Source organism: Paenibacillus humicus NBRC 102415, assembly GCF_004000905.1.
Lineage (GTDB): Bacteria > Bacillota > Bacilli > Paenibacillales > Paenibacillaceae > Paenibacillus_O > Paenibacillus_O humicus.
Map to the genome: position 1 here is coordinate 57,672 of NZ_BIMD01000013.1, position 51,993 is coordinate 109,664.

The 51,993-nt window shown below is 57.5% G+C and carries 36 protein-coding genes and 2 pseudogenes (1 of these 38 cut by a window edge); 24 read left to right on the forward strand and 14 right to left on the reverse strand.

Going from position 1 to position 51,993, the window contains the following annotated elements; translation table 11 throughout:
- The 8 genes and pseudogenes from PHU01S_RS10625 to PHU01S_RS10660 form a co-directional block, all read left to right on the forward strand.
- Positions 1-228: the 3' portion of a CgeB family protein gene (locus PHU01S_RS10625; protein WP_246029206.1), read on the forward strand. 960 nt of this gene lie to the left of the window's left edge; 228 of the gene's 1,188 nt are visible here — the last part of the coding sequence; its start codon lies off the left edge, out of view; its stop codon occupies positions 226-228.
- A 24-nt stretch (positions 229-252) separates the two neighbouring features.
- Complete coding sequence (locus tag PHU01S_RS10630; protein ID WP_218032441.1) at positions 253-1,845, forward strand: glycosyltransferase family 4 protein; 1,593 nt, start codon at positions 253-255, stop codon at positions 1,843-1,845.
- A gap of 74 nt (positions 1,846-1,919) precedes the next feature.
- Positions 1,920-3,015: pseudogene (wecB, locus tag PHU01S_RS10635) on the forward strand (non-hydrolyzing UDP-N-acetylglucosamine 2-epimerase).
- Positions 3,008-3,991: a polysaccharide biosynthesis protein gene (locus PHU01S_RS10640; RefSeq protein WP_048750108.1), complete on the forward strand. Its 984-nt coding sequence runs from the start codon at positions 3,008-3,010 to the stop codon at positions 3,989-3,991. Before wecB ends, PHU01S_RS10640 begins: the two are co-directional and overlap by 8 nt.
- Positions 3,988-4,818: a dTDP-4-dehydrorhamnose reductase family protein gene (locus PHU01S_RS10645; RefSeq protein ID WP_127507558.1), complete on the forward strand. Its 831-nt coding sequence runs from the start codon at positions 3,988-3,990 to the stop codon at positions 4,816-4,818. The genes PHU01S_RS10640 and PHU01S_RS10645 overlap by 4 nt, the downstream gene beginning before the upstream one ends.
- Positions 4,819-4,888: 70 nt before the next feature.
- The gene (locus PHU01S_RS10650) at positions 4,889-5,842 is read left to right on the forward strand and encodes an NAD-dependent epimerase/dehydratase family protein (protein ID WP_246029207.1); all 954 of its coding nucleotides are present in this window, start codon (positions 4,889-4,891) and stop codon (positions 5,840-5,842) included.
- Positions 5,843-6,096: 254 nt separating this feature from the next.
- Positions 6,097-7,335: an ATP-binding response regulator gene (locus PHU01S_RS10655; RefSeq protein WP_127507560.1), complete on the forward strand. Its 1,239-nt coding sequence runs from the start codon at positions 6,097-6,099 to the stop codon at positions 7,333-7,335.
- 108 nt (positions 7,336-7,443) lie between these two features.
- Positions 7,444-13,149, forward strand: a complete 5,706-nt coding sequence (locus PHU01S_RS10660; protein ID WP_048749147.1) for a HAMP domain-containing protein — start codon at positions 7,444-7,446, stop codon at positions 13,147-13,149.
- A 132-nt stretch (positions 13,150-13,281) separates the two neighbouring features.
- On the opposite strand, the gene PHU01S_RS10665 is transcribed toward PHU01S_RS10660, so the two are convergent.
- Positions 13,282-14,100, reverse strand: coding sequence for a TerC family protein (locus PHU01S_RS10665; protein WP_049869451.1), 819 nt, complete (start codon positions 14,098-14,100; stop codon positions 13,282-13,284).
- A 159-nt stretch (positions 14,101-14,259) separates the two neighbouring features.
- Between PHU01S_RS10665 and PHU01S_RS10670 the strand changes: the two genes are divergently transcribed.
- From PHU01S_RS10670 to PHU01S_RS10705, 8 genes are all read left to right on the forward strand, one after another.
- Positions 14,260-16,086: a cache domain-containing sensor histidine kinase gene (locus tag PHU01S_RS10670; RefSeq protein ID WP_048750032.1), complete on the forward strand. Its 1,827-nt coding sequence runs from the start codon at positions 14,260-14,262 to the stop codon at positions 16,084-16,086.
- A 1-nt stretch (position 16,087) separates the two neighbouring features.
- The gene (locus tag PHU01S_RS10675) at positions 16,088-17,404 is read left to right on the forward strand and encodes a response regulator (protein WP_127507562.1); all 1,317 of its coding nucleotides are present in this window, start codon (positions 16,088-16,090) and stop codon (positions 17,402-17,404) included.
- A 106-nt stretch (positions 17,405-17,510) separates the two neighbouring features.
- Entirely contained in the window at positions 17,511-18,437 is a 927-nt protein-coding gene (locus PHU01S_RS10680) for a carbohydrate ABC transporter permease (RefSeq protein ID WP_048748780.1), read from the forward strand.
- Between the two features lies 1 nt (position 18,438).
- Positions 18,439-19,311: a carbohydrate ABC transporter permease gene (locus PHU01S_RS10685; protein ID WP_048748782.1), complete on the forward strand. Its 873-nt coding sequence runs from the start codon at positions 18,439-18,441 to the stop codon at positions 19,309-19,311.
- Between the two features lie 133 nt (positions 19,312-19,444).
- The gene (locus tag PHU01S_RS10690) at positions 19,445-20,929 is read left to right on the forward strand and encodes an ABC transporter substrate-binding protein (protein WP_021877886.1); all 1,485 of its coding nucleotides are present in this window, start codon (positions 19,445-19,447) and stop codon (positions 20,927-20,929) included.
- A 207-nt stretch (positions 20,930-21,136) separates the two neighbouring features.
- The gene (locus PHU01S_RS10695) at positions 21,137-21,904 is read left to right on the forward strand and encodes a VOC family protein (protein ID WP_127507564.1); all 768 of its coding nucleotides are present in this window, start codon (positions 21,137-21,139) and stop codon (positions 21,902-21,904) included.
- Positions 21,905-22,083: 179 nt separating this feature from the next.
- Positions 22,084-22,890, forward strand: coding sequence for a lipid II flippase Amj family protein (locus PHU01S_RS10700; protein WP_307721797.1), 807 nt, complete (start codon positions 22,084-22,086; stop codon positions 22,888-22,890).
- Positions 22,891-22,997: 107 nt separating this feature from the next.
- Positions 22,998-26,831, forward strand: a complete 3,834-nt coding sequence (locus PHU01S_RS10705) for a glycosyltransferase family 39 protein (RefSeq protein WP_127507566.1) — start codon at positions 22,998-23,000, stop codon at positions 26,829-26,831.
- A gap of 147 nt (positions 26,832-26,978) precedes the next feature.
- Here PHU01S_RS10705 and hpaB read toward each other — a convergent pair whose 3' ends face one another.
- A complete protein-coding gene (hpaB, locus tag PHU01S_RS10710) occupies positions 26,979-28,433 on the reverse strand; it encodes a 4-hydroxyphenylacetate 3-monooxygenase, oxygenase component (protein WP_127507568.1) in 1,455 nt (484 codons plus the stop codon).
- A gap of 676 nt (positions 28,434-29,109) precedes the next feature.
- Here hpaB and PHU01S_RS10715 point away from each other — a divergent pair.
- Entirely contained in the window at positions 29,110-30,363 is a 1,254-nt protein-coding gene (locus PHU01S_RS10715; protein WP_127507602.1) for an MFS transporter, read from the forward strand.
- A gap of 75 nt (positions 30,364-30,438) precedes the next feature.
- On the opposite strand, the gene PHU01S_RS10720 is transcribed toward PHU01S_RS10715, so the two are convergent.
- From PHU01S_RS10720 to PHU01S_RS10730, 3 genes are all read right to left on the reverse strand, one after another.
- Positions 30,439-31,326, reverse strand: coding sequence for an AraC family transcriptional regulator (locus PHU01S_RS10720; RefSeq protein WP_127507570.1), 888 nt, complete (start codon positions 31,324-31,326; stop codon positions 30,439-30,441).
- Between the two features lie 79 nt (positions 31,327-31,405).
- On the reverse strand, positions 31,406-31,882 hold the full coding sequence (locus PHU01S_RS10725) for a DinB family protein (RefSeq protein WP_127507572.1): 477 nt from the start codon (positions 31,880-31,882) through the stop codon (positions 31,406-31,408).
- 30 nt (positions 31,883-31,912) lie between these two features.
- On the reverse strand, positions 31,913-32,806 hold the full coding sequence (locus PHU01S_RS10730; protein WP_127507574.1) for a PhzF family phenazine biosynthesis isomerase: 894 nt from the start codon (positions 32,804-32,806) through the stop codon (positions 31,913-31,915).
- Positions 32,807-33,028: 222 nt separating this feature from the next.
- Here PHU01S_RS10730 and PHU01S_RS26640 point away from each other — a divergent pair, with 222 nt between their 5' ends.
- The 3 genes from PHU01S_RS26640 to PHU01S_RS10740 all read left to right on the forward strand — a co-directional run bounded on the left by PHU01S_RS26640 (position 33,029) and on the right by PHU01S_RS10740 (position 40,859).
- The gene (locus PHU01S_RS26640) at positions 33,029-35,077 is read left to right on the forward strand and encodes an RICIN domain-containing protein (RefSeq protein WP_246029209.1); all 2,049 of its coding nucleotides are present in this window, start codon (positions 33,029-33,031) and stop codon (positions 35,075-35,077) included.
- Positions 35,078-36,110: 1,033 nt separating this feature from the next.
- Positions 36,111-39,665 carry an S-layer homology domain-containing protein gene (locus tag PHU01S_RS26645; protein WP_373864534.1) on the forward strand — a complete coding sequence of 1,185 codons (3,555 nt, stop codon included), beginning with the start codon at positions 36,111-36,113 and terminating at the stop codon, positions 39,663-39,665.
- 102 nt (positions 39,666-39,767) lie between these two features.
- Positions 39,768-40,859, forward strand: a complete 1,092-nt coding sequence (locus tag PHU01S_RS10740) for a threonine aldolase family protein (protein ID WP_127507578.1) — start codon at positions 39,768-39,770, stop codon at positions 40,857-40,859.
- A 110-nt stretch (positions 40,860-40,969) separates the two neighbouring features.
- Here the strand turns inward: PHU01S_RS10740 and PHU01S_RS10745 are convergent, their stop codons facing one another.
- The 6 genes and pseudogenes from PHU01S_RS10745 to PHU01S_RS10770 all read right to left on the reverse strand — a co-directional run bounded on the left by PHU01S_RS10745 (position 40,970) and on the right by PHU01S_RS10770 (position 47,504).
- Positions 40,970-41,476, reverse strand: a complete 507-nt coding sequence (locus PHU01S_RS10745) for a hypothetical protein (protein ID WP_021877902.1) — start codon at positions 41,474-41,476, stop codon at positions 40,970-40,972.
- A gap of 229 nt (positions 41,477-41,705) precedes the next feature.
- The gene (locus PHU01S_RS10750; protein WP_021877903.1) at positions 41,706-42,422 is read right to left on the reverse strand and encodes a glycosyltransferase family 2 protein; all 717 of its coding nucleotides are present in this window, start codon (positions 42,420-42,422) and stop codon (positions 41,706-41,708) included.
- A gap of 1,090 nt (positions 42,423-43,512) precedes the next feature.
- Complete coding sequence (locus tag PHU01S_RS10755; RefSeq protein ID WP_127507580.1) at positions 43,513-44,079, reverse strand: histidine phosphatase family protein; 567 nt, start codon at positions 44,077-44,079, stop codon at positions 43,513-43,515.
- A gap of 423 nt (positions 44,080-44,502) precedes the next feature.
- Positions 44,503-45,090 carry an HNH endonuclease gene (locus tag PHU01S_RS10760; protein ID WP_127507582.1) on the reverse strand — a complete coding sequence of 196 codons (588 nt, stop codon included), beginning with the start codon at positions 45,088-45,090 and terminating at the stop codon, positions 44,503-44,505.
- Positions 45,091-45,377: 287 nt separating this feature from the next.
- Positions 45,378-45,701, reverse strand: a pseudogene (locus tag PHU01S_RS27200) (DUF3024 domain-containing protein).
- A gap of 783 nt (positions 45,702-46,484) precedes the next feature.
- Positions 46,485-47,504 (reverse strand): ketoacyl-ACP synthase III, encoded by a 1,020-nt coding sequence (locus PHU01S_RS10770; RefSeq protein WP_127507584.1) that lies wholly within the window; start codon positions 47,502-47,504, stop codon positions 46,485-46,487.
- A gap of 217 nt (positions 47,505-47,721) precedes the next feature.
- On the opposite strand from PHU01S_RS10770, the gene PHU01S_RS26295 reads away from it, so the two are divergent.
- The 3 genes from PHU01S_RS26295 to PHU01S_RS25750 all read left to right on the forward strand — a co-directional run bounded on the left by PHU01S_RS26295 (position 47,722) and on the right by PHU01S_RS25750 (position 48,801).
- Positions 47,722-48,168 (forward strand): hypothetical protein, encoded by a 447-nt coding sequence (locus PHU01S_RS26295; protein WP_127507586.1) that lies wholly within the window; start codon positions 47,722-47,724, stop codon positions 48,166-48,168.
- A gap of 78 nt (positions 48,169-48,246) precedes the next feature.
- On the forward strand, positions 48,247-48,414 hold the full coding sequence (locus PHU01S_RS25745; RefSeq protein WP_021877909.1) for a hypothetical protein: 168 nt from the start codon (positions 48,247-48,249) through the stop codon (positions 48,412-48,414).
- Between the two features lie 225 nt (positions 48,415-48,639).
- Positions 48,640-48,801, forward strand: a complete 162-nt coding sequence (locus PHU01S_RS25750; RefSeq protein WP_164763053.1) for a hypothetical protein — start codon at positions 48,640-48,642, stop codon at positions 48,799-48,801.
- Here PHU01S_RS25750 and PHU01S_RS10780 read toward each other — a convergent pair.
- Positions 48,788-49,522, reverse strand: a complete 735-nt coding sequence (locus tag PHU01S_RS10780; protein ID WP_127507588.1) for a hypothetical protein — start codon at positions 49,520-49,522, stop codon at positions 48,788-48,790. The two genes, PHU01S_RS25750 and PHU01S_RS10780, sit on opposite strands and share 14 nt — an antisense overlap.
- A 516-nt stretch (positions 49,523-50,038) precedes the next feature.
- On the opposite strand from PHU01S_RS10780, the gene PHU01S_RS10785 reads away from it, so the two are divergent.
- Positions 50,039-50,614, forward strand: a complete 576-nt coding sequence (locus PHU01S_RS10785; RefSeq protein WP_127507590.1) for a dihydrofolate reductase family protein — start codon at positions 50,039-50,041, stop codon at positions 50,612-50,614.
- A gap of 364 nt (positions 50,615-50,978) precedes the next feature.
- On the opposite strand, the gene PHU01S_RS10790 is transcribed toward PHU01S_RS10785, so the two are convergent.
- Together PHU01S_RS10790 and hxlB are read right to left on the reverse strand one after the other, a co-directional pair.
- A complete protein-coding gene (locus PHU01S_RS10790) occupies positions 50,979-51,386 on the reverse strand; it encodes a winged helix-turn-helix transcriptional regulator (protein ID WP_048745201.1) in 408 nt (135 codons plus the stop codon).
- Positions 51,387-51,519: 133 nt separating this feature from the next.
- Positions 51,520-51,993: 6-phospho-3-hexuloisomerase (gene hxlB / locus PHU01S_RS10795; protein WP_127507592.1), on the reverse strand; the 474-nt coding region annotated here is incomplete at its 5' end.

Here is a 51,993-nt window from a genome sequence, read left to right on the forward strand (position 1 = left end):
ACCCTGCAGCTGACGGACGTACGGGAAGACCTGGCCAGCTTCTACACGCCGGGAGTGGAAATCGCGACCTATTCCTCGCCTCAGGAATTGGTCGAGAAGATCGATTATTACCTCCAGCACGAGCAAGAGAGGCAGGACATCGCGCTGCGCTCCATGCACCGGACGATGAAGGAGCATACCTACGCGCATCGGCTGAACTACATGCTGACGTCGATGTTTCCGTCCTGATGCGCCGGCTTCCGACCGAAGGGGGTGAAGAAATTGATTTCGAACCCGACCATCCTGTTCTTCTCCCATATATGCAGTCCTGACGCGATAACAGGAGCCGAGAAGCTGCTGCTGCTCACGATGACAGAGCTGGCCGGAGCGGCTGCATGCATTCTGGCCGTGCCCGAGGAAGGCATCCTGTCGGCAAGGGCGAGAGCGGCCGGAATCAGGGTGCATGTCACAGGCGCTGTCCCGATCTACTATTCCATGTATCAAGCCCACCCGGCCATTCTGGAGGAGGTTTCCGGAGGCGTCCACAGCTCCGGCATGGAGGCGCTGTACCGTCTTCTCATCGCCGTAAAGCCGCATGCGGTATGGGTCAACACCTGCGTTCATCCCCTGCCTGCCATCGCGGCGACGAGGCTGGGAGTGCCGGTCATCTGGTGCTTGACGGAGACGATGCGGACGTCGGCAGGGACCGGCAGCGTTCAGGAGCTGATGGAAGCCCATACCGACCTGCTGGTCGGAATATCCGCCTCGACCCTGTCGCCGATTCATTCCCCTAGCCTGCTCGCAAAGTCCGCCGTCCTCTATCCGGCGGTCGACGGGTCGAATTTCGAGCCATGGACCTGGACTTCCAGACGGGCGAAGCGAAGGGCCCAGCTGAATGTGGCCGAAAATCAATGCCTGATCGGCTTCATCGCTTCCCATCTCTATGAGAACAAAGGCCTCGACCACTTCATGGCGATGGCTCTGCATGTCGGAGCCAGCCATCCCGAAGCGGTATTCGCGGTCACCGGCAATCCGGTCGATCCGCCTTATCTGGAGCGATGCATCCGCATGGCGGCTTCCTCCGGCATGGCGGACCGGTTCCGCTGGCTGCCCTTCGAGACCGACATCCGCAACGCCTATCCTGCGCTCGATATTCTGGTCGTACCCAGCATTGTGGAGGAAGGCTTCGGGATGACGGCGCTGGAAGGGATGCTGTTCGGCAAGCCTGTCGTCGCGTACGCATCGGGAGGACTCGCCGAAATCATGCGCGCGACGGGAAACGCAGAGCGTCTGGCCGCTGCGGGCCATCCATACGAGCTGGCTGCGCTCGTCTCGCAGCTGACCGCGAACATGCCGCTGCGGCTGGCTGTCGCCGCAAGGAGCGGCGCGGCCGCCCTGGAGGTATTCGGCATGCCGGCCTACCGCAGCCGGCTGACCGAGCGGATCCGGCAGCTGCATCTGTCCGGCCGGACTTCGCCTCGGATCGTTCATGGAAGCGGCGCACAGGTATACGAGCTGAGGGATTGGCAGCTGCGCCCGTTCCGCAGCCCGGAAGCGTTGGCGGAAGCCGGCTATGCGCACCAAGCGCGGCAGGAGATGCCCGATGCAGTGTTGGCCTTGCTTGGCGCAGGCGAGCCGATCGGCTCGGATCCGCCGCATGCCGGGCATTCCCCGGCAGCTTCCCGGCGCGCTTCCTCGGGAAGCCGCCGCGCGAGCCGCCGCAGAAAAAGGCGGGGCGGACGCAAAGGCGGGATGAGGCCGCGCAAGGGAAGGGCGCTCTCCGCAGGCCGATCATCCCGCAGGAAAGCGGGCCGCCGGGCGGGCGGCGGCAAGCGCCGGCGTTCCGCAGGCAAAAAGCGGCGCTGAGCGATTGAGCATGCCGGCAGCCCGACTGGATGCTGTCCGGCAAATTACGAATGGCAGAAAGGCGGAACTATGACGTGCGCGTAATGACCGTACTCGGCACGCGGCCGGAGATCATCCGGCTGAGCCTCATTATCGGCAAGCTGGACCGGCTGGCGGCAAGCCATGTATTGGTCCATACGGGCCAGAATTATACGGCTTCGCTGAATGATGTCTTTTTTGAAGAGATGGGAATCCGCAAGCCCGACCATATCATGTCGGGAGGCAGCCATTCCCTCGGAGGACAGCTGTCGCTCATGTTCGGCGAGATGGAGCGGCTGCTCCGGCTGGAGAAGCCCGATGTCGTGCTGCTGCTCGGCGACACCAACAGCGCGCTGTGCGCGATCGTCGCAGAGCGGATGGGCATCCCGGTCGTGCATATGGAAGCGGGCAACCGGTGTTACGACCTGACCGTGCCGGAAGAGAAGAACAGGCGGATCATCGATTCCGTGTCGACCATCAACATGCCGTATACGGAGTACAGCAAGAGCAATCTGCTGCGCGAGGGCTTCCCGGCGAACCGGATCGTCCGGACCGGCAATCCGATTCATGAAGTGATGGAGCATTACAAGGACCGGATCGCCGCAAGCCGCATTCTGGAGCGGCTCGGACTGCTGGAGAAGGAGTATGTCCTCGTCACGACCCACCGCGCCGAGAACGTGGACGTGCCCGCCCATCTCGACGGCATCCTCGAAGGCTTGAATCTGATCGCGGACCGCAGCGGCAAGCGGCTCGTCTGCAGCATCCATCCCCGCACCCGATCCCGCATCGAATCCGGCGGTACGGCGGTCTCTCCCCATCCGCTCGTGGAATTCCATGAGCCGTTCGGCTTCTTCGACTTCGTCCGGCTGGAGCAGAGCGCCTGGTGCGCCGTATCGGACAGCGGCACCGTGCAGGAGGAATGCTGCCTTGCTCGGCGTCCCGACCGTCACGATCCGCAATACGACGGAGCGGCCCGAGACGGTGGACTGCGGCAGCAACGCCGTCAGCGGCCTCCGTGCCGGCAATATCGCGGATGCCGTCGAGGTCATGACTTCTCTTCCGCCAAGCTGGACCATTCCGGCAGGCCATCAGTCCCCCGACGTATCCGACATCGTAGTGAAATATTTGCTTGGAGGGAAATGGAATGTTTGAAAACTCGCGTATTCTCGTTACCGGAGGCACCGGTTCCTGGGGGTATGAGCTGATTCGCCAGCTGCTGCCGCAAAATCCGAAGGAAATCGTCGTGTTCTCCCGCAGCGAATCCGCCCAGGTGACGATGAGCCGCACGTTCGAGGATTCCCGTCTGACGTTCCGGATCGGCGACATCCGCGACCTGGATGCGCTGACGAAGGCGACGATGGGCGTAGACTACGTCTTCCACCTGGCCGCGCTCAAGCATGTGCCGGTCTGCGAGGAGCAGCCCTATGAAGCGCTCAAGACCAACGTGCTCGGCACGCAGAACGTCATCGAGGCGGCAACCGCGAACAAAGTGAAGCGCGTCATCTATATTTCGACCGACAAGGCGGCCAATCCGTCGAATTTCTACGGCATGACCAAGGCGATCGGAGAGAAGCTGATCGTGTACGCGAACCTGCTTCACACCGATACGAAGTTCGTTTGCGTGCGCGGCGGCAATGTGCTGGGCACGAACGGAAGCGTCATCCACCTGTTCACGAACCAGATCCGCAGCAAAGGCCAGGTCCGCCTGACCGACCGCCGCATGACGCGCTTTTTCCTGACGCTCCAGGATGCGATCTCGCTCCTGTTCAAGGCGTCGGAGGAAAGCCTCGGAGGCGAAATCTTCGTCATGACGATGCCGACCTGCCGCATCGAGGAGCTGGCCGAGGTGCTGATGGAGGATATCGGCGTCAAAGCCGACGTTATCGAGACCGGCATCCGTCCCGGAGAAAAGCTGCATGAAATCCTGCTCACCGAATTCGAAAGCAAGAGCACCGTCATCTACGACAAGGAATACCTCGTCATCCTGCCTCCGCTCGATATTCCCGGCCTGCAAGAGCATTACGCCTCTTATGAAGCGGTCGCCTTCGACAGCTTCTGCTCGAGCGAGAATCTCATGAACAAGCAGGAAATCCAGGATATGCTGAAGCGGGGCGGCTTCCTCTCATGAAGCTGCTCATCATCGGAGGCGGCGGAATGGCAGGCTCGATGATGGTCGACTATTTCCGCCGCCGCCCAGGGTTTGAAGTCGTCTGGACGACCCGCGACGGCCGCGGCGGCTCGCTCCAGCTGGAGGCCTCCGATCTGGAAGCCGTCCGGAGCGTGATGGAATCCCAGCGCCCGGATCTCGTCGTCAACTGCGTAGGCAAGCTCAACCGAGACGCAGAGGATCATCCGCTCGAGGCTTATATCGTGAACGGGCTGCTTCCCCACTGGCTTGCTTTCGCCGCCTCGGAGATCGGGGCGAGGCTGATCCACATCAGCTCCGACTGCGTCTTCGAGGGAGACCGGGGCGGGTACAGCGAGCACGATATTCCGGACGGCAAAAGCGTGTACGCCCTCTCGAAGGCTCTCGGGGAGCTGCGCGGCTCCGGGCATCTGACGATCCGCACGTCCATCATCGGCCCGGATGCCAATCCTGCCGGAATCGGCCTGCTGAAGTGGTTTCTGGATCAGAAAGGTTCGGTATCGGGATACAGCCGCGTATACTGGAACGGAGTGACGACGCTGGAGCTCGCGAAGGCGGTCGAGTATGCGGCTTCCCGGCCGGAGATCGGCGGCCTCGTGCATCTGCTGGCTGCGGCTCCGGCGAGCAAGCTGGAAATGCTGGAAATGTTCAAGCAGGCCTACGGCCGCACGGACATTGAAATTACGGCGTCTGCCGAGCCTTTCATCGACCGGACCCTCACCGCTGTGCGCACCGACTGGGACTACAAGGCCCCAAGCATAGCGGACATGGTGGCAGAGATGGCGGAGTGGGAGAAACGGCGGCTCTGACCGCCGGGCCCGGCGGTCGCGCCTCGGCTCGAGGAAAGCGATGGACCGCTTGAACGAAGGGGGAAGCGGCATGGAGGAGATGGTCCGGCAGAGGCGTCCGCTGCGCCTTCTGGTGACCGGTGCAGGCGGGTACTGCGGCCGCCATGCGGTAAAGCATTTTACAGAAGCAGAGGGATATGCGGTGGCCGCCATGATCCGGCCGGGCTCCGCGCCGCCGGAGGCGGCGGCCGGCTGCACGGTCGTCGGCTGCGATTTGGCCGACCGCCAGGCCGTAGCGAAGTCCATCGCCAAGATTTCGCCCGACGCGGTGCTGCATCTGGCGGGAGCCAATCATGCCGGCGCCTCCTGGAAGGATCCCGCAGGCTATCTGGAAGCCAATCTGATGGGCACGGTGCATCTGCTGGAAGCCGTCCGGCTGTCCGCTCCCTCCTGCAGGATCATCGTCGCCGGCTCCATGCTCGGCTACAGGCTGCCGGAGGACGGACCGCCCCGGCCGCCCCATCCCTACAGCCTGAGCAAGACGTTCCAAAGAGCCGCCGCCCTCAGCTGGCATTCCATGTACGGCATGGACATCATCGCCGCGGAACCTTGCAATCTTATCGGGCCCGGGCCCTCCGGCGGCCTTAACGCTCTGCTCGCCCGGTACGCGGCTGCTTGCGAGAAGGCTGCGGCGGAGGGAGAGGAGCCTCCGCTCCCGTTCCCGCTCTCCTCTCGGACCGAGAAGCGGGATTTCCTCGATGTCCGCGATGCGGTGCGGGGGTATGAAGCCATCCTGCGGGGCGGCCTCTCCGGGGCGACCTACGCCATGGGGTCCGGCCGGATGCGATCTCTCGGGGAGCTGGCCGATCTGTACCACAGCCTAGCGGCTTGCCCGCTGGAGATTCAGGCTGGAGACAGCGAGGCTGCGTCTCCTCCGCCTGCGGATGCCTCGGCCTTGGCGGCTCTCGGCTGGAGCGCGGGCATCTCTTTGGAGCAGTCCTGCTCGGACACGCTGGAGGAGGCGCGCCGCGCGCTGAAGAGATGAACATCGGATGGAGATTCTCCTTCTCATGCTGGAGAAGCCGAAAAAATCAAACGGGATGAAACCGAGCGGAAATCGGCTTCATCCCGTTTTTTTTCGTTGCTACTTCGTCCCGTTGGAGCGAGAAATAAAAAAATCGAAACTAGCGGGAAACCATTTTCCTAATTGAGAGTTTATCCGATATAATCGGAGTTATCTTATCCTATTTTGTCGAAATAAAAGCCCGTTACTCCAAAAGTCGGAAAGCGAGGGGCCTCATGGATTTTCCCATCAATATCCTGCTCGTAGACGATCATCCGGAAAACCTGGTGGCCATTGAGGCGGTTCTCGTCGGAGAACCCTATCGTCTGGTCCGGGCCTATTCCGGTATGGAAGCTTTGCGATGTTTGCTGGAAGAGGAGTTTGCCGTCATTGTCATGGCTGTGCAGATGCCGGGGATGGACGGGATCGAGACGGCCAGCCTCATCCGGACCCGGGAGAAGACCAAATTCGTGCCGATCATCTTCATGACGGCCACGAGCAATAAGATGGAGCACATCTTCGCCGGCTATTCCGTAGGCGCGATGGATTATATGACGAAGCCCTTCGTTCCGCAGATCTTCAAATCCAAAATCGAGGGCTACGTCAGCATGTATGAAGCGAACAAGACCCTCCAGATTCAAAGTGAAACGTTGAAGAACCAGACGAGGCAGCTGGAGAAAGCCAATCTGGCGCTCAGTCAGGCGAAGGAGACGGCGGAGCTCGCCTCCCGCGTGAAGTCGGAATTCCTGGCCATGATGAGCCATGAGATGCGGACTCCGCTAAATGGAATCATCGGCATGTCCGATCTGCTTCTCGCCTCCGATTTGCCGGAGGAATTTACCGAGATGGCCGGCATCATCCACACTAGCGGTCATGCCCTGCTCTCTGTCATCAACCATATTCTCGAATTCTCCAGAATCGAATCCGGAAAGATGGAACTGGAAGAAGAGGCTTTTTCCCTCCAGCACTGCTTGATGGAGACGATGGACCTGTTCACGGCCAAAACCAGGGAACGGGACCTGGAAATAAAAGTCTTCATGGATCCGTCTCTGCCTTCTTATTTGAAGGGAGATGTCAACCGTCTCCGGCAGGTGCTGAACAATCTGGTCGGCAATGCCGTCAAGTTCACCCATGAAGGCGGCGTATGCATAAGGGTGGACAAGCTGGAGGAGACGGCTGATTCCCTTTTGCTTGAATTCAGGATCATGGATACCGGAATCGGAATCCCTCCGGACAAGGTCGACGAGCTGTTTCAGCCGTTCTCCCAGCTGGATGCCTCGACAACCCGGATGTTCGACGGCACGGGCCTCGGATTATCGATCAGCAAATCCCTGGTCGAGCTCATGGGCGGCACGATCCGGGTAGAACCGTCGCATGAACCCGGCACGACCATTATTTTTACGACAGTCGTCAAGCCGTTCCGGCATGACGACGTTCATCCTCAGGAGGATTCGGAATACGCTTCAAAGAAATGATGCCGCACGACAAGGGCATGGATGATCTCATCGTCAAGCCGGACCGATTGGACGTCGGGAAACCGGCCATTCAAAACTATGACTGGATAAAGGGGCAGGGTTGAGGACATGAGCGAGCAAAACGTGAACAACGGATCCAGCGACGGCCGAATCGACGGCGGCGAGCTGCTCAACGCCTTGATGGCGATGAAGAAGGGCAACTTCTCCTACCGGATGCCGTATGACCGCACGGGCGTGGCCGGCAAGGTGGCGGATACGTTCAATGAAATCATGGATATTCATGAGGGCCTGGTGTCTGAAGTCCAGACTGTAGCCAAGGTGGTCGGAAAGGAAGGGAATCTCTCGAAAAGGTTCGTGCAGAAAAATCTGGGCGGTTCCTGGGAAACGATCACCGACTCGCTGAACGGCCTCGTCATCGACTTGATCCAGCCGACGAGCGAGATGGTTCGGGTCATCAACGCCGTTGCCAAAGGCGACCTGTCCCAGAAGGTGGAGCTGGAAATCGAGGGACGGCCGCTTACCGGCGAATTCCAGAGAACGGCGAGCAACATCAATATGATGGTGAATCAGCTCAGCACCTTCGCCTCCGAGGTGACCCGCGTGGCGCGCGAGGTCGGCACGGAAGGAATTCTGGGCGGCCAGGCGGACGTCAAAGGCGTATCGGGCACTTGGAAAGATCTGACCGACAGCGTGAATTACATGGCGACCAACCTGACGGATCAAGTGCGCAATATCGCGGCGGTCACCACTGCCGTCGCAAACGGAGATCTGTCGAAGCAGATCACGGTCAGTGCGCGTGGAGAGATTCAGGAGCTCAAGAATACGATCAATACGATGGTGGACCAGCTCTCCATGTTCTCCTCCGAGGTGACCCGCGTGGCTCGCGAGGTCGGCACGGAGGGCAAGCTCGGCGGGCAGGCGGATGTCAAGGGCGTATCCGGCACCTGGCGGGATTTGACCGAGAGCGTCAACTACATGGCTTCCAATCTGACCAACCAGGTGCGCAACATCGCGGTCGTCACCACGGCGGTCGCAAACGGCGACCTGTCGAAGAAGATCACCGCGGATGTGCAGGGCGAGATTCTGGAATTGAAGAACACGATCAACACGATGGTGGATCAGTTGTCGACGTTTGCTTCCGAGGTGACCCGGATGGCGCGCGAGGTCGGCACGGAAGGGATTCTCGGCGGACAGGCGGATGTCAAAGGCGTCTCCGGCACCTGGCGGGATCTGACTGAAAGCGTCAACTACATGGCTTCCAACCTGACCAACCAGGTGCGCAACATCGCAGAGGTGACGACCGCGGTCGCGAAGGGCGACTTGTCGAAGACGATAACCGTCGACGCCAAAGGCGAGATCCTCCAGCTGAAGAGCACGATCAATATCATGGTGGATCAGCTCAGCAACTTCGCCTCGGAGGTGACGCGGGTTGCGCGCGAGGTGTCGACGGAAGGAATCCTCGGCGGGCAGGCGGATGTCAAAGGGGTATCCGGCACCTGGAAGGATCTTACCGACAGCGTCAACTTCATGGCCGGCACGCTGACTGATCAAGTTCGCAATATCGCCGAGGTGACGACAGCTGTCGCCAAAGGCGATCTGTCCAAGCAAATCACTGTCAACGCGAAAGGCGAGATCCTGGAGCTCAAGAATACGATCAACACGATGGTGGAGCAGCTCTCTACCTTCGCCTCCGAGGTGACGCGGGTCGCACGGGAGGTCGGCACCGAGGGCATGCTGGGCGGACAAGCCCAGGTCAAGGGCGTTGCAGGCACCTGGCGCGATTTGACCGAGAGCGTCAATTACATGGCTTCGAACTTGACCAACCAGGTGCGCAACATCGCGGTCGTGACGACGGCTGTCGCGAACGGCGATCTGTCCAAGAAAATTACGGCGGATGTGCAGGGCGAGATCCTGGAGCTCAAGATCACGATCAACACAATGGTAGACCAGCTCTCGATGTTCTCCTCCGAGGTGACGCGGGTGGCGCGCGAGGTCGGGACGGACGGAAAGCTGGGCGGGCAAGCGCAGGTCAAAGGGGTCGGCGGCACCTGGAAGGACTTGACCGAAAGCGTCAATAACATGGCCCGGAATCTGACGGACCAGGTGCGCAACATCGCGGACGTCACGACGGCGGTCGCGAAGGGCGATCTGTCCAAGAAGATCACCGTCGATGTCAAAGGCGAGATCCTGGAGCTGAAAAACACCATCAATACGATGGTGGACCAGCTCTCGACCTTCGCCTCCGAGGTTACGCGCGTAGCTCGCGAGGTCGGCACGGACGGCAAGCTCGGCGCGCAGGCTGAAGTGAAGGATGTGTCCGGCACCTGGAAGGATCTGACCGATACGGTCAACTACATGGCCAGCAACCTGACGGTCCAGATGCGCAACATTGCCGGCGTGACGACGGCCGTCGCGAACGGCGACCTGTCCAAGAAAATCACGGTCGACGTCAAAGGCGAGCTGCTGGAGCTGAAGAACACGATCAACACGATGGTGGACCAGCTCAATTCGTTCGCCTCCGAGGTTACGCGGGTGGCGCGGGAGGTCGGCACGGACGGCAAGCTGGGCGGACAAGCCCAGGTGCGCGGCGTCGGCGGAATCTGGAAGGACCTCACCGATAACGTCAATATCATGGCGACGAACCTGACGGATCAGGTGCGCGGGATCGCCAAGGTCGTCACTGCGGTGGCGAACGGCAACCTGAAGCAGAAGCTTACCGTGGAAGCCAAGGGCGAAATCGCCGAGCTGACGGATACGATCAACAATATGATCGAGACGCTGGCCACCTTCGCCGACCAGGTGACCACCGTGGCGCGGGAGGTAGGCGCCGAAGGCAAGCTGGGCGGCCAAGCGAGCGTGCCGGGCGCAGCCGGCACCTGGCGCGATCTCACCGACAACGTCAACTACATGGCGAGCACGCTGACCACCCAGGTGCGCGCCATCACCAACGTCGCGACCGCGGTGACCAACGGCGATCTGTCGCGCGCCATCGACGTGTCCGCATCCGGAGAAGTCGCGACGCTGAAGGACAACATCAATGAAATGATCCGGAACCTGAAGGAGACGACCCGAATCAATACGGAGCAGGACTGGCTCAAGACCAACCTCGCCAAGTTTTCGCGGCTGCTGCAGGGGCAAAGGGATCTGTATGCCGTCAGCCGCATGATCCTGTCGGAGCTGGCTCCGCTCGTATCGATGCAGCATGGCGTCTTCTACATCAACGAACCGGTCGGCGGCGAGCCGGTGCTGAAGCTGTTCGCGAGCTATGCCTACCAGACCCGCAAGCATCTGGCGAACGAATTCCGGGCCGGACAGGGGCTGGTCGGCCAGTGCCTGATCGAGAAGCAGCGGATCCTGCTGACCAACGTGCCGGGCGACTATGTCGTGATTTCGTCCGCTCTGGGAGAAGCGACACCTCTCAACATCGTCTTGCTGCCGATCATCTTCGAGGACCAGGTGCTGGCGATTCTGGAGCTCGCTTCCTTCCGTCTCTACAGCGATATCGACATCGCCTTCCTGGACCAGCTGACGGAATCCATCGGCATCGTGATCAACACGATGCAGGCGAACCAGCGTACGGAGGAGCTGCTGATTCAGTCGCAGTCCCTCACCGAAGAGCTTCAGAAGCAGCAGATGGAGCTGCGCAACACGAACGACGAGCTCGAGGACAAGGCGAAGCTGCTCGTGCTGCAGAAGGCGGAAGTGGAGAGCAAGAACCATGAGGTCGAAGTGGCCAAACGGTATCTGGAGGAGAAGGCGGAGCAGCTGGCCCTCACATCCAAGTACAAATCCGAATTCCTGGCCAACATGTCGCATGAGCTCCGCACCCCTCTCAACTCCCTGCTGCTGCTGGCCGAGCAGCTGGCCGAGAATCCGGATGAGAACCTTCACGAGATCCAGGTGAAGTTCGCGAAGACGATCCAGGACTCCGGACTCGAGCTGCTCAATCTGATCAACGACATTCTGGATCTGTCGAAGATCGAATCGGGCACCGTTACGCCGGATTACAGCGAAGTCTCGCTGGCGGAGCTGACAGACGGGCTTGACCGGACCTTCCGCCACATGGTGGACGCCAAGAAGCTGGACTACCGGATCAAGGTCGAATCCGGCGTGCCGGCGAGCATCCTCACGGACTTCAAGCGGCTTCAGCAGATTTTGAAGAATTTGCTTTCCAACGCCTTCAAATTCACGGAGCAGGGACAGATCATGCTCCAGGTCAAAAAAGCGAGCGGGGGCTGGAACCTGGAAAACGACTCGCTGAACCATGCCAAGACGGTCCTCTGCTTCACCGTCAGCGATACCGGAATCGGAATTCCGCCCGAAAAGCAGCAGATCATCTTCGAAGCCTTCCAGCAGGCGGACGGCAGCACGAACCGGGAATACGGAGGAACGGGACTGGGGCTTGCCATCTCCAGGGAGATAGCCGAGATGCTGGGCGGAGAGATCACCCTGTTTAGCGAAGTGAACCAGGGAAGCGTATTTAATCTTTACCTTCCTACGGAAGCGGAATACACGGAGCCGGAGCCCCGCAAGCCGCATGCTCCCGAGGTGATCGACATCACTCCGCCCAAACGCAGAAGCAGCCTGTCCCGGCCGGCGGATGACTCCTTGATGGACGACAGGGACCGCATCGAGCCTGGAGACCGCGTGTTCCTGATCGTGGAGGATGACCAGAAGTTCAATGAGATCATTCTCGATCTCCTCCGAAAGAAAGGAATCAAGGCGGTCATTAGTTCCGGCGGCCTGGACGCCCTGGAACTCGTTCACAAGTACAAGCCGATCGCGATCACGCTGGATCTGCATCTGAGGGACACCGACGGCTGGCTGGTGCTCGAGCAGCTGAAGAACGATATCAAGGTGCGGCATATTCCGATCTGCGTCATGACCGTCGACGAGGACGAGGTGCTCCTGCTGCAGAAGGGAGTGTTCGATTACTTCCGCAAACCGGTGACGAACGAAGAGCTGGAGAACGCGCTGGATCGCTTGAGCCAGTTTGCGGACAATAAGGCCCGCAGCCTGCTGGTGGTCGTTCAAGACGAGCAGGAGCGCAAGGGAATCGTCGAGCTGCTGGGCAGCCAGGATCTCAAGATCACGGCCGTGGACACGGGACGCAAAGGATTGAACCAGCTCAATGCCAAAGCTTTTGACGGCGTGGTTCTGGACAGCGGCTTGAAGGATATGAATCTCATCCGGTTCGTCCGCGAGATGCACAAGGATGCCCGGAACAAAAGGATTCCCATCCTGGCCCGTCTGAGCAGGAAGCTCGCGCCGGCGGAAGAGAACGAATGGGATGAGCTGGTCAAGATGGCGGTTCTCAAAGAGGTCAAATCGAATGCCCAGCTGATCGATGAGACCACCCTCTTCCTGCACCGCAAAGAAGAGAACCTGCCTGCCGGCTCCAGGGACAAGCTGGTCAAGCTGCATCATTCCAATGAAATGATCGAGTACAAGAAAGTGCTTGTGGTCGATGACGATATCCGGAACATTTTTGCTCTCACGTCCATTCTGGAGCGCCATCACATGAAAGTCATTCCGGCGGAGAACGGCCAGACGGCTCTGCACATCCTGGAACATACGCCGGATATTGAAATCGTGCTGATGGATATCATGATGCCGGGAATGGACGGTTACGAAACCACCCGTGCAATCCGGCAGAAGGCGGAGTTCAAGGATCTTCCCGTTCTTGCGCTGACAGCGAAGGCCATGAAGGGGGATCGGGAGCTATGCCTTGAGGCCGGGTGCTCGGATTACATCACAAAACCGGTCAACAGCGCGCAATTGCTGACCATGATGCGCACGTGGCTGGACAGATGATTCCTGCGTTCCATGAGAAAGGGGCTGTCCCTGAAAGCCATTCGGCTTTCAGGGACAGCCCCTTCATGGTTTAAAATGGATGCCGCAATTCACAGCCGCCGATCATCTGTCATTCGAGTCGAGCCTCTGGATTTAAGCCGGCTGCCTGGCGCCGCCTTGCCCGCCGCTTCGCCCGCCGCGATCGTCGCTGCCGCCGCTGCTGCCTGCCTTCGGCTTGGAAGCGAACCAGCCGACGACGGCGATCAGGATGAGCACTGTCCAGAAGATGCCCTTCCACAACCCGCTTTTCGGGAAGCTCGAGCTGATGAGGGCGACATCGGAGTGGCCGATCGTGTAGACCGCTAGCTTGATGCCGACCCAGCCGACGATGGCGAAGGCGGCCGTCTCCAGCCCGGGCCGCTCCACCAGCAGCTTGCCGAAATAAGTAGCGGCAAACCTCATGATGACCAGCCCGACGATGCCGCCCGTCAGGATGAGGATGAATTGGGCGCCGTCGAGGCCGCCGATCCGGGGCAGCGTTGTCGCCGGCAGCGTGATCGCCAGTGCGACAGCCGCGAGAATGGCGTCGACCGCGAAGGCGATGTCGGCCAGCTCGACCTTGAGCACCGTCACCCAGAAGTTTTCGGGCTTCTTCTCGGCCTCCTTCTTAAGCTTGTCCTGCTTGACGAACAGCCGCTTGACCATATGGCTGATCGCAATGTACAGCAGGTAAGCGGCTCCAAGCGCCTGCACGTACCAGACATGAGCGAGGAAGGAGATGATGAACAGGGAAGCGAACCGGAAGACGAAAGCTCCTCCGAGCCCGTAGAACAGAGCTTTTTTCCTTTCCTTTTCCGGGAGATGCTTGACCATGATGGAGATGACCAGCGCGTTGTCCGCAGCCAGAATTCCTTCCAGGCCGATCAGCACCAGAAGCACCCAGGCGTATTCCAAAAGGACCGAGGTTGTCAGGCTTCATCACTCCTTTGAGCTCTTTCGTTGAGGCGTGCATGAATAACAGGACTAGTATGCACTGCTTTTATTTTCCTTAGTCCAGGCCAAAAAAACATTGAATTCCCCTGCCGTTCGTCCCATAATCGGGAATACCGACTTATTCCGGAGGCATGGACCATGAACAATCCCCTTACCAGGCTCAGCGTGAAAATGCAGATGATCCTGCTGTTTTTGATGATGGCCATTCCGATTCTGGGGCTGTTCGTCTACGGCAATATGAAAGCGGAAAGCATTTTGAAGCGCAACATTACGAACGCCTATGCCGAGCTGAACAAGCAGAATCTGGTCATCATCGACAAGGATATGGACAATATCAACCGGATCACGACGACGATCATCCAGAATCCCGCGACGCAGGCCATCGTGCCGGGCAGCCTGGAACCGGTGCTGGACCGGGTCAAGAAATACGCGGCGATGGACAAGCTGCTGCGGGTTTATTCGACCGGAACGGATGGAGAAAATCCGATCTACTATTCCCTTTATGTGTACGATCCCTCGAGCGAGTTCTATTTCGCCCCCTCCATCCAAATGACGCAGAACGGCGTCTACTTCCTCAATTCCGACAACAAGCCGGCCTGGTACGACAAGGCGGTCGAGAACAAGGGACTCGGCTTCATGCAGGTCATCGACAACAACACCGCCTTCAGCAAGGAGAAGACGCTCGCCTATATCCGCGCGGTCAACAACATCGGCGAAGGGAACGTCATCGGCGTCCTGGTCGCGTACAAGATGGACAGCAAGATCGTCGACTCGCTGCGCTCGGTCAATCTGCCCGACGGCGAGATGTTCCTGACGGACAGCCAGGGCACGATCATGTCCTCCACCGTCCAGGGCAAGCTCGGCACCAAGGTCGAGCTGCCCGAAGAGGTCGTCCGCGCGGCCCGATCCGCCAGAAGCGACATGCCTTACCATGCGGTGAACAGCGACGACATCTATGTCGTCAGCGCGGCCAATGCGCTGAACCTGCGCCTCGTCTACGAGATCCCGGTTCAATCGCTGCTCCAGCAGCAAAAGGAGCTCAAGAATGTCATTCTGTTCATCTCGATCGCTTATACGCTGCTCGGCTGCATCGTCATGATCTACTTCTGGCGCTCGCTCATGACGCCGCTGCAGCGACTCTCGACGTTCGTGCGCCGCTACGAGCCCGGCAAGCGGGTGCCGGAGACGCCGGGGCAATCGCGCAGCGACGAGGTCGGCGTCCTCATCTCCGCCGTCTACGGGATGGCGAGGAGGCTCAACAGCCTCATCCATGACCGCTATCAGATGGAGATCCGGCAGAAGGAGGCGCAGCTTCAGATTCTGTACCATCAGATCAATCCGCATCTGCTCTACAACACGCTGGAGAGCATCTATTGGAAAAGCTCGCTCGAGGGCAATTCCGAATCGGCGGAGATGATCAAGGACTTGTCGAAGCTGATGAAGATCAGTCTCAGCCGGGGCCGCGAGATCATCTCGCTGGGGGAGGAGCGCGAGCATGCCGCCGCCTATGTCGCTCTTCAGCAGCGGAGATATGAAGCCGATTTCAAGATGGAGTGGGACGTACCGGAGGAGCTTGGAGGCATCGGCATCCCCAAGATCACCTTGCAGCCGCTGATCGAGAACGCGATCATCCACGGAATCAAGCATATGGGAGAGGACGGGCTCATCCGGGTCGCTGCCGTCCGGGACGAAGAGGGGAGAATCCGGGTGACGGTAGAGGACAACGGCTACAAGGCCGTTGATTACGCCGCGATCGAGCGCTGGCTCGGGGAGACGGACAGCTCGCCGGCGATCGGCTACGGAATCCGCAACATCGACCAGAGGATCCGTCTGCGGTACGGCTATCCGTATGGACTGGCGATCGGGCCGAGGCCTGGCGGAGGCACGAAGGTAAGCATCCTGCTGCCGGATCAGCAGGATCAATCAAGCGAGGCAGGCATCGAATCAGACGGGGAGGACAATTGACATGCACCGAATATTGATCGTGGACGACGAACCGCTTATCTGCAAAGGGCTGGCCAGCCTTCTGGCGGGAGCGGGACTTGGCATCACCGACATCCATACGGCGAGCAACGGTTATGAGGCGCTGGATTATTTGCGCATGGAGGAAGTCGACCTCATGATCACCGACATCCAGATGCCGGGAATGAACGGCATCGACCTCATGCATCAGGCGAAGCTGATCAAGCCTTGGGTGCAGACGATCGTCGTCTCCGCCCATGAGACGTTCCAATATGCGCAGATGGCGATCCGCCTGGGAGCGAGAGACTACCTGATCAAGCCGCTGAACAGCAGCCAGCTGCTGGATTCGGTCCGCAACGCGCTGCTCAATTCCGAGAAGCCCGTCTCCGGGGATCAGGATTATCTGGCGAAGGCCAGCTCGCAGTTCTGCCTGCGCGCGCCGGACAGCGGCCAGAGCGCCGCCCTGCTGAAGCTGCTCGTCGCGCCGCCGGCTGGACCAGCGCAGGGACTTGCGCTGATGGAGCAGGCCGGCATCGCCGCATCGGGACCTTACTTCGCCATGATCCGCATCCGCGCGGATTTCGGCGGAGGGAATTATTCCGCCAGGGACAAGGACTTGCTCGCCTACGCGATGATGAATATTTCCTGCGAGCTGCTGGAGCAGGAATGGGAGCCGATTCCCTGCCTGCTCCCCGGCTGGGAGGTCGGCGCCTTGATCGGCTGGAGCGAGGCCAAGTATGAGGACACGACGGTAAGCAAGGTGAACCAGCTCGACATGATCGGCCGCAGCCTGCACCATAATCTCGACAGCTACCTCCATCTGCCGGTCACGCTCGGCATCAGCCAGATCGCCCGGGGAGCCGAATTCCTGTCGATGCTCAGCGACCAGGCGGCGCGCGCGCTGGACTGGAGCGGCAAGCATCCGGACCAGAAGGTGTTCTATTACGGCGACTTCAGCTGGAGCGGCCCGCAGCAGGAGGCCAGCGACGAGGAGCTGTCCGCGCAGAGCAATCTGATCGTGGAGCGCTCCAAGCGCTATATCGAGGAGCACTACGCGCAGAAAGGGCTGACCTTGCACGAGGTCTCGCAGCGCAACCACGTCAGTCCCAATTACCTCAGCTACCTGTTCAAGAAAATAACCGGGAACAACCTGTGGGAATACGTCATCAAGCTGCGCATGGAAGAGGGGCGCCGGCTGCTCATGACGACCGACCTGAGGCGCTACGAGGTCGCGGAGCGCGTCGGTTATGAATCACCCGAGCATTTCAGCAAAATCTTCAAAAAGTACTACGGGCACAGCCCGAGCGAGTTGAAAAAATAGAAGTAAGATTCGCTACGATATGCATAGATACGCACATGTTCTCCCTTTCTCCTGGAATCTAAAATGAATAGATAAAGATAAGAAACAGGAGAAAGCGGGGAAAAACATGAGTCAAGACATCGTTGCGGCCACCGGGCCGCAGGCGCAGGCGGGCAGGGGCAAAGCCCGGACCCTGCTTCGCAAATACGGGTGGGGCCTGGCGTTCCTATTGCCTGCGGCCGCCATCTTCATCCTCTTTTTGTGGCTGCCGATCATCAAGGGATTCTTCTACAGCTTCTACCATATCGACTTCGTCAACGGCGACGAATTCGTCGGATTGGACAATTATCGGACGGTCTTCAGCGATCCCGACGTCTGGACCGCCGTCAAAAATACGCTCTATTATATGGCGCTATGCCTCGTCATGGGCTTCTGGGTCCCGATCGTATTCGCCATCGGAATTTCCGAGATCAAGCGGCTCCAGGGCGTGTTCCGCGTCGCGGCCTACCTGCCGAACGTCATCCCGGTCGTCGTCCTGTACGGGCTCTGGAGATGGATGTACGATCCTGTCGGACCGATCAACGCCGGCATCACGAGCCTGTTCGGAGGAGAGGGCGTCAGCTTCCTGACCGATACGAAGTGGTCGATGATCTCCCTCGTCTTCATGGAGACGTGGCAGCAATTCGGCTCCGCCATGCTCCTGTATCTGGCGGCCGTGCTCAGCATCCCGCGGGACTGGTACGAGGCGGCGGAGATCGACGGAGCGGGCATCTGGCAGAGGATCTGGCATATTACGCTGCCTTCCCTGCGCAGCCTGATCCTGCTCATGCTCGTGCTGCAGATCATCGGCACCTCGCAGGCTTACCAGTCGCAGCTGGCGATTCTGGACGGCGGTCCGGTCAAGGCTACGCTGACCTACGCGCTGCTTATCGTCAAGTATGCGACCACTCGTCTCGATATGGGTGTCGCTTCCGCGATGGGCGTGCTCATGTTCATCGTTCTTGGCGCTCTGGCGATCGTTCAATACCGCCTGGACCGGAAAGGGGACCGATAACATGAGCAGCATGGACAGAGGCATTCTTTCGGAATTCGATCTCAAGCGCAAAGGAACCCGCGCGGGGTATATCATCATGCTCGTCGTCATTTTCCTGATGGCGGCATCCATGGTGTATCCGGTTCTTACAACGGCTTTCAACGGACTCAAGGACAACGCGGAGGTCAATTCGTTCCCGCCGCATTTCCTGCCGCAGACATGGGAATGGGGCAACTTCGACGAGGCGTGGAATTACATCGCGCTTCCGACCTTCCTTCGCAATACGCTGCTCATATTCGGCGGCAACATGATCGTATCGGTGCTGGTGCTCGGAACGGCTTCCTTCAGCCTCTCGCGCCTCCATGTGCCGAAGCGCCGCAGCATCGAGATGTTCTTCATGATCACGCTTTTCATTCCGCCGACGACCTATCTGATTCCGAACTTCCTCAACCTGAAGGATCTCGGTCTTCTGGATTCGTTCTTCGCCTTCTGGCTGCCGGCCGGCGCCAACGCGTTCTTCCTGCTGCTGCTCAAAAATTTCTTCGACGGAATCAGCATGGAAATCTTCGAGGCGGCAAGAATCGACGGAGCTTCCGAGCTCAGCTGCTTCATCCGCATCGCCGTGCCGCTGTCGCTGCCGATCTTCGCGACGCTGGCCATCTTCGTCTTCTCGACCGCATGGAACGACTGGTTCTGGCCGTCGCTCATCATGCACAAGGACAGCCATTATCCGCTGTCGACGGCGATCTACAAATACGTCATCCAGGCGAAAATGCTCAACCTCAACATCAAATTCGCCATTCTGACGCTCGTCATGCTGCCTCCGATCGCCGTCTTCCTCGTCTTCCAGAGGTTCATCATCCGCGGCCTGCATCTGGGCGGAGTGAAAGGCTGACTTCATCGTAACGACACACATAATGACCATAGAATCGCACATCGTACAATGAATACGCATCCATTATGATGGTTTTGCAAGCTATTCCAGATGAACGCCATTTTATCCATGTTCAAGAAAAGGGGAGTTACACGTGCGCAAATCGACAGCGATCCTGAGCTGCCTGGTGGCGACCAGCGTTCTGCTGGGAGCCTGCGGCAACGGCAACAACGGCAACAGCGGCAGCGGCAACGCGAATACCGGGGGAGCTTCGAGCCCGTCGCCGGCAGTGAGCGAGCCGGCCAACAACACCGCCTCCAATGACGGAGCGGCCGCTCCGGCCGAGGAAGACATCAAGAACAAGAAAATCACGATCAGCATCTATTATCCGCTTCCTGACCAGACGGAGAAGCGCAAATCCGAGGACGACAAGATCGCCCGCTTCCAGAAGGAATACCCGAACGTCACGATCGTCAAATCGGACTGGCATTACAATGTCGACGAAATCGGCGTGAAGATGGCGGCCAACGAAGCTCCGACGTTCTTCAACACGTTCGCGACGGAAGCCGGCTTCCTCGTGCAGCGCGGCTGGGCGGCGGACATCACGGATCTGTGGAACAAATACCCGTTCAAGGACGACATCAATCCGACGCTGCAGAACCAGTTCGTCAAGGACGGCAAAGTATTCGGCATCGTCCAGAACGGGTATTCGACCTCGACCGTCGTCAACAAAAAGCTGCTTGAGGCCAAAAGCGTAGCGGTCCCGTCCTACGACTGGACTTGGGACGACATGCTGAATACGGCCAAAGCGGTCGCCGATCCGAAAAAAGGCGTCGCCGGCATCGCTCCGATGGGCAAAGGCAACGAGTCGGGCTGGAACTGGACCAACTTCCTGTTCGAAGCAGGCGGCCAGATCCAGACGACGGACGGCGGCAAGGTAACGGCTGCCTTCAACTCCGACGCAGCCGTCAAAGCGCTGCAGTTCTACCAGAAGCTGCGCTGGGAAGCCAACGCCATTCCGAAGGACTGGGCGCTCGGCTGGGGAGACGCGGTCGGCGCGTTCGCTCAAGGGCGTACGGCCATGGTCATCGCCGGTGCGGAAGGCGTGCTGGATCAAGCGCTCAACCAAGGCGGCATGAAGCCTGAGGACGTCGCCACCTACCCGATGCCTGCGGCTGAAGCCGGCGGCAAGCATTCCGGCATTCTGGGCGGCGACTATCTCGTCATCAACCCGAACGCCTCGAAGGATGAGCAGGAGATGGCGTTCCGCTACATCACGTTCGACTACTTCTCCGACAGCTACCTGAGCGCGGTCGAAAAGGATATCCAGGCCCGCCAAGCGGACAAAAAGTACTATATCCCGCCGCAAATGAGCTACTACAAAGAGGATTCGGAATACGGCAAGAAGCTTCAAGCGATCTACGACAAGTACACCAACGTGTACAAGTACGATCCCGAATCCAACAAGCTGCTCGACGGCAACCCGGAAGCCCAGTACAACACGCAGGAATACTACGCCGAGATGACCAACATCATCCAGGAAGTATTCTCCAAGAAGGATGTCGACTTCAAAGCCAAGCTGGATGCGGCTGCCAAGACGATGCAATCCAAGTACTACGACGCGATCAAAGTCCAATAATGCTTTCCACTTTATGTAGAAAGAAGCCGGATCTGCCAAGCGCAGATCCGGCTTTTTCCTGTCGGGCCGGGCCGGCCGCAGCAGCCTGCAGCGCTCTTTGAGATCAAAGGGACATGAACATGAAATCTTCATTTGCGACTTTCTAAAGATAACCATATACTAAATAAAAATCTTTAGAAAAAGACGACAAAGGAAGAGGGTTTTGCCATGATTACTCATTATGCGAATGTGCAGCTTCATACGGTGTCTCTGGAGGGCGTCAGGCAGTTCTACGGGGAGCTTCTGCAGCTTCCGGTCGTCTACCGGTCGGACAGCGAGATCCGTTTCCGGGTCGCCGATCGAAGCATCCTTTCCTTTGTGGAGACGTTCGAGCCGATCTCACCCGCCCATCTTGCTTTCGCGATTCCCTATTCCCGGTTCGAACGGGTAGTCGAATGGGCCGAATCCCGGCAGCTGACCTTTTTGAAATGGGAGGATGGCCGCGCCATCGATGATTACGAGACGGGCAAGAACATCTACTTCCGCGACGGCGACGGCCATCTTTTGGAAATCATCACCGACAGGGAAGGGGATGCAGGCTCTGCGAAGCCTTTTTCGGCGGATTTTCCGGTTCTTTTCATCCGGGAGGTCGGATTTCCGGTCGAATCCGTCCCGGAGTTCAGGCAGAAGCTGGTGCATCTCCTGGGCTTCGAGCTGCGAGGGGAGCCTACCGACACGTTCACCTTCGCGGTCGGCGGGACCGCCTACGCGGTCGTCGTCTCGAAGAAGCGCCGCTGGATTCCGATCGGCATGATCGCGCTTCCTCCGCGTGTGGGCGTGACGCTCGGCTTCAACCGCGCCGCCGACTGGAGCGAGATCACTTCCAGGCTGTACGCCTCCGGCATTCCATACAAGGAGGACGGAAACGGCGGCGGAAGCTTCATTCTGGAGGGCTACCGGTTCCATCTGGTTTATGAGGCAGAGAAGCAGGGATAGGGAGGCTTGTCTTGGGGACGTTTAAGCGGAAAACAGGCTTCAATTCGTCCATAATAAGACGCCCATCAGTCAGTAGCCGGGCAGGAGGGGATGGCAGTCTCCTCTTTTTTTTGTCGTCCAGGCAGCAACAGATTGCTTCCGGATATCGTCAAGTAAAGGATAGAGATGATCTGCCGGAGGTGCTTCTATTGATTGCCCAAGTGGCCGCCGTATCCCTCTTCACAATGCTGATCCACATGGCCGAAACATTGACCTATTCGCTGAGGCTCGCTGGAGTAAGGCTGCGCAAGCTGGCCGTCGCCATGTCGCTATCCGGCATCGTGCTGCTGATTTCCCGCACCTCCAACATGATCCAGGCGCCGATGACCGGCAAGATCATCGACGGGGCGCGGCTTCATCCTGACTTCCATCTGGCCGGCCAGATGAGATTCATTCTGGCGGCGGCGACGGCCGGGACGCTGCCGGCCATCGTGCTGTTCCCCACCGCGGTAAGGCTGTCCGCGCGCCTGATCGCCCATATGGAGCAGGCTGGCTCCATTCCCCGCCTGCTGCCGGTTCTTTTAAGTCCGACTAAGATGCGGAACATCCGTTATTATCTAAGGCTGCCTCGTTTTTCTATGTTTTCTCATATCCGAAAAGGGGGCGTTCCTTACCGGCTTGTCCTGCTGAACGGACTCGTCACCGCCATTTACACGATCGGGGTGCTCGCGGCGCTGCTGGCATCCACCTATGCAACGGCCTATTCGACCTCGGCTTCGCAGGCCTCGGGACTGATCAACGGCATGGCGACGATCATGCTCGCCCTTCTGATCGATCCGAAGATCGGCTTGCTGACCGACCAGGTCATGAGTGGGGACCGGTCGAACGGGGAGATGAGCCGGATTTTCGGCGTTCTGATGCTCTCCCGCCTTATGGGAACGGTGCTGGCTCAGCTGCTGCTCGTTCCGGCCGCCTTGTGGATCGGATGGATCGTCTCCGTGATTTGATGAGGCTTGGGGGCTGGACTTGTCTTATTTTGGCGTGCCAGCGGCACCCTATCTATGCTACTCTAAAAACATACTTATGCAGAGCTTGAGAGAGGAAGGTTGGACGATTGAAGCCTACGTACATAAGGCCGATTCTTCTGCTGCTGGCTGCAGCGGTCATTCTGCTTGGAGGCCGCATGACCGCCTATGCGGCGGACGAGCTGCTGGCCAATCCCGGCTTCGAGGCTGGAGCGGACAGCATGCCGCAAGGCTGGAGCAAGGATGGCTACAAGCTCGATGACTCGGTCACCTCCTGGTCGCTGCAGCAGGGAACGGGAGATGAGCCTGCCCGTTATTTGAGGGTGCAGAATCTTCAGCCGAACGACGCGCGCTGGCTGCAGCGCGTGACGGTGAAGCCGGATACGCTGTACCGGATCTCCGCCAATGTCAGAGCTGCCGGCGCCGAAGCCGGCAAGACCGGGGCGAATCTATCCGTGCTCGGTCCCGTGGATACGTCGGTTTCCCTCTACGATACGGCGGGAGCCTGGCAGCCGCTGGAGGTGTACGGGCGCACCGGGCCGTCCCAGGACACGATGGACGTGCTGCTCCGCCTCGGCGGCTACGGAAGCGAGAATGTCGGCACCGCCGATTTCTCGGCTGTCTCCGTCACCGAGGCGGCCGAAGCTCCCGCCGGCGCGACGGTTATTTCCCTGGACCCTTCCTCGGCCCCGGCTCCGGCACCCGCGGAACCGGCCGCTGCCGCGCATAAAGCTCCCGGCTATTTGATCCCTCTTGCGTTTCTGGGCGGAGCGGCGTTTCTGTACGCCTTTTCGATCGCTTATCGGGCTCTCTTTTCCAGGAAGGAAGCGACAGCATCCATCGACTGGCTCCGCAAGGAAGGACGTGATACTGCAGGAAGCAGGGCGCTGTGGCTGCTGCTCGGAGGCGGCCTGCTGCTGCGCCTGCTGCTCGCGCCGACGATGCAGGGACATCCGATCGACTTCCCCGACTTTTCGATCTGGGCGGACCGGGCCTACTCGGTCGGCCTGAACGGATTTTTCAGCGACGACGTGTTCGCCGACTACCCGCCGGGTTATATTTACGTCCTCTACGTAGTGGGCATGCTCAAGCATCTGTTCGGCTTGAGCGGAGCCGGCGGCGGCGTCATCCTGCTGGTCAAGCTGCCGGCTATCCTGGCCGATCTTGCTGCCGGCTGGCTGCTTTACGGCATTGCCCGCGAGCGGTTCGGCAAGCGCGTCAGCCTGATGGCGGCCGGCCTATACATCTTCAATCCGGCCGTGTGGTTCGACTCTGCGCTGTGGGCGCAGGCGGATTCCGTCATGACGCTGCTTGTCCTTCTCGCGGTGCGGGCTCTGTCCCGCAGCCGCCATGCTGCAGGAGCGGCTTGGCTTGCGGCGGCGGTTCTCGTCAAGCCGCAAGCGGTCATTTTCCTGCCGCTGCTGCTGTTCGCCCTGATTTCCAGCCGAAGCGGCAAAGAGTGGCTGAAGGCTGCCGGAGCCGGCATCGCCGCCGTTCTCTTGCTGCTGCTTCCGTTTGCCGTCGGCAGGGAGCCGCTTTGGATCGTGGATCACTACAAAGCGATGTTCGCTTCCTACCCGTACGCGACGCTCAATGCCTTCAACATCTATGGTCTGCTCGGCCTGAACGGAATCGATGCGGCCAAGCATTGGCTCGGGCTGCCGCTGTCGGTCTGGGGCAACGTCGGAGCGGCGCTGGCGCTTGTCGTCATGGGGGCCGTCTTCTTCAAAAAAGGCCGCAGCGGCCTTTATCTGGCCGCCTTTGCCGGATCACTCCTCGTGTTCCTGCTGAAGACCGGCATGCATGAGCGGTATCTCTATCCGGCGCTGGCATTCGGCTTGGCCGCGTTTCTCGTCTCGGGAAGCCGCCGCCTGCTGCTGCTGCACGGTACGCTTACTGTGGCGGTTCTGGCGAACATCGCTTATGTGCTCCGGGACGCGCTGCAGGAGAACTATTATATCGCCAACGGCAACGGCGTCATGGTGCTCGTGTCGCTCGTCCAGACGGCAGCAGGTGCTTACCTCCTGTATTTGACGGTCCAGGCATGGCAGGGCAAGAGACTCGGTTCGCTCGTTGCGGCTTCCGGAAGCGGCTCCTTCGTCCTTCCGGAAGCGGCGCATGCGGGCAGCGGCATCTCAGGCGCGGAGCGCAGGCCGCAGCCGTATGAGGACAGAACCTCTCTGCCATGGCGCAAGGAATGGTGGCCTGTGCTCGCCATCGTCGCCGTATACGCGGTCATGATGTTCTGGCAGCTTGGCGATGCCAAAGCTCCCAAAACGGCGTGGCAGCCGGCATCCGATGTCACGGCGCAAGTGCAGGGCGGCCCGCAGGCCGTCGATCATCTGCTGCTCTATGCGGGCATCGGGGACGGCACCGTTCAGGTATCGGTATCCCCCGACGGCATGACCTGGAACGCTCCCGTGGAGCAGAAGCTCGACGGAGGCACCGTATTCCAGTGGAAGTCGGTGCCGCTGGCGGGGCAGACGGCTCAGGCCGTACGAATCACCGGAACCGGAACCGCCGTCGTCTATGAGGCGGGATTGTTCGGACCGGACGGCGCCAGGCTGGCTCTCGCTGCGGATGGCGGCTCGCCGCTGTTCGACGAGCAGGCGCTCGTGCCGGACAAGCCTTCCTACCGCAACAGCATGTACTTCGATGAAATCTATCACTCGCGTACCGCCTATGAGCATCTGCACCGGATCGAGCCGTACGAGACGACTCATCCGCCGCTCGGCAAAGTCATCATTTCCGCGGGCATCGCGATGTTCGGCATGAATCCGTTCGGCTGGAGGGTCATGGGCGGCATCGCCGGCCTGCTCCTGATCCCGGCCATGTACGTTTTCGGACGCGGCTTGTTCCGCTCCCGCAAGGGCGGCCTGCTGGCGGCGGCGCTCATCTTCCTTGATTTCATGCCGCTCGTGCAGTCGAGAATCGGCACCGTCGATACGTATGCGGTCTTGTTCATCATCATGAGCTACCACTTCATGAACCGGTTCTTCCAGCGCAATGAGCCGGGAACGCCGCTCCGCCGCCTGCTCCTGCCGTTTGCCCTGGCCGGCATCTTCTTCGGGCTGGGAGCCTCGGTCAAATGGGTCGGCGTCTATTCGGGAGCGGGCCTTGCGGCGATCTTCTTCTATTCGCTCGTTAGAAGGTATCTCGCGGCTTCCCGTGCCGCAGCTGTTCCCGGCAGGGAGAAAAAAGCGAAGCAGGCAGGCGGCAAGGGCGAAGACGCCGCGCCGAGCCGCGCAAGCGAGAAGAGCTTCATCGCCGGCATGATCGGAGCGGGGCTGCTGTTCTTCGTCCTCGTTCCCGGGGTCATCTACATCCTCACGTATATTCCGTTCATGAGGGTTCCCGGGCCGGGCCATGGCCTGAAAAACGTCATTGAGTTCCAGAAGTTCATGTACGATTACCATTCCAAGCTGGTGGCGACCCATCCGTTCGCCTCGACCTGGTGGGAGTGGCCGATCATCCGCCGGCCGATCTGGTATTATTCCGGTTCCGGACTGGAACCGGGCCAGATCGCGAGCATCGTGTCGCTCGGCAATCCGCTGCTCTGGTGGGCCGGCATTCCTTGTGCCGCGGCCGCCTTCATCGCCGCCTGGAAAAGAAAAGAACGGGCGATGCAGGTCGTCACGATCGGGCTCCTGTCCCAATATCTTCCGTGGGTCGGCATTCCGCGCCTGACCTTCATCTATCACTATTACGCTACCGTGCCGTTCCTGCTGCTCTGTGTCGTCTACGTGCTGCTGCAGCTGCCGCAGCGTATCGGCGCCAAGCAAGGCAAAGCCGCGACATGGACTTACCTTGGCGCTGCCGCCGCGCTGATGGCGATGTTCTATCCGGTGCTGACGGGACAGACGATCAGCCGGGATTATGCCGTTCATTTCCTGAAGTGGTTCGGCAGCTGGACGTTCTTCTAAGCGGCCCGCCACCCGGCAGCGGGCAAGCCATGGCGCGCTGAATCCGCATCAAGGAGTGAAGCCTTGCCTGTAAAGCTTCGCGAATCAAAAGTCCCGCCTCAAGACGGCCGTCTTGAGGCGGGACTTTTTTGCGGGCAAGCCATGGCGCTATTTTTCCGACAGGAAATCTAGGATGCGCTGCTTGTATTTCTCTCTTCCTTCATATCCGTTGTAAAGACGGTTTGTCACCGTAGCGGCATTTCCGAAGAAAAACTTCTCATAAACGCTCTGTCTGCCCCCGAATGCGCTGACGCTCAGCTCCCAGGCCAGTCTGGACAGCTGCACATTATTTTTGGCATCCAATCCGACGCCTTTGAGGTAACGCTGCAATGAATCGCCCAGCTTGCCGTCAAAATCCTTTTCCGAGGGAATCATGATGACGCTGCTCGAGCCGATCAGGTGGATGATCTCGATCATGCGGGGATACACCTTGGGAAAATAAACATTCGCGGCAAGCAGCGGCTTGGGGTCCGGCACCATGCTTCCCCACTTGTCGCGCTTGGCACCGTTCTCGGCAGCAAGCTGAAGCGACTTGAGCGTCTCCAAAATCACGAGGAGCTCGCTCACCATTTCCACCACGTGGGCGTTCTGGTCGATGCCCGACGTCTCCGCCATCGTTTCCGCCACCCCGAGAAAGAACTCCGTCTTGGCGATGTTCTTGCACATGACCTGGGTGGCGGCATGAGTGTGAAAACGGCTTTCCTCAGAAAGGCGGTTAGCCATGCTCACGTCGCCGCATAGAAAGACGCGGTCCCACGGAACGAGAACATCCTCGAAAAGAACAAGGGTATCCATTTCTTCATATCTGGAACTGAGGGGATAGTCGTAGGCGGATTCTCCTCCCACGAAGCTCTCCCGGCACACGAAGCGGATGCCTGGCAGGCAACTTGGCACGGCAAAGAAAAAGGAATAAGGGCTTTCTCCTTCATGGAAGGTAGGGAAAGGGGCCGGATAGACAAGAATTTCATCCGAGGTCGCTCCCTGGGTATCCAGCATGAAAGCTCCCCTGACGATGATGCCGTCCTTGTTTTTCTCCATGACTCTGGCTGCCGGAGGATCTTCCAGTGCAAGGAGGAAATTGGACAGGCGGGCGGCTTTGGGCTGGATGAAGACATGAGATAGGGTAATATCGTTTTCCCGGCAATATACGTAGTAATTTCTAAGGTTGGCTGCGAACTGAGGATAATCCTTCTCCAAAATTCCGGCAGCGGACGAGTAGGCCATCAGTGCGGTGTTCATATAATCGGGGGCTCTGCCGAGGAAGCCGTTATGGGCATAAGCCCAAGCCTGCATCATTTCTCTTCGGGCGGCGAGGTCTTTTTTTGTTTTCGGCTGCAGGAAAGAAAGTCCTACGCGTTCTCCCGAAAGGGGGGACTCGAACGTCATTCTCGCCTTCGCCGATTCGTCAGCCTGCATATCGTACATCGAGGCTTGGGTCGCCATCAATCCTTTGAACGCAGCATGCTCGGATACTTTCCCTTGTACCTGCTGTCCGGCGATCCGGATATCAGGCCGATTCCGATCCAGTCGTTCTTTATATTGAAGTCCATTTTTAATAGGCACAGGCGTAAACCTCCCTCAGCGGTCAATAGTTCGTTTCCTTAGCGGATCATGCTAATATATTCAGGCAGGGGGAGCCTAGTTCTGGGGAAACGCTCTTTAGCGCCGCTCGGGCTGAGCTGTATTTCAGCTGTAGAATAGACCGATTTTCATGCCGGAAGCATACATAGGCCTGCCATTCGTCAAGCGGGTCATGCCGCGGTGACAGGGTGTTTACAATTCTCTCCTGTTTCTGGTAAAATGGCTCAAATGCGATGAAGAGAAGAGTAAGCAGATCCGTTATCTCCGCAAGAAAGCATGCTGCTTTCCTTGCGGCCCGAGTGCAGGCGCAGCCGGTAGGAAGAGGCGGTGCAGCCCGGTCAGAGAGCTCCGGCAGCTGAGAAGGAGCAGATAGCGATTTGCCGAATCAAGCCTCCGAGCTTCACATCGGAACCTGCCCGGCGGGCGATGGTGTGACGGGAGCTCCTGTTACAGAGCTGGAGTATAAGCCTTCCTACCGGGATTGCCGTACTCGACGAGGCCTGCATGGCGACATGGAGGCACAACTGGGGTGGCACCGCGACGACAAGTCTCGCCCCCAAGACCTAGGTCTTGGGGGTGGGATTTTTTTGTTTGCTTTCGCACGATAGAAAAGGAAGGAACCATTCAACAACGAGGAGGAGATGCGGCCTTGAACCGCATGAAAGGTATGGAAGCATGGAAGTATCCCGCTATCCTGCTGCTTGGCATCGGCGTGGCGAACATCAGCGGCTGGATTTATTTCATTGCCCTCAATGTAATCATACTGAATGCAACGAAGTCCGCTATGGCGGTATCGATCCTGTACCTGCTTCGTCCTCTCGCCGCCATGGCGGTAAGCTCCTGGTCCGGCAGCCTGATAGACCGGATGAACAAGCGAAGCCTGATGATCGGCCTTGATGGGGTCAGGGCTTTCCTCATTTTCCTGCTGCCGTTGCTCGACTCCATCGCGTACATTTACGGGCTCGTATTTCTCATCCATATGGCAGGCTCTCTGTTCGGGCCGGCCTCCGGGACTTACATCGCCAAGCTGATCCCGCCGGAGCAGAGGCCCCGCTTCAATTCGCTGAACGGATTGATCGGATCGGGGGCTTTCCTGATCGGTCCGGCGGCAGCCGGCCTGCTGTTCCTCGCCGGTTCGCCGACGTCGGCCATCTACATCAACGCCGCCGCATTGCTGTTCTCGGCAGTCGTCACGATGCTGATGCCCGATCTGGAGAAGGGGTTGTTTGCGGATCAGCCTGTACGCATGAACCGGAACATGATCAGGCAGGATTGGTCGGATGTCCTCGGATTTTACCGAAGCCGCACCGCCATCCTGATTGTCTGCCTGCTGTTCAGCGCTGTCATGGTCGTCATGGCGACGGCCGTCGATTCGCTGGAGGCCGCCTTCGCGCAGAAGGTGCTCGGATTATCCGACAGCGGGTACGGCCTGCTGGTCAGCATTGCGGGAGCCGGAATCATCGCCGGGGCGTCCGTCAACGCCGTCGTCGTCAAGAGGCTGGCGGCTTCCGCCCAGATCGGCTTCGGCGCGATCGGCGTCAGCTTCGGCTACCTCGTCTACGCTTTTTCGGCGGGTTTTGCCGGCGCTGCTGCGGGTTTCTTCATCCTGGCATTTTTTCTCGCGTTCGCCAATACGGGCTTTGCGACGTTCTACCAGAACCATATTCCAGTCGCGATGATGGGGAGGGTCGGAAGCGTCAACGGGTTTTTCGAGGCGATCCTTGTCATGCTGGCGACAGCGGGGTTCGGCTTGGCTGCCGACGGGTACACCGTACAGGCAACGGTCATTGCCGGGGTGCTCGTCATGAGCGTGTTCGGTTTGTCGCTCGGCTTCTATTTGCTGCGGCCATCCAAAGCGAGGCTGCTGGCTTCGCAGCCGGATGGCATCGTTTCGTTGCCGGAAGACGGATAGATTCGGAAGCGCTGTGCGGATGCATGACAAAAGAACCCTCTCTCCCGGATTTCAGGAGAAAGGGTTCTTTCCCTTTCAGTCCGCCGCTTTTTTCAGCGGAACCCATATCTCGCTGACAGAATCCTTGCGCGGCGCGCCGTCTTCCAGGTAGATCTCCAAATCAGCCGTGCCCGCATGTTCATAACCGGAGGAAGGGAACCAGTCGGAGTAGATCCGCTTGGTGACGGACTGGATCGAATCCGGCAGCTGTCCGACGGCGGTGAAGACGGCCCAGGTGGAGGCGGGAACTTCTCTTTCCACAAAGTCCACGCCGTCGATCGTCTTGTCGGCCTCCAGCGTTCCTGCGGGAACTTCGACCGCGATCATGTAGCGGAACCGATCGGTGTCCGGACGGAAGTCGACGCATGCGCCCATAATGGGACGGTCAGGCTGGAGCGAAGCGATCTTGCGGATCGTGCCGTTGGAGGCGCTTTCCTGCCAGAACAGCGGAATGCGGCGGAAGTTCTCCCCGTCGACGCAGCCGACCTCGATGGATGCTCCTGCAATATGGAACGCTTCTTTCTTTTCGATGCGATAATTCATTTTCACATCTCCCTTCAGCGATAGATGAAAGCTCAGCTTGGGAAAGGCGACGAGCGGCGAGCCCGGCAGTCTTGCCATGGAAGGCGTGACGCCGTGGGTTTTGCGAAAAGCCTTGGCGAACGCTTCGGGCGTTCCGTAGCCGTATTTCAAGGCGGCATCGACGACCTTGATGTCCGTCAGGGCAAGCTCCTGCGCGGCAAGCGTCAGCCGGCGCCTGCGGATGTACTCCGCCAGCGTGAAGCCCGTCAGAGCGCTGAACATTCTCTGGAAATGAAAGGGGGAGGAGCAAGCCTCCTTGGCCAGTCCGCCAAGCTCCAGCTCCCCGCCGAGGTTATTCTCAATGATGTCCAGCGCCCGATTCATTCTCGTCAGCCAATCCAAACCGATCTCTCCTTCATTTCCAGCATAACGGGTTATGGGGCCCGCAGCCTGTTCATTTCTGCTCCCGCTGGACCGGTAATCAAGTCAGGCCGAGAAGAGTCCGGTACGATTTAATGATGCCGAAATGCATGCCTTCATGATACAACGCTAGCCGGATGAACTGCTCGGGGGTGGACAAGGTGAATCCCGTCGAGGTGGTGTAAGGAGCCACGTTTTCCTGCAGTCGGCCGGAAAGGCCGGCACGGACTCGGTCTGGCTGGTCCTGCAGAAGCCGAATGAGCTCCTCCATCGTGGCAGCCTGTGCGGACTCCGGCATCGACGACGGCGAAGTCCCATATTCGTATTGCTCCACGAACCCGTCCGGCAGCTGCTGGGGCAGGCCGATCGCCTGGAACGCGAGCCGCTCCAGCACAACATACAGATGGCCCGAATTCCACCGGATGGAATTGCGGAAGCCTTGAGGAATCGCATCCGCCGACTGTTCGTCGATTCCTTGCAGCCGACCCAGCGTCTGATTCCGCACGAAGTCGAGCTGGTCGAACAGGCTTGTATCCATTTCTAATCACTCCCAGGGTGGTTTTTGCTGTCAGATGCTCAACGTCCATTCCTTGACGAATACGGCTGTGCCGGTGATGCGGACGGAACGGCTGACGCCCTCTTCCCCGATCTCGACGTTCACGCGTCCGTCGCGTCCGATCTCCTGTCCCTGCTCGACGACCAGCTGCAGCGGAAGCGGTCCGCCGGGCCGGATATACGCGTCATAGTATGCCCCCATGACTCCCGAGGCCGTGCCGGTGACGGGATCCTCGACCGTGCCGGAGTAAAGGGAGGAGAAATGGCGGGCATGCAGATCCGCACCGGAGCCGAACGTCTGCAAGCAGATGGGATGCACGGAAGCACGGGGCATTTCCGTCAGGATGTCCGGGAACCATTCGTTTCGCGGAACCATGCGGGGAAAGGCGTCCAGCTGCTTGACCGGCACGATGAGCGTCCAAATTCCGGTGTTCCCGAACACGACGGGCAGCTCGTCGTCCAGATCCGACTCCTCAAGCCCGATCGATTTCGCCAGATCGGCCCTGGAGCCTGCAAAAGGGACGAAGCGCGGCTCGGCCTGCCTCATCGTCATGTCCAGAAATCCGTCGCTCCTTCGCTCGATCCGGATGGGGAGAATGCCTGCCTTGGTCTCCACGGCGAAGGAACGGCCGGGCGCGATCCGCCCCTGCTCCGTCAGCGCGCACAGCGTCGCCATCGTCGCGTGCCCGCACAGATTCACCTCATGTCCTGGCGTGAAGTACCGGATCCGCATATCGGACCGGTCGGACGGCAGCACAAACGCGGTCTCGTTGAAGCCGACCCTGGAGGCGACCGCCAGCATTTGATGCTCGGACAAGCCCTCACCTTCAAGCACGACACCAGCCGGATTTCCCATGCCCGGGATCGTGCTGAACGCCTCGTAATGACAGACTGAAATCTCAACCATTGAAGCCGCCATCCTTTCCTGAAGCCGAATGAAAACGAACGGATCGCGCAATCCGATAGAGTCCCCATTATACCATGCCGCTTCTCTTCCTATGGCGGAGATTGCCATTTATTCCTCTTTTCGTAGAATCGCACCTTGTTCCCCTAATAACGCACATCGTCTATGAAAACGGTTGCATCTTACAATGAGAGAGAAAGCGAAACGATGGGGAGGTCTTCGGAAATGAAGCGATTCCGGGCTGCGGCCGCGGCGCTGATGGCAGTGATGCTGCTGCTGGCCAGCCTGCCGGCTTACGGGGCAGGAGCGGCGGCGCAAGGCGGCAATGGGGCGGGTGATATTCCTGCCGGCAAGATGCGGATCAAGAACATGTGGCAGAACAACTATCTGTACGAGGCAAGCGACGGCACCGTGCGGTACGGGATGACCAGCCCGGGAGATGAATCCTCTCATTGGGAGGTGGAGGCGGCTGGAGGCTCTTATTCGATCCGGAACAGCAAGACGGGGCACTACATCACGGCTTCGGAGACGCCGCAGCGCAGGGATGCCTTGAAGGCCCGGCAAGTGGCGAATCCTTCCGAATCCGAGCAGTGGCACATCAACCCGACCGCGACGAGCGGGTTCATGAACATCGTGAGCGCCGCGGACTCGAGCGGCAAGCGGGCGATCCACGAGGAGGATCAGCTGGGCTTCGCCGAGCTGAGCTCGGATATCAACCTGGAATTCGAAAGCCCCAAATGGATGCTCGTGCCTGTCGACGCGGTCCAGATCGAGTCGCGATTCCATCCGGGCATGGTGCTGTACGAATATGAAGGGCAGATTGCGGGGCAAGACGCTTCCGTCGTCGGCTTCGGCGTCAAAAGCGACAAGGACTTCAATGCCCAGTGGTACATCGAGCCCGGCAGCGTGCCGGGCAAAGTCCAGATCCGAAATCGCGGGACCGGGCATCTGATCAAGCAGGGGCCTCTGGAGTGGGCGGCGATGCCAGCCGGAGATCCCGACCCGAGCGAGCCCGGACTCACCGATTGGCTGCAGGAAAGCTCGTCGGACGGGCTCGGCTATGCGACGTTCGCCAACGGCAAGTTCGATTTGTATCTGCTCAATGCACAGTTTCCGGACGACCGGGACGCGCGGTCCAACAGCTGGCCGGGATCGAAGAGCAATCCATCGGCCCAATGGCGCATCGTTTCGCCTTCGGCCCTGCAGCCGGTCCGCATCGCTTCGTACACGGACGCGAACTCGCCGACGGATTATCTCTATGAGGAAGCGGGCGCTCTGAAACACGGCGCGCTGGCTTCAGATCCCGCGAAGGCGGCCGATTATCTATGGTTTGTCGAGGATTTCGACGGAACGAAGCGGCTCCGCAATTCGGCGACCGGCCACTATTTGACGAGGAGCGGCGGCACGCTGTCTGCTCTGGACGCCGGATTCGGCACGCCGGAGAGCCAGTGGACGCTTACGCTGTCCGATGACTACGACGACTATCAGACGATCGGAGCCGCAGGCGGCGGGGACGTCTTCGTCACGGGCCGCTCGGACGGCACGGTCCAGGCCGCTGCCGACGCTTCTTCTCTGGGCGCCCAGTGGCAGCTCGTCGATCCATCCTTGCCGGCCGACGGAGCCGATCATTATGTGCGCATCCAGAACGGCTGGCAGCCCTTCTATCTCTATGAGACGGCAGACGGCCTGCTCAAATACGGCAACGCCAAGGACGACACCAGCGACCAGTGGCTGATCCGCAAGCATGAGGGCCGCAAGCTGTTCCAGAACAGGCTGACCGGCCATTATATCAACATTTCGGACATGCCGGACGGCCATATTCAGGTCAGTCCCTCTCTCGGACCTGAGCAACGCGGACCGCAGCTTCGTGTGGACGGTGCGGGATACGGGAGGCAACTCCAACCTCATCAGCAGCGTGACGGACAAGGAGCCCGGCAAGCAGCCGGAGAAGTTCGTCTCTCTCCAGAACCTGACCAAATATGCGGAATACGGCGTCATCAACCCGGGCTGGGGAAGCCCGAAATGGAAATTCCTGACGGTGACCGAGGACCGGCAGCGGCTGTTCAGGTACAAGGTGAACGGATCGGACGGCTTGTATCTGAAGGAAACGCAGGAGAACGGCGCGACCGTTGGCATGGTCACGTACGGGGAAGCGGACGCAGGCGATTACTCGGCGGTCTGGTATGTGGAGGATTCCGGCGCCCCCGGCAAGATGCTGCTGAAAAACCAGGGAAGCGGACGTTATGTCGCCCTGGAGAACATCGCCGGGCATGAATCGGAGGATGATCCGGCCGAATCGCCGGAAACCCGGGCGAACATCAATGCGTCTTGGGACAGCGTCAAATGGAGCCTGCAGGATGTGACGGTAGGAGATCAGGTCTATACGGCGTTCAAGAGCGGCTGGGCCGGCCACTACCTGCTTGCGGGGCAAAGCGCCGACGGCGCAAGTCCGGCTATTAGGCTGAGCAAGGCGGCTGGAGCCGGAGAGCGGCCGGAAGCGCTGTTCACGGCGGAGCCGGTAGTCCTGCCTCCTGCGGAAGCTCCAGCGGGACGCTTGCTGCGCATCAAGTCTGCCGGCGGCAAAGGGTACTTGTACGAAAATGCCGGAGGCGTCGTGCTGTACGGCAGCCCGGAAGAAACCAACTCTTACTCTCAATGGGTCATCGTCAAGGAAGAGGACGGAGTGAAAATCCGAAATGCCGCAACCGGCCATTTCCTTACGCTGAACGGCGACTACAGCTTCCTCGAGAGCAAGGCGGCGGGAAGCGCAGAAGCGCCCGAAGCGTCAAGCTGGGATGTCTCCCGGACGGCGGATGGAGGAGCCTGGCTCATCCGCAGCCTGTACGGCAGCTACAGCGACGAGCTCGTCAACTCGGCCAGCGGCGCCGGTTATGCGGAGCATGGGCTGGTGGCGGACAGCTTCGGCACGTCCCGCTGGATATTCGAATATCCAGAGTCCGGCGAAATTCCATCCATTGATGTTCCTGTGAACAAAAACACGTCGACGCCGGTCCAGAACAACGGCGGTCCGGTTGAAATCTCTCCCGCCGGCGACGTCTCCAAGCTGCTGGCCGATGCCGAGGGAGCCGCAGCGTATGTTCCGGCCGGAGCCGGACAAGCGTCGACCCGCTGGCTCGTCCAGGATTTCAACGGCCGCAAGCTCATCCGCAATGCGGCTGCGGGCAAGTACTTGGCCGCCGGAACGGACGGCAGCCTGACTTTGGCGACGGATATGCGCCTTCCGGGCGCGCAGTGGCATCTGGATGAGAAGCTCGGTTACACGCAGCTCCGGAACGCGGATACGGGCATGTACCTGGAGCAGGAATTGAAGCTGGGCACGGAGGCAGGAGCCGGCTGGCGGCTGGAGCCGGTTCGGAGCAGCGTCGAATACAGGGGAAGCGATGCTTTCCATGGCGATGGAGCTTACCGCTTCGCGGTCAACGCGCCTGCTGGCGGAAGCTACACGGTCGTGGTCCGCTACCGTTACAACGGCAGCGTAGCGGCCGCAGCCGGCATCGATGCCAACGGACTGGATGTTCAGCCATTCCGACTGACGAGCCAGGCGGGCAGCGCGGAAGCCGCGTTCGAGCTGAAGCTGCGCGCAGGCATCAATACGGTGTCGGCCGAAGGGCTTCCAAGCGGCGCCTCGATCGACAGCCTGACGGTTGAAGACAGCGCGGCTCCCGCCTACCGGGGAGCAACGGTGAACTACATCAGCTACGAAGCCGAGGATGCGGAGACGAACGGACGGCTCATCGGGCCTTCGCGCAAATACAAGGAGCTGGCATCGGAAGCTTCGGGACGAAAGGCCGTCAAGCTGAACAAGCAAGGCGATTACATCGAATTCAAGACGGCGGCGGAAGCCGATTCTCTCGTTGTCCGTTATTCGATTCCGGACAGCAAGGACGGCAGCGGAGACGAGCGTACGCTCTCGCTGTATGTCGACGGCGTCTTCCGCCAGAAGCTTGAGCTGACCAGCAAGTATGCGTGGGAGTACGGCAGCTATCCGTGGTCCAACGACCCGAGGCAGGGCAGCGCGCACCGGTTCTACGACGACATCCATGTCCGGATCGGAGACGTTCCGGCCGGATCGACGGTTCGGCTGGAAAAAGCCGAGGGCGATGAAGCGGCTTCCTATACGATCGACCTGGTCGATCTGGAGAAAGTCGATGCGGCCTACTCCATGCCGAAAGGCTTCCTGGCCGTCACCGACTTCGGCGCTGCCGCGAACGACGGCTTGGACGACACGGCCGCATTGACGGCAGCCCTTGCGGAAGCGGGCAAGCAGGGCAAGGGCGTGTGGTTCCCGGCGGGAGTCTTCACGTTCTCGGATAAAGTCATCGACCTTCAGGATGCCGTGATCCGCGGAGCCGGCAGCTGGCATACCGAGCTGGACGGGGCGAGATTCTACGGCCACGGCGGCAAGGTCAAGGTGTACGACCTTCTCATCGACGGAGGCATCAGCGTCCGGGATGACGAAGCGTTCGACAATGCTTTCCACGGGGCGTTCGGGCCGGGCTCGGTGCTGCAGAACATCTGGATCGAGCATACGAAGGCCGGGCTGTGGCTGACGCAGCCGATCGGCGAGAAGAAGCGCACGGACGGCCTGTACATGGCCGGACTGCGCATCCGCAACCTGATGGCGGACGGCATCAACTTCGCTGTCGGCACGTCGAACAGCATGATGGAGCAGAGCGATATCCGGTATCCGGGAGACGACGGCATCGCGATGTGGTCGTTCACCGACGCCAAGCTTGCGGATGTCAACGGAGCGGAGAGAACGCCGAGCGTGAACAACACGGCCCGCTTCAATACGGTCGCGCTGCCTTGGCTGGCCGACAACATCGTCGTGTTCGGCGGCCGGGACAACGTGATTCAGGACAACATCGCCAAGGATACGATCGCGAATGGAGCCGGCATCGCCGTCTCGACCCGTTTCTCGGCGGAGCCTTTCCAAGGCACGACCGTCGTGGAGCGCAACACGCTGATCCGCACGGGCAGCGTCGACTCCGGGTACGGAGTCAATCTCGGCGCACTGTGGCTGTATGCGGGCGAGAACGATATCGGCGGAGACAGCCGCATTGTCGTTCGCGGCAACAACGCTTATGACAGCACCTACTCCGGCTTGATCGTCCATGGCGGCAAGAACGTGCAGGGTGTCGAGCTAACGGACAACGTCCTGGACGGAGCCGGGACGAGCGGAGTGGAGATCACCTCGGACATGAAGGGCTCCATGCTGGTGGATAATCTCATCATCCGCGGCGAGCGGATCGACCGGGTGAGCAATCCGGCCGCGCCGAATTTCACGTTCCGTGAAGTGAATGCCGGCTTCGCATCAAATCCGAAGCCGTTTGAAGTTCGGCTGTCGGATGGACAGACCGGTCCGTTCCGATTGGAGTCGGGCTTGGCGATAACTCTGCAGGTGCTGGACAAGGACGGAGCGGATGTGACGGGCCAAGCCAAGATCGCCGTCTCGCCGCAAGCCGTAGCTTCGTTCAAGGAGGGCAAGCTTGCCGCTGTCGCCGCAGGCCGCGCCGATCTCGAAGTCCGGGTAGGCGATATTCGACGTGCGTATACGGTGCAGGTCGTCGATTCCGTGACGACAGAGCCGACGCCGACGCCGACGGGAACGCCGGTACCGACATCAAGCCCATCAACAGGCCCGATAGGGACTCCATCGCCTTCATTGGCTCCGACCGCAGCGCCATCCGCTTCTCCGGGCACGGGCATCCAAGACGGAGCGTTGGAAAAGGCATGGACGGATAAGCTCTTCATCGTGGAAGTCCTTGCGGGAAGCGATGGCAAGGTTTCGTTCAGCGCCGGCGCGCTGGAGGAAGCGGCAAAGAGACAGCCGGAGCTCGTGCTGCACCTCGTGAATGGAGCTGTCTCCGTCACGCTCAAGGCGAGAGAGGCCGCGGAATTCCTGCACGCCCAACCGGGCACGCTTGCGCCGGGAACCGCGCTTGAATTCCTGCTGCGCAAGCCGGATGAAGCCCAGGCGCGGCTGGCGATGCAGGCCTCGCTGGCCAAGGGCTGGAAACCGCAAGGAACGCCGGTCGAATTCGGGGTTTTCCTGACCAGTCCGAGCGGCCGCAAGGAAGCGGAGCCGAGCAGCTGGATCCGATTCGCCTATTCATTCTCGCAGGCAGGGATCGTGAATATAACCGATTCAGCCGTCATCCGTTATGACGAACGTCTGAATTCCGCTGGTTATGTCCCTGCGAATCTCACGGCATCCCATCAACTGGAAACGCAGTTGACGGCAAGAACAAGCCGCAGCGGCATCTTCATGCTCGCCGTCCGCCCTTCCGGATTGTCCGGCCTTGACGGACATTGGAGTGCGAGGGCGGTCAGGAGCCTGGCTTCCAAAGGAATCGTAAGCGGTATTCCGGGAGTCGGCTTCGCTCCGGACAAGCCGGTCACACGCGCAGAACTCGCGGCGATGCTTCTCCGGGCATTGGACTTGAACCTGCCGGAACAGAAGGCGGCGTTCAAGGATGTATCCGCCGGAAGCTGGTACACAGGAGCGGTTGCGGCCGCAGCCGAGGCTGGACTCATGCAGGGCTACGCCGATTCATCGTTCCATCCGGCGGCTAGGGTGACGAGGGAAGAACTGGCCGTGGTGCTGGCTAGAGCGCTTGCTCATCTTCAACAAGGGGATGCGGCAGGGCAAGCGTCCGAATTTGCCGACGCCGGCTCCATCTCGGGATGGGCGGCCGATTACGTCCGGCAAGCGGCGGCGAGCGGAGTCATGAACGGCTTGCCGGACGGGCGCTTCGCTCCCGGCCAAGCGGCCAGCCGAGCCGAAACGGCGACAGCCCTGTTCCGTCTGCTGGCGGGAACGGGGCTGCTGGGCCAATAGAAGCAGCGCGGCAACATTTTCTACACCTGTTTCTTCTCTTGCGCCGAACCTCCCCTTTCTGATATACAAGCATAGAAGGTACACGGAAGGGGAGACTGCAGGATGAAAAAAGATTCCGCTTTGTCGCAAAGCTATCAGGATGCCGACTATCCGATCATCGGGCATGGTCCGCGCTCCATGCAGGTGCTGCTCGATGCTTTCAAGCAGGCAGATGGATCGCAGTTCAGCGATATGTATGGAAAAGGAGAAATCATCGAAGCGTTCGAGGCGAAGATGGCGAAGCTGCTGGGCAAGGAAGCGGCCGTATTTTTCCCGAGCGGCACGATGGCCCAGCAGATCGCCCTTCGGATCTGGTGCGACCGCCGCGGCTACCGCACGGCGGCCTATCATCCGCTATGCCACCTCGAAATCCACGAGGAGAGGGGACTGCACGAGCTGCATGGAATCCGGTCCATCCTTCTGGGCGGCGAGGATCGTCTGATTACGCTGGAGGACATCCAGGCGGTCGGGGAGCCAATCGGCTGCTTGCTCCTGGAGCTGCCGCAACGCGAGATCGGGGGCCAGCTGCCTGCTTATGAGGAGCTGGAAGCCATATCCGCCTGGTGCAGGGAGCAGGGCATCCCGATCCATCTGGACGGAGCGCGCCTGTTCGAGATCGTTCCTTACTACGGCCGCTCGGAAGCCGAGATCAGCAGCCTTTTCGACAGCGTCTATGTATCCTTCTACAAGGGAATCGGCGGCATCGCCGGCGCCATTCTGGCGGGGGATGCCGATCTGGCGCAGCAATCGAAGGTGTGGAAAAGACGCCATGGCGGGGATCTGATCAGCCTCTACCCGTACATTGTCAGCTCGGAGCATTATCTGGACAAGCGTCTGCCGCTGATGGAGTCGTATCTGGACGGCGCCCGCAATCTCAGCTCCCGCTTCAACCGCTGCAGCCGCATGCGCACAGTGCCGGAGCAGCCGGTGTCCAATATGTTCCATCTGCATCTGGACTTTCCTGTGGAGCAGGCATCGGCTCTGCTGGAGCAGACGGCGAAGGATACAGGAGTCGCTTTCCTGCCCTACCTCAAGGAGACTTCTCCGGACACCTGTGCCGGAGAGATTCATATCGGCGACCGCTACGCCCTCATCCCGGCGGAGAAGCTGGATCAGGCGTTCAAGCGTCTGGAGGAGCTGGCCGGACAAGCGTGATGCCTGAGATGCGTCTGAGTTTGGAGGGCAGCCCGCAAGCTTCGATGTTGGCATTATGATTCAATGAATCGAAAAAGAGCCGTTCTCTTCCAAAGAGAAACGGCTCTTTTTCAATTAAAATATACGCTCAGCTCGCGTGGATCGGACCAGATGCGGTTGATCGCCCATTTATCCTTTTCTTTGATCACCGTCGCTCCGCCCGGAACCTTATATTCTTTGACCTCGTTGTTTTCATTCGTTACTTTGACCATGATGTCATAGGTAAAGTCAAAACAATGCTCAACCTCTTTCGTTGGTTGGATCGTCACCTTTTGAAGCTCAGCACCTACATTCGATCGGCTTTTCTTGGCTATCCGGATGGGAATTGCCGTGTCACTATTGGCTTTTAATTTGTTCCATACATTTTCCGTTACGTAGGGCTGGATCTCTTTATTTTTCTCTTCAATTGCGGGGAGATCGATTTCCGGGATAGATTCATGTTTCACGGCATACAGCTTGCCGACAAATTCCTTTGCTAGCGATTCCGCCTCCGATTGTTCTGAGTTTGAATGGCTGCAAGCCATTAGGACAACAGCCATGAATAAAAATGCCGCGGCTGCTTTTAAACGTTTCACCATGAGTGATCTCCTCTCAGATTTTACCAGTCACTTTAGATTAACAAATGATGTAAACATGTCAACATGAAGTGGGGAATGAGCCGTGGTTTTCAACCAATTTCTGGATGACCTCTTTCTTTTGGCGAAAGAACAGAACTCCCATCCCTAAAGAAGAAAAAAAAGCCTTTCGCTAATCCCGATTCAGGGACGCGAAAGGCTCTTGTTTAAATTTCAATTGAACTGCCGAGTCCTAACCTGGCATGCCGGCAAGGCGCTGTCTCAGCATGGGAGCGTAATAGGCTCTCATGGACTCGAATTCGGCTGCGACCTGACTGCCGCGTTGGATGGTTCCCATAGCCGAATGCCGCCGGTACAAGGTAAGCGGTTCGTTCAGGAAGTGCATGCCGACGCCGTTGAGCGCGATGCGGACCCACATGTCGTAGTCATGCGTATAGGGCAGGCCTGGATTGAACCAGCCGACAGCTTCGGCCAGGTTTCGGAGCATCATGACCGTGCAGCCGTTGATCGGGCAATAGTCGAGCAGGGCGGAGACGAACGCCTTTTCCGTGGGAAACTTCATCGTGGAGCAGTACTGCGTAATCTGGTTGGCTGCGTTGATGGTATGGTAGTCGGTGAAGCTGAATTGAGCTCGTTTCTCTTCCATGAAGGAAACCTGATTCACGATCTTGTCGCGGACGAACACATCATCCGAGCTTAGCCATGCGACGTAACGTCCTGCCGCTCGCTGCATGCCGTAATTCAGCGCGCTGGCGGTTCCTCCGTTGCTCTTCTGCAAGTAGACAATCCGGGAACGGTAGGGGTCCAGCAGATGCTGATGCATCGTGGAGCCGTCATCGACGACAATCACCTCGATGTTGGTGTAGCTTTGTCCCAACACGCTGGCAACTGCCTGGCCGATATAAGGACAATTGTAAAACGGAATCACAACCGTAACGGAAGGCAGCACGGGCCTTTCACTCCCTCATTTGGCTCTTTGAGGCAGTGTATGGCGAAGAGTAAGGAGGGGGAAGGGCATGTACCCGGCGGCAGCCGCACAATCTGTCTTTGTTCTTGAGCCGTCTGTCGGATCGGCTCCTCCGTCGCCATTGAAAGCGATGGAGCGTCTTGGCCGGGACTTGGAACTGTCTGGATGGCCAGTTTTCTCTTCGTCTTCCCTTCGGCAATCACTCAGTGTCTGACATTCTCGATCCGGAATACGATCTGCTTGACGGGCTCGCTGCCGGAGGCGAATCGCTTCCTGCTGCCTTAGCGCACAGAGGCAATCGCGAGGGAACAGCGCATACACATCCCGGGACACCCTGCAGCCCTGCCGCCTTTTCATCGGAATAGGGTGTTAGACGATACTAAATCTGATTCAATAAGGATTAAAAGAGTATTCAAAATCAGCTATCATAATAAATGTCATACCATAGTCTCTATCGATATTCATCGAGATACCAAAAGCTTTATCTTTCTTTTGTATTTGATCTATAGAGCTTCTAATAACGAATCCATCTGTAGACTCTTCAAGCAAATAAGTAATGGAGGAATTATTGTTTGACTCATCCGTATGACCAGGTTTTTCATTATGATTGATTCGATCGACTCACCGAATTTGATTCCCCTTGGAGTCCTATATTTTTTGTTGCTTTCAGTAGTATCATCAAGTATAAGTCCGTCAACAATATGATCCTTATTGAAATGAACTTTGATTCCTCTGTATTCATTAATCCCCTAAAAATCGATGAAATCAATTGGTGTACCTAGTTTATTCTAATCCATCATTTATTGCTGAAGAGGAGTTTAAGCCCGGAGTACTACTTTCTGAAGATTTATCTTTTTATGAACCAGAGGCAAAACTTAAGTTGGTCTAGGTATGACAAGAGAACAAATAGAACTTTATCATTTTATTGTTTTCACCAGCCCGAAGCCTTCGGGTCGTCATACTTAGGCTTGCTGGGTTGTCTGGCCGCTCTGCTTTCTTGAAAATCCTCGGCTGAATCGAGGGGCGAATGGTACAAATGTCACAGTCCTCTTCGATAACTCTTCCCAAAACTTTATTCGTTCCACAGTCTTTCTACTTCTTTCAATTCTAACTCTTCAAAATACAATTTATAAATATCTGGTTTCTTTAATTGATCTAAAAAGTCCAATCCATAGCTTGAATCAAAAGAATTCATCATCAAAGTCATTACAAGGCCATGAGTCCCAATTACGATTTTCTTACCTGCGTGTTCTTCCAATATCATTTTCATTACTGAAATTGATCTATTTTGACAATCAGCATTAGTCTCTCCTCCAGGTAAACAGTATTCAAAGTCATAGAATTTCTCTCTAATTAAAGACATCAGCTCAGTATTCTTAATAATATCATCTGCAAAATATTTTTCTCTGAGATCTTCAAATGTTTTGATTTCTAATCTTAAGTATTCAGCCAATCCTTTTATACTCAGTATTGCTCGATTGTAAGGACTTGATATCATTAGTTCAATTCCTTCATCTTTAAGCCTTTCAGTGATCTTTTCAACATCTGCCTTACCCTTTGAGGTAAGTCCTCTAGTTCGTTCATTTCCTTCCGTATATGGCGATTCGGCATGCCTAACCATGTATATAATGGTCTTCATATAAGCCTCCTTGGGGATCTTGCATTTATGTATTACTGTGTTTCATTAGCCTTAAGTGACCTTAGGGAATGAGGCGCTAGACTTTAGCATGGCAGGAGTCTCTGTCTCCACGATTTTGTTCAAGTGTCAAGAAGTTGAAATGAAAGAACGGGAAGGACCGCGATGGGGAAGAGGGGCTTACTTACTGGTTTTCGCGGCTAATGTTTCTAGGTGTGTAATCTTTATATAATCTTATATGGTCTTTCAAAGGTATCGGAAACATTCTAGTATTCACGAACCCGGGTGTCTTAAGTTACCGTGTGGAAGGGGGCGTTAGACTTAGCCTCGCAGGTGTTGTCCGGCTGTCTTTCACTCTCCTCGGTACATATCAGTCCGTACTAAGGGGGAAGGCTCGCAACGTGAATACAGTGTTATGCGTAGTTTTTACCTTCCCTGATTGACTATCAAGTTGTATCTTTCCCTGATCTGACTTTGTATCTTTTGTGAAGTAATTTGACTTTCCCTCATTAGCTGATTTAATTTCTCGTAATTTTCCCAATGCTTTTTCCATAACTCTTTGTCTACTAGCTCTTCGAGGTTAATTGGTTTTACATCCTTCCAATTCTCGAAATTTTCGAGTCTTTTTATTCTTTCATCAATGTTCTTAATACCCCTAGCTTTAGGGGCTAGTTTCGCATTACTCAATATCCATGTTTTCCAAGGTTTGTTTCCCTTTGATTGATTACATTTACCGCATAAGGGTACTAGATTGTAAATATCAGATATGTAGCCTGTTGGTTTCTTATCAATAATTAAAGGTCTAAAGTGATCCCATTCAGTATAGTTATCTCCACAATAAGAACACTTCAAATTCAAGGGATCAAGCCCCAAGATATCCAGGCATTCTTTAACATCACTCTCTGAGGGAACAATGCAAGGTATTATTCCATTTACGAAAGAGTTGGTAATACTAGATGATTTTCCACTTACATTAACCGGCTTTGGCATTTGAAAAGTAGCAAAGTAATTCAAATTAATATCTCCTTAAGCAGTAATTACGCATAACGTCTCTTATATTCACGGACCCGAGTGGCTTAAATGACCGTAGGGAACGGGACGCCAGACTTACCTCGTAGATCTTGTTTGCTGAATCTGCTTCCTCGAAATGCTTTTGGAGACAAAAGGCGTAAGCCCACAGATTGAACTAGCCTCGCAGGTGTGTCCGCCCGACCCGACTTCATCGAAATTCATCTATCGGACCGAGGGCCAAATGGCCCGAAGCGTGAATACGGTGTTATGTGAAGTCATTGCCATCTCGATTACACCCAAAAAGTATCGCTACTATCTATCTCCATTAATTGTTTCTCAAAGTCTTTAACAGGTTTTATGTCATCTACAAAATGCCACTTATCCTTACTGTCCTTCCAATAGAATTTCCAATATGATTCTTCTAACCTAACTTGAGCTATCGGGTATTCAAAACGTCTTCCCATATATCCTGGTCATTCTTGACTTAATGTAACTGTATTTCCCCTGAATTTATATCTAATTTCAATTTCATTTTTCAAATGGTCAGGAATTTTCTTATCTATATAGTTGTCTAGTATTTTTTCAATTCTCTTCTTCGTGAATGCATCAAGCAAAATATCACTCCGTTTTTCAATTTTTTATCAAGCAATGATTTCATATAACGTTCTTGTATTCATGACGTCCTTACACCTTAAGTCCCGGAAGGGTGAACGCGATGCGGTTAGATCAAAGGATGTGTCCGCTGAATAATCTTCCCCAAAAGGCCTCATTTTGACCGAGAGCCTTATGGTCCGATGCGTGAAGAGGGTGTTATGTGAGGTCACAGAATTCGAAGCGTATCACACATCTTGTATATTCCGTATATCTAGATTGGTCATTCTACTTAATCTCTCAATTACTGTTACATTAATTCCATCATCCTCAACACATTCCGTATCCAGATTCCAGATTTGGTCGGATACATCATAGAATTTGTCATCTATCTCTATTTCTCCACCCATTGAAATCAATAAACGTTGATTTAGATTCTCTTCGTAGTCTGCTGAGGAGAACTCCTGTAATACAGATTCTCTAGGAATAGTTGAGTTTACGAAAATACCCAACTCAGAGAGTCTAAAAACGTTCCCGTATTCACGACTCTCCTCCAGTATACTTGCGGCTCCTAAATATGGAAATAAAAAAGGAAATTCAAGTCGGCCCTCTTGAGAGAAGTCCGTCTGAATCTCCTTTGGATTGCGCTTTCTACCTCGAAGGCAATCCGTCTCTTCCAGTATACAAATGAAATCACCAATTATTGAAAATAAAAAAGGTTATCCCTGCCCCTTGCAGGGATATCCTGATCAACTAAAACAAGGCCATCCCCCAAGGGGTGGCCTTATTTTAGGACTGGCTCCGGCTCAAGCCATCCAGCGAATGAGCAGGCCGGACTGGGATAGACCGCCGCCGAAGCCGTACAGAAGCAGCAGCTGTCCTTCGCGGATGCGGCCGCTGCGGACTCCTTCGCTTAAAGCGAGCGGGATGGAGGCAGCCGACGTATTGCCGGTATGCTCCAGAGTCGTAATGGTTTTATCGAGAGGAATGCCCGTCTTCTCGCTCACGACATCGAGAATCCGCATATTGGGATTATGCGGCACGAACCAGTCGACATCTTCCGGAGCCGTTCCGGCTTCATTCAGCATTTCGAGAATGCTTTCCGGAACACGGCTGATCGCCCAGCGGAACACGGCACGTCCGTTCTGGACGATTTTGCCCGACTGCTGGAGCGAATGCTCGCCAATAGACGGGGACAGGCTGGACCGGTACAAGTGATGGCCGTCCTCTCCATCCGTGCGGGCAAAGGAGTGCAGCCAGGAGGGCTTGCTGTCCGCAGCTCCGGCTTCGACAAGCACGGCTCCCGCGCCGTCTCCGAACAGGATGCAGGTCGTGCGGTCGGTGTAATCGGTAATTCGCGACAGCGTTTCCGCGCCGATGACAAGGATCTTGCGATGCAGTCCGGAGGCGATAAGGCCGCCGGCGAGCTGCAACGCGGAGACAAAGCCTGCGCAGGCAGCCGCGACGTCCGCAGCTCCGGCTGCCTTGATGCCGAACTCGGCTTGTACGCGAGCTGCCGTCTGGGGGAAGAAAGTATCAGGCGTTGCCGTTGCGACAAGAATGTAGTCTACATCCTCGAGGCTCTTTTCCGGGTGGCGCTCGATCAGGTCGCGCACGGCATGGAAGCACAGGCCGCTCGTATATTCGTCGTCAGCTGCGATACGGCGTTCCCGGATTCCCGTCCTCTGAACGATCCATTCATCGTTGGTGTCGACTATTTTTTCCAGATCGTCATTGCTCAACACTCGCTTCGGCAAATAGGAGCCTACTGCGGTGATGCGGGCGGATGTACGGTAGCCGGTCGTAATCGGGGCCTTGCTAGACATAAGCAATCAACCTCCCGGTATGGTATCAAGTATTAGTATCAGGTACTAATAATGATGATACCATAGTTACGGATTTAACAAAAGCTCGCAGCCCTGTTTACCGTCAAGGAGCAGCGGCCCAATGTCATCCAGAAGGTCATGAAGGATTTTATCTACGTGACTATCGAGAAGAGCCAACGGCTCAATCGGATTCCTCCTTCGAGTTCACGGCGGGCGCTTGCATTTTCTCTTTTATCGCCGGGTAACGACCCTCAAGGCGCTGATCCGAATCAATTCCTTCTCAAGCGCACTGGCCGGTCTGATGGGAATTAGGACCGCATTAGGCGTTGATGATCGCTTCCTGCTCGGAGGGCTGGTGGATGATGGGTCGATACTTGCTGGCTCTGCTTTTACGGTAGCGCTGGCTGCCCTTACCCCCAGCTACGGAGAGTGGAGAGATGCGGTTGAGGCGTTTGCAAATCGAAATAGTCATCTTGACGGGCATCGCTTCACCAATGACGACGAAATTCATTCTAAGTACAACGCCCTATACTTAATTTCTTTAGCAACGGTGATGAACGAATGGAATACCCCTGAATCGCTTCAGATATCGCTGTCCAACTGGAGGACACAGGCGTTTCGTTCATCGACGTCGCCAGAGCCGGACCGGGAGACAAGTCGATAAGTTTTGCTCGCGCAGCTTACTTCATGCGGGGTTCGTCGATTGGGAATTCCTACGGCGGAGTCTTTCCGCTTAGACGGATTGGCAAATGGAGACGATGCGGCCTGGACGATTGTGCTTGGAGCCGATCTTGAAGGCGAAGCCCAGGCGCTTCTGACGGGAGCGGCAAGCGGACCGGATGCGGATCAAGCCATAGCCTGTCAGAAGGAGCGGATCGCGAAGATCGGCTGGCACAAGATTGGATGGTAAGGAGATAAGAACATAGCAACATTAAGAGGCTATTTGTTTTATCCCTATGGTTGACAAAGAACTTAGATACATTCCCGAGAATGACGGCGCCAGGCAGTCGTAGCAGGCCCTGCAGCCAAACTAAGAGCCGGCCTGGCGGCATGTTGCTTGCTATCGGGCTGGCCCTATTTTTTCCGTTCGTTCATCATGGTGCGGGCTCGTTCGCGATTTGGGACGTCGTTCTCGATGATGATCGCGTTGTCCGGCAGCGGGAATCTGGGCTGGCTGGTCAGCCAGCTGTCCGCTGCCAAGGAGAACAAACCGGCTTCCTCGGAAGCCGCTGTCTACGAAAATAAACGGCCCTTGTCGCCGTTGGCAAGGGCCTCAAGCTCGGTCAATCCCAATTGAAGCCGAAACCCGTGTGGAGCTTGTGCTTGCCCAAGCTGGACTCGGCATCGATGCCGATGCTCTGCGAATCGACATGAGCGCCGCCGCCGAGTCCAACCTGCAGGTTGCCGACATGGCCGCCGGCGTTCACGTTCATGCCGTAGCCGTGATGGCCGTTTCCACCTGCAGAGGCTCCGGCCTGCAGGCCGGCCTCATAGGGACCGACATGCCCGGTCGTATGAGCGTTCAGTCCATATTTCTGCCAGTCCAGGCCGGTGTTTAGACCCGCTTCATAGGAGCCGATATGGCCGCTCGCCTGATGGTAGGCGCCGTGCGGTCCCCATTGGAGGCCAGACTGCAGGCCGGATTTGTAAGGGCCCAGATGACCGTACGCCTGCACGCCTGCCCCGTGCCCGCCCAGATGGCTGCCTAAATTGAGTCCGGCTGCGGGACCGCCGACATCAACGCCTGTCTTGAGGCCGAAGTGCTCGGGTCCGCCAAAAAAGCCGCCCGCATGGCCGCCGATGCCGTAGCCTCCTGTATAGGCGCCTACATGGCCTTGGTAGCTGTGCGGTCCCTGTTCGTTGTAGCTTTGGGCGCCCTGGCTCTCGTAATGGTGCGGACCTTGACTTTGATAATAGCCGTCGCGGCCATAGACGTGCCTGTGCGCATAAGGCTGATGATGAAGATATCGCTGTCCCCAGTAGGGATCATACATTGGATAGGGATAGGTTGGATGCATAGTTGCCAGAACCTCCTCGCATTTGCTCTAGCCTATTCCACATTGTAGTCTTGTGTGCGCCTTCACGATGCTTTAAGGGGGAAAGACTCTTTTAGAAAGGGTCATGTTTTAAATCATACGTTCTATTTCATTGGAACAAACTTGATCATTTCTTCTGTCGATGGCCGTCATTGAAATCGAAGAATGATTCCTAGTGGCAGATCTATTTTTGGCTCTGGCATACGGACAAGGCAAATTAATTGGTGTAGGAATAATGGATATGGGCCTGTCAGGCTGTCGAGACATTCCAGCTCGCGGAGCTGATTGGTCCGCATTTTCTGCGTTTTCTAATGCTGCACCCTTTTAGAATTAACTTCACCTGGCAATGGAAAGGTTTTCTGCAGGCTTTGTTAAACCTTAATTCTGATCGTGGATCTTTACGAATGGGAGGTTGGCAATCCATAAGAAACAACCCAAGTTGGATATGTTAAAATTTAGTCATTGTAGATATCCCTCTTGGACAAAGGAGAACTGAAAATGAGAAAACTTGTTCTTTTTCTTCACGCATCGCTGGACGGTTTTGTAGAAGGGCCCAATGGCGAAATGGACATTGGCTGGATTTCCTACGATGCTGATTTGGAGAAACACGCGAAAGAAATTCTGAGTACTGCCGATACGGTCGTTTGGGGGCGCGGGACTTACGAGATGATGCACAATTATTGGCCATCTGTGCCTTCCAACCCATCAGCTTCGCAGCATGAACGGGATCATGCCGAGTGGATTGAAAAGACAGCTAAAATTGTTTTTTCCACGACGCTGGAGAAGGTCGAATGGAATAATTCCAGACTCGTGAACGAAGATGTCGAGGAAGAAATCAAAACCCTAAAGCAGCAGCCAGGCAAGGATATGGTCATCCTCGGCAGTCCTATGCTCGCACACCACCTGATGCAGCTTGATTTGATTGATGAGTATAAAATTACGGTTTCTCCTGTCCTGATCGGCAAGGGATTGCCGTTATTCCAAGGTCTCAAGGAAAAGATCAATCTTAGGCTAATTGAAAACAAGACCTTCAATTCTGGAGCAATAGGTCTCGTATATCAGACGGCAAGATGACCTTGCCGCTTAAGGTGATTAAGCCATCGAAAGACGATAGTCCAATTAACCGCCTTTTCACAAAGGCGGTTTTCTTATGGTCACAAATCAACAATAGAAGTTGACATAGCCTTTTTGAAAAAGAAAATTTCCAGTAAAAGGTGTCGAATTTACGGGCACATCATATGGCCAATAGGCCAAGCAGCTCATGCAAAGCCTATTCTTTGGAGAAACCTTTGAATGGGCGGATGACAAGCAGCTCTGTTCGCAAGCGGGACGTTTCAAAGGATGGGCGTTGAATAGAGTCCCCTTATTGGGCATCGATCATGCGAACCGGGGTTGCATTGCAGCCTCGGCGGCAGGCCGCCGCTCCTGCCCGCAGAGTCTAGTCCAGGCTCGAAGCCGGCTGCGATGCGGCAGCCTCGACCGGCCAGCCCCGGCCGTTCCCGATGACTTCGTCGCCGTATTTTCGGCCCCAGTCGTACATGAGGCGCAGCACCGGCATGAGGCTTTCTCCGTAGCCGGTCAGGGAGTATTCCACCCGCGGCGGCACCTCGGGATAGATTTTGCGGGCGACCAGACGGTCCTCTTCCAGCTCGCGGAGCTGATTGGTCAGCATTTTCTGCGTTATGGCGGGGATCAGCTTTTTCAGCTCGCTGAAGCGCTTCGTCCCGTCCGTGCCGAGATGCCAGAGAATGATCAGCTTCCACTTGCCGCCGATGACGGCGAGCGTCAGTTCCTTCTCGCAGTTGATTTCCTTCAGGTTGATGCGATCCTTCACTTCATGGGCCATTGCACCGGCCTCCAGTCTGTTCGTCTCTATGCCCCAATCATACTACAACTGTCCCTTCGGGCCTAATCGCGGCCTCCGCATGCCAAAAAGCCCGCACAGCGCCTGGGGCGCCGCGCGGGCAGCTGCAAATGGGCTATTCGAGGTTCGCATGGCGGCCGTACAGCTGGCGTCCGTCCTGCTCTTGAAGCTCCATCAGCCGGAGCACGACGGAGTCGTAGAACAGCAGCAGTCCTTGCTCGAAAAGGGCTCCCATCGGCTGAATGGTGGATGCCCCTTGCTCGTCCTTGGCGGCTCCGGGCAGCCGGACGAGCAGATCGGCGGAGGCTCCGATCGGAGATTCGGGCTTGGTCGTCACAAGCGCAACGGAGGCGCCAAGCTCGCCGGCGCGGGCGGCCATGGCCAGCAAGCTTGCGGTAGAGCCGGAGCCCGAGCCGATGACGAGCAGCCCGCCGGGCCCGATGCCCGGAGTAACCGTCTCGCCGACCACATAGGCGGTCAGCCCGAGATGCACCAGCCGCATGGCGAAGGCGCGGCCCATCAGCCCGGAGCGTCCGGCCCCGGCGACGAACACGCCGCCCTCGCGACCGGCGCGCAGCACCGCATCGGC

Excerpts from the sequence above, each read along its gene's own strand:
- PHU01S_RS10640 (WP_048750108.1), top strand. The coding sequence starts at position 3,008 with ATGTTTGAAAACTCGCGTATTCTCGTTACCGGAGGCACCGGTTCCTGG.
- PHU01S_RS10645 (WP_127507558.1), top strand. The coding sequence starts at position 3,988 with ATGAAGCTGCTCATCATCGGAGGCGGCGGAATGGCAGGCTCGATGATG.
- PHU01S_RS10650 (WP_246029207.1), top strand. The coding sequence starts at position 4,889 with ATGGAGGAGATGGTCCGGCAGAGGCGTCCGCTGCGCCTTCTGGTGACC.
- PHU01S_RS10655 (WP_127507560.1), top strand. The coding sequence starts at position 6,097 with ATGGATTTTCCCATCAATATCCTGCTCGTAGACGATCATCCGGAAAAC.
- PHU01S_RS10660 (WP_048749147.1), top strand. The coding sequence starts at position 7,444 with ATGAGCGAGCAAAACGTGAACAACGGATCCAGCGACGGCCGAATCGAC.
- PHU01S_RS10670 (WP_048750032.1), top strand. The coding sequence starts at position 14,260 with ATGAACAATCCCCTTACCAGGCTCAGCGTGAAAATGCAGATGATCCTG.
- PHU01S_RS10675 (WP_127507562.1), top strand. The coding sequence starts at position 16,088 with ATGCACCGAATATTGATCGTGGACGACGAACCGCTTATCTGCAAAGGG.
- PHU01S_RS10680 (WP_048748780.1), top strand. The coding sequence starts at position 17,511 with ATGAGTCAAGACATCGTTGCGGCCACCGGGCCGCAGGCGCAGGCGGGC.
- PHU01S_RS10685 (WP_048748782.1), top strand. The coding sequence starts at position 18,439 with ATGAGCAGCATGGACAGAGGCATTCTTTCGGAATTCGATCTCAAGCGC.
- PHU01S_RS10695 (WP_127507564.1), top strand. The coding sequence starts at position 21,137 with ATGATTACTCATTATGCGAATGTGCAGCTTCATACGGTGTCTCTGGAG.
- PHU01S_RS10715 (WP_127507602.1), top strand. The coding sequence starts at position 29,110 with ATGAAAGGTATGGAAGCATGGAAGTATCCCGCTATCCTGCTGCTTGGC.
- PHU01S_RS10725 (WP_127507572.1), bottom strand. The coding sequence starts at position 31,882 with ATGGATACAAGCCTGTTCGACCAGCTCGACTTCGTGCGGAATCAGACG.
- PHU01S_RS10730 (WP_127507574.1), bottom strand. The coding sequence starts at position 32,806 with ATGGTTGAGATTTCAGTCTGTCATTACGAGGCGTTCAGCACGATCCCG.
- PHU01S_RS26640 (WP_246029209.1), top strand. The coding sequence starts at position 33,029 with ATGAAGCGATTCCGGGCTGCGGCCGCGGCGCTGATGGCAGTGATGCTG.
- PHU01S_RS26645 (WP_373864534.1), top strand. The coding sequence starts at position 36,111 with ATGTACCTGGAGCAGGAATTGAAGCTGGGCACGGAGGCAGGAGCCGGC.
- PHU01S_RS10740 (WP_127507578.1), top strand. The coding sequence starts at position 39,768 with ATGAAAAAAGATTCCGCTTTGTCGCAAAGCTATCAGGATGCCGACTAT.
- PHU01S_RS10745 (WP_021877902.1), bottom strand. The coding sequence starts at position 41,476 with ATGGTGAAACGTTTAAAAGCAGCCGCGGCATTTTTATTCATGGCTGTT.
- PHU01S_RS10755 (WP_127507580.1), bottom strand. The coding sequence starts at position 44,079 with ATGAAGACCATTATATACATGGTTAGGCATGCCGAATCGCCATATACG.
- PHU01S_RS10770 (WP_127507584.1), bottom strand. The coding sequence starts at position 47,504 with ATGTCTAGCAAGGCCCCGATTACGACCGGCTACCGTACATCCGCCCGC.
- PHU01S_RS25750 (WP_164763053.1), top strand. The coding sequence starts at position 48,640 with ATGATGATCGCGTTGTCCGGCAGCGGGAATCTGGGCTGGCTGGTCAGC.
- PHU01S_RS10780 (WP_127507588.1), bottom strand. The coding sequence starts at position 49,522 with ATGCATCCAACCTATCCCTATCCAATGTATGATCCCTACTGGGGACAG.
- PHU01S_RS10785 (WP_127507590.1), top strand. The coding sequence starts at position 50,039 with ATGAGAAAACTTGTTCTTTTTCTTCACGCATCGCTGGACGGTTTTGTA.
- PHU01S_RS10790 (WP_048745201.1), bottom strand. The coding sequence starts at position 51,386 with ATGGCCCATGAAGTGAAGGATCGCATCAACCTGAAGGAAATCAACTGC.